Source organism: Xanthomarina spongicola, assembly GCF_003148645.1.
Classification (GTDB): domain Bacteria; phylum Bacteroidota; class Bacteroidia; order Flavobacteriales; family Flavobacteriaceae; genus Xanthomarina; species Xanthomarina spongicola.
Map to the genome: position 1 here is coordinate 115,343 of NZ_QGGP01000007.1, position 44,656 is coordinate 159,998.

Annotated in this window: 43 protein-coding genes, 1 rRNA gene and 1 pseudogene (1 of these 45 only partly in view); 26 read left to right on the plus strand and 19 right to left on the minus strand. The window is 32.0% G+C overall.

Going from position 1 to position 44,656, the window contains the following annotated elements; genetic code table 11:
- The 19 genes and pseudogenes from LX78_RS12640 to LX78_RS15010 all read left to right on the plus strand — a co-directional run.
- Positions 1 to 1,045 carry the 3' portion of a DUF418 domain-containing protein gene (locus LX78_RS12640; RefSeq protein WP_109683036.1) on the plus strand. 215 nt of this gene lie to the left of the window's left edge, so only the last 1,045 of its 1,260 coding nucleotides appear in the window; its start codon lies off the left edge, out of view; the stop codon is at positions 1,043 to 1,045.
- Positions 1,046 to 1,093: 48 nt separating this feature from the next.
- Positions 1,094 to 1,429, plus strand: coding sequence for a hypothetical protein (locus tag LX78_RS12645; RefSeq protein WP_109683038.1), 336 nt, complete (start codon positions 1,094 to 1,096; stop codon positions 1,427 to 1,429).
- Between the two features lie 16 nt (positions 1,430 to 1,445).
- Positions 1,446 to 1,880, plus strand: a complete 435-nt coding sequence (locus tag LX78_RS12650) for a cupin domain-containing protein (protein WP_146192582.1) — start codon at positions 1,446 to 1,448, stop codon at positions 1,878 to 1,880.
- A 13-nt stretch (positions 1,881 to 1,893) separates the two neighbouring features.
- Positions 1,894 to 2,664 carry a DUF6090 family protein gene (locus LX78_RS12655; protein ID WP_146192583.1) on the plus strand — a complete coding sequence of 257 codons (771 nt, stop codon included), beginning with the start codon at positions 1,894 to 1,896 and terminating at the stop codon, positions 2,662 to 2,664.
- Positions 2,665 to 3,378 carry a DUF6090 family protein gene (locus LX78_RS12660; protein ID WP_109683043.1) on the plus strand — a complete coding sequence of 238 codons (714 nt, stop codon included), beginning with the start codon at positions 2,665 to 2,667 and terminating at the stop codon, positions 3,376 to 3,378. It abuts the gene before it with no gap.
- Positions 3,375 to 3,515: pseudogene (locus tag LX78_RS15005) on the plus strand (DUF6090 family protein); the annotation flags it as partial. The gene LX78_RS12660 and the pseudogene LX78_RS15005, both read left to right, overlap by 4 nt.
- A gap of 63 nt (positions 3,516 to 3,578) precedes the next feature.
- Positions 3,579 to 4,718 (plus strand): FIST signal transduction protein, encoded by a 1,140-nt coding sequence (locus LX78_RS12665; RefSeq protein ID WP_109683045.1) that lies wholly within the window; start codon positions 3,579 to 3,581, stop codon positions 4,716 to 4,718.
- A gap of 16 nt (positions 4,719 to 4,734) precedes the next feature.
- Positions 4,735 to 5,043, plus strand: a complete 309-nt coding sequence (locus LX78_RS12670; RefSeq protein WP_109683047.1) for an EthD family reductase — start codon at positions 4,735 to 4,737, stop codon at positions 5,041 to 5,043.
- Positions 5,044 to 5,058: 15 nt separating this feature from the next.
- A complete protein-coding gene (locus LX78_RS12675) occupies positions 5,059 to 6,198 on the plus strand; it encodes an FIST signal transduction protein (protein ID WP_109683048.1) in 1,140 nt (379 codons plus the stop codon).
- Positions 6,199 to 6,201: 3 nt separating this feature from the next.
- Complete coding sequence (locus LX78_RS12680) at positions 6,202 to 7,344, plus strand: FIST signal transduction protein (RefSeq protein WP_109683050.1); 1,143 nt, start codon at positions 6,202 to 6,204, stop codon at positions 7,342 to 7,344.
- A 3-nt stretch (positions 7,345 to 7,347) separates the two neighbouring features.
- Positions 7,348 to 8,508, plus strand: a complete 1,161-nt coding sequence (locus LX78_RS12685) for an FIST signal transduction protein (protein WP_109683052.1) — start codon at positions 7,348 to 7,350, stop codon at positions 8,506 to 8,508.
- On the plus strand, positions 8,505 to 9,551 hold the full coding sequence (locus LX78_RS12690) for a sensor histidine kinase (RefSeq protein WP_109683054.1): 1,047 nt from the start codon (positions 8,505 to 8,507) through the stop codon (positions 9,549 to 9,551). The genes LX78_RS12685 and LX78_RS12690 overlap by 4 nt, the downstream gene beginning before the upstream one ends.
- Positions 9,548 to 16,552 (plus strand): ATP-binding protein, encoded by a 7,005-nt coding sequence (locus LX78_RS12695; protein ID WP_109683056.1) that lies wholly within the window; start codon positions 9,548 to 9,550, stop codon positions 16,550 to 16,552. Before LX78_RS12690 ends, LX78_RS12695 begins: the two co-directional genes overlap by 4 nt.
- 5 nt (positions 16,553 to 16,557) lie before the next feature.
- A complete protein-coding gene (locus tag LX78_RS12700) occupies positions 16,558 to 16,932 on the plus strand; it encodes a response regulator (RefSeq protein WP_109683057.1) in 375 nt (124 codons plus the stop codon).
- Positions 16,932 to 17,972 (plus strand): adenylate/guanylate cyclase domain-containing response regulator, encoded by a 1,041-nt coding sequence (locus LX78_RS12705; protein ID WP_185117715.1) that lies wholly within the window; start codon positions 16,932 to 16,934, stop codon positions 17,970 to 17,972. The genes LX78_RS12700 and LX78_RS12705 overlap by 1 nt, the downstream gene beginning before the upstream one ends.
- A 29-nt stretch (positions 17,973 to 18,001) precedes the next feature.
- Positions 18,002 to 18,562, plus strand: a complete 561-nt coding sequence (locus LX78_RS12710; protein ID WP_109683061.1) for a Pycsar system effector family protein — start codon at positions 18,002 to 18,004, stop codon at positions 18,560 to 18,562.
- A gap of 75 nt (positions 18,563 to 18,637) precedes the next feature.
- The gene (locus tag LX78_RS12715) at positions 18,638 to 20,041 is read left to right on the plus strand and encodes a VWA domain-containing protein (RefSeq protein ID WP_109683062.1); all 1,404 of its coding nucleotides are present in this window, start codon (positions 18,638 to 18,640) and stop codon (positions 20,039 to 20,041) included.
- Between the two features lie 2 nt (positions 20,042 to 20,043).
- Positions 20,044 to 21,090, plus strand: a complete 1,047-nt coding sequence (locus tag LX78_RS12720; protein WP_109683064.1) for a hypothetical protein — start codon at positions 20,044 to 20,046, stop codon at positions 21,088 to 21,090.
- An 83-nt stretch (positions 21,091 to 21,173) separates the two neighbouring features.
- A complete protein-coding gene (locus LX78_RS15010; RefSeq protein ID WP_281267914.1) occupies positions 21,174 to 21,299 on the plus strand; it encodes a hypothetical protein in 126 nt (41 codons plus the stop codon).
- A gap of 5 nt (positions 21,300 to 21,304) precedes the next feature.
- Here the strand turns inward: LX78_RS15010 and LX78_RS12725 are convergent, their stop codons facing one another.
- The 3 genes from LX78_RS12725 to LX78_RS12735 all read right to left on the minus strand — a co-directional run bounded on the left by LX78_RS12725 (position 21,305) and on the right by LX78_RS12735 (position 24,152).
- Positions 21,305 to 21,808, minus strand: coding sequence for a hypothetical protein (locus LX78_RS12725; RefSeq protein WP_109683066.1), 504 nt, complete (start codon positions 21,806 to 21,808; stop codon positions 21,305 to 21,307).
- Between the two features lie 8 nt (positions 21,809 to 21,816).
- The gene (locus LX78_RS12730; protein WP_109683068.1) at positions 21,817 to 23,193 is read right to left on the minus strand and encodes a M20/M25/M40 family metallo-hydrolase; all 1,377 of its coding nucleotides are present in this window, start codon (positions 23,191 to 23,193) and stop codon (positions 21,817 to 21,819) included.
- An 80-nt stretch (positions 23,194 to 23,273) separates the two neighbouring features.
- Entirely contained in the window at positions 23,274 to 24,152 is an 879-nt protein-coding gene (locus LX78_RS12735; protein WP_109683070.1) for a PPK2 family polyphosphate kinase, read from the minus strand.
- 128 nt (positions 24,153 to 24,280) lie between these two features.
- Between LX78_RS12735 and LX78_RS12740 the strand changes: the two genes are divergently transcribed.
- Positions 24,281 to 24,790: a flavodoxin family protein gene (locus LX78_RS12740; protein WP_109683072.1), complete on the plus strand. Its 510-nt coding sequence runs from the start codon at positions 24,281 to 24,283 to the stop codon at positions 24,788 to 24,790.
- On the opposite strand, the gene LX78_RS12745 is transcribed toward LX78_RS12740, so the two are convergent.
- From LX78_RS12745 to LX78_RS12775, 7 genes are all read right to left on the minus strand, one after another.
- The gene (locus tag LX78_RS12745) at positions 24,771 to 25,514 is read right to left on the minus strand and encodes a hypothetical protein (protein WP_109683074.1); all 744 of its coding nucleotides are present in this window, start codon (positions 25,512 to 25,514) and stop codon (positions 24,771 to 24,773) included. The two genes, LX78_RS12740 and LX78_RS12745, sit on opposite strands and share 20 nt — an antisense overlap.
- The gene (locus tag LX78_RS12750) at positions 25,511 to 26,674 is read right to left on the minus strand and encodes a sigma-54-dependent transcriptional regulator (RefSeq protein ID WP_109683076.1); all 1,164 of its coding nucleotides are present in this window, start codon (positions 26,672 to 26,674) and stop codon (positions 25,511 to 25,513) included. The genes LX78_RS12745 and LX78_RS12750 overlap by 4 nt, the downstream gene beginning before the upstream one ends.
- A gap of 3 nt (positions 26,675 to 26,677) precedes the next feature.
- Positions 26,678 to 27,508 carry a mechanosensitive ion channel family protein gene (locus tag LX78_RS12755; RefSeq protein ID WP_109683077.1) on the minus strand — a complete coding sequence of 277 codons (831 nt, stop codon included), beginning with the start codon at positions 27,506 to 27,508 and terminating at the stop codon, positions 26,678 to 26,680.
- A gap of 2 nt (positions 27,509 to 27,510) precedes the next feature.
- On the minus strand, positions 27,511 to 28,824 hold the full coding sequence (locus LX78_RS12760; RefSeq protein WP_109683078.1) for an ABC transporter permease: 1,314 nt from the start codon (positions 28,822 to 28,824) through the stop codon (positions 27,511 to 27,513).
- A 3-nt stretch (positions 28,825 to 28,827) separates the two neighbouring features.
- Positions 28,828 to 29,754 (minus strand): ABC transporter ATP-binding protein, encoded by a 927-nt coding sequence (locus tag LX78_RS12765; protein ID WP_109683079.1) that lies wholly within the window; start codon positions 29,752 to 29,754, stop codon positions 28,828 to 28,830.
- A gap of 280 nt (positions 29,755 to 30,034) precedes the next feature.
- Positions 30,035 to 31,165, minus strand: coding sequence for a molecular chaperone DnaJ (gene dnaJ / locus LX78_RS12770; RefSeq protein WP_109683081.1), 1,131 nt, complete (start codon positions 31,163 to 31,165; stop codon positions 30,035 to 30,037).
- Positions 31,166 to 31,168: 3 nt separating this feature from the next.
- Entirely contained in the window at positions 31,169 to 31,693 is a 525-nt protein-coding gene (locus LX78_RS12775) for a nucleotide exchange factor GrpE (RefSeq protein ID WP_109683083.1), read from the minus strand.
- Positions 31,694 to 31,857: 164 nt separating this feature from the next.
- Here LX78_RS12775 and LX78_RS12780 point away from each other — a divergent pair, with 164 nt between their 5' ends.
- A complete protein-coding gene (locus LX78_RS12780; RefSeq protein WP_109683085.1) occupies positions 31,858 to 32,514 on the plus strand; it encodes a YceI family protein in 657 nt (218 codons plus the stop codon).
- 52 nt (positions 32,515 to 32,566) lie between these two features.
- Here the strand turns inward: LX78_RS12780 and LX78_RS12785 are convergent, their stop codons facing one another.
- The 4 genes from LX78_RS12785 to LX78_RS12800 form a co-directional block, all read right to left on the minus strand.
- The gene (locus LX78_RS12785) at positions 32,567 to 33,469 is read right to left on the minus strand and encodes a TIGR01777 family oxidoreductase (RefSeq protein ID WP_109683087.1); all 903 of its coding nucleotides are present in this window, start codon (positions 33,467 to 33,469) and stop codon (positions 32,567 to 32,569) included.
- A 174-nt stretch (positions 33,470 to 33,643) separates the two neighbouring features.
- Entirely contained in the window at positions 33,644 to 34,333 is a 690-nt protein-coding gene (mnmD, locus tag LX78_RS12790; protein WP_109683089.1) for a tRNA (5-methylaminomethyl-2-thiouridine)(34)-methyltransferase MnmD, read from the minus strand.
- Positions 34,334 to 34,336: 3 nt separating this feature from the next.
- On the minus strand, positions 34,337 to 34,702 hold the full coding sequence (locus LX78_RS12795; RefSeq protein ID WP_245881531.1) for a hypothetical protein: 366 nt from the start codon (positions 34,700 to 34,702) through the stop codon (positions 34,337 to 34,339).
- A gap of 72 nt (positions 34,703 to 34,774) precedes the next feature.
- On the minus strand, positions 34,775 to 35,290 hold the full coding sequence (locus tag LX78_RS12800; RefSeq protein WP_109683138.1) for a DUF4920 domain-containing protein: 516 nt from the start codon (positions 35,288 to 35,290) through the stop codon (positions 34,775 to 34,777).
- A gap of 115 nt (positions 35,291 to 35,405) precedes the next feature.
- Between LX78_RS12800 and LX78_RS12805 the strand changes: the two genes are divergently transcribed.
- The gene (locus LX78_RS12805) at positions 35,406 to 36,476 is read left to right on the plus strand and encodes a branched-chain amino acid aminotransferase (RefSeq protein ID WP_109683093.1); all 1,071 of its coding nucleotides are present in this window, start codon (positions 35,406 to 35,408) and stop codon (positions 36,474 to 36,476) included.
- 27 nt (positions 36,477 to 36,503) lie between these two features.
- Here LX78_RS12805 and LX78_RS12810 read toward each other — a convergent pair whose 3' ends face one another.
- Entirely contained in the window at positions 36,504 to 36,890 is a 387-nt protein-coding gene (locus tag LX78_RS12810; RefSeq protein ID WP_109683095.1) for a pyrophosphohydrolase domain-containing protein, read from the minus strand.
- A gap of 542 nt (positions 36,891 to 37,432) precedes the next feature.
- Positions 37,433 to 39,472, minus strand: coding sequence for a dipeptidyl-peptidase 3 family protein (locus LX78_RS12820; protein ID WP_109683099.1), 2,040 nt, complete (start codon positions 39,470 to 39,472; stop codon positions 37,433 to 37,435).
- A 90-nt stretch (positions 39,473 to 39,562) separates the two neighbouring features.
- Here LX78_RS12820 and LX78_RS12825 point away from each other — a divergent pair, with 90 nt between their 5' ends.
- Positions 39,563 to 40,585: an SRPBCC family protein gene (locus tag LX78_RS12825; protein WP_109683101.1), complete on the plus strand. Its 1,023-nt coding sequence runs from the start codon at positions 39,563 to 39,565 to the stop codon at positions 40,583 to 40,585.
- A 29-nt stretch (positions 40,586 to 40,614) separates the two neighbouring features.
- Entirely contained in the window at positions 40,615 to 40,980 is a 366-nt protein-coding gene (gene crcB / locus LX78_RS12830) for a fluoride efflux transporter CrcB (RefSeq protein WP_109683103.1), read from the plus strand.
- 7 nt (positions 40,981 to 40,987) lie between these two features.
- Here the strand turns inward: crcB and LX78_RS12835 are convergent, their stop codons facing one another.
- Positions 40,988 to 41,590: a DUF1684 domain-containing protein gene (locus tag LX78_RS12835; protein ID WP_109683105.1), complete on the minus strand. Its 603-nt coding sequence runs from the start codon at positions 41,588 to 41,590 to the stop codon at positions 40,988 to 40,990.
- A 228-nt stretch (positions 41,591 to 41,818) separates the two neighbouring features.
- Between LX78_RS12835 and LX78_RS12840 the strand changes: the two genes are divergently transcribed.
- Positions 41,819 to 43,036: an MDR family MFS transporter gene (locus LX78_RS12840; RefSeq protein WP_109683106.1), complete on the plus strand. Its 1,218-nt coding sequence runs from the start codon at positions 41,819 to 41,821 to the stop codon at positions 43,034 to 43,036.
- Between the two features lie 7 nt (positions 43,037 to 43,043).
- Here the strand turns inward: LX78_RS12840 and LX78_RS12845 are convergent, their stop codons facing one another.
- On the minus strand, positions 43,044 to 43,487 hold the full coding sequence (locus LX78_RS12845; protein ID WP_109683108.1) for an Lrp/AsnC family transcriptional regulator: 444 nt from the start codon (positions 43,485 to 43,487) through the stop codon (positions 43,044 to 43,046).
- A gap of 170 nt (positions 43,488 to 43,657) precedes the next feature.
- Between LX78_RS12845 and LX78_RS12850 the strand changes: the two genes are divergently transcribed.
- Positions 43,658 to 43,999: a hypothetical protein gene (locus tag LX78_RS12850; RefSeq protein WP_245881532.1), complete on the plus strand. Its 342-nt coding sequence runs from the start codon at positions 43,658 to 43,660 to the stop codon at positions 43,997 to 43,999.
- Between the two features lie 422 nt (positions 44,000 to 44,421).
- On the opposite strand, the gene rrf is transcribed toward LX78_RS12850, so the two are convergent.
- Positions 44,422 to 44,529 (minus strand): 5S ribosomal RNA (rrf, locus tag LX78_RS12855).
- Positions 44,530 to 44,656: the final 127 nt, after the last annotated feature.

Genomic DNA, 44,656 nt, shown 5'->3' on the forward strand with positions numbered 1-44,656 from the left:
AATAGACGGTAAATTTTATTCCATTTTTTCTTTGCTTTTTGGTATTGGTTGTGCCATACAGTTCAATAAATTGAATAATCTCAACAAACCCTTTGCTCCTTTTTTTAGACGCAGAATGTTCTGGCTTTTAATAATAGGATTAATTCACTTATGCCTTTTTTGGTTAGGAGACATTTTAACTCTCTATGCTTTACTTGGTTTTGTACTTATTTGTTTTGTTAAAATGCCCAATAAAAAACTTATAACATGGTCAATAATTTTAATTTTATTTCCACTAGCTAACTGGTTTATAATACATATAGCAAATTTTAATTACCCAATGTATTTATTTCATTTAAACACAAAATATGCTGAATCTATGGGTTTTCAAATGGTGGAATGGCAAGGTGTAAAAAGGTTCAGTATGCAAGCACATTTATTAAATCAAGACATCTTAGAATTCTTTAAAATGAACGTTGGAAACACGTTGATTAGAATAGGAAATATTTTAAGGGAAGGTAGAATCTTTAAAGTTCTTGGTATTTTTCTAATTGGTCTTTGGGCAGGAAGAAAAATCATTAACGAAGATTTGCTAAATAACACCAAATTTTTAAAGAGAGTGGCTCTTTGGGGAGTTTGTATTGGACTACCAATAAGTGTTTTTAGAACATATATAGAATTCTTTTCTAGTCAAGAACTTATTTGGGATTTTCTAAACACTCTTTCTTATGCTTTTGGAACAGTACCTTTAGCAATGGGTTATGCAGCTTTATTGGCGCTTTTTTATAGAAAAGGATTTAAGTTTTTACATTGGTTTGCTCCAGTTGGAAAAACAGCACTATCAAATTATATATTTCAAACCTTTATAGCAATAACCATATTCTATGGAATTGGCTTTGGCTGGGCAGGAAAATTTGGTATTACTGTTATTATGGGAATTACATTAACCATTTTTGCCTTTCAAATAATTATGAGTATATGGTGGCTTAAACATTTTAGGTTTGGACCACTAGAATGGATTTGGAGACAATTAACTTATAATAAAAGAATCAAACTCAAGAAATAACTTATTAAAACATCAATAAATTAGAAATCAAATCTAAAAATTAACATCATGAATTCAAAGGACACCTCTTGGACAAAAAAAGAGCTACAAACTTATATTTTACTGCTCTGTGCAAATGCAGATTCTAATGAAACAGAAGAAGAACTTAATTTAATAAAATCTAAAACTGACCCTGAAACTTTTGAAAAAATACACAAAGAATTTAGTAATGATTCCGAAGAAGAAAGATTCGAAAAAATTGACATCAACGTTCAATTACACGATTATTCTAATATGGAACTCTCTGAATTTAGAAAAGAAATGTATGAAATTTTCTTAGCAGACAAAAAATATATGCTTATGGAACGTAATTTAGATCGCATTTTAGACAATATTCTCTATTAGAAAAGACTTTTATAACATGAGTAAATTCTTAAAAAACTTGTGCTCTCAAGAGCGAAACATAAGCCTAAATTCGCAATTCAAAATAACTACTCTGTTGTTTTTATGCCTTATGGGCTGTAAAAACAAAACTACTATACCAGATCCATTACAAGCAGGATGGAACAATCAATCTGTTTGTGTAGTGGTTGAAGACAACCCAAAAATTAGAGTGTTAAAATGTACTTTTCCTCCAGGAGTTGGACACGAAAGACATTATCATGCTGCTCATTTTGGATATACCATTAAGGGAAGCAAATTTCGTATTAAAGACACAACTGGTACTCGTGAGATAGATGTACCTACAGGAACTGAATTTTATAATGAAGGAATAGAATGGCATGAAGTTTTAAATATTGGCGACAGTATTGCTGAATTTTTAATTATAGAACCTAAAACAAATTCTGACAAATAAAATCACCTACAATATGATAAAGTTTTTTAGAAAATTACGTGAAAACATGATTAAAGAGAACAGAGTAAGTAAGTATATTCTTTATGCCATTGGCGAAATCATCCTAGTGGTTATTGGTATTCTCATTGCTTTACAAATAAACAATACTAACGAAGCGAATAAAGCAAGAGTAAAAGAATTGCATTATCTTAAAAACATCAAAACCGATTTACTCCTAAACATAGATAACATCAATAGTTTTATTGAAACCAGAGAAACTAAAATTAAATCGGCAAACATTGTTTTGGAGTATTATGAGGGGAAACCTCTCTCTAATCTTAATGATTTCAATAAAAATATTTTAAACGTATATATCTGGCATAAATTCTATCAAATAAACAACACCTTTTTAGAATTAACCAACTCAGGAAATCTAGCAACAATATCAAATGATTCTATAAAGAACGGTTTACTAAATATAGATGCGCTTTATAAAGAATTAAAAGGCGAAGAAGAGCATTATCGTTTTGACACAGAGGTACTACTTTATGAGCCTTCGTTTAATGTTTTAGACTTAAATCCACTAACAAAAAAATTCATGTACGATGTTAGTAATGGCCAAGCTGGAGAAAATACTGAAATACCTAGAGAAAATTTTGAAACACTTTTAAAAGACACCAAACATAAAAATGGCTTCGTAATGGCAGTTTATGAATTTACAGTTATGAACGGTCAATTAGCAACCATGAAAAACATGTCTGAAGAACTTATACAACTAATTGATAAGGAACTAAAAAAAGGATAAATGATTAAATTCTTCAGAAAAATAAGGCAGAACATGATAAAAGAGAACAAAGTTAGCAAATACATGCTGTATGCTATTGGAGAAATCATACTCGTGGTTATTGGTATTTTAATTGCGCTTCAAATAAATAATTGGAATGATACACGAAAGAATCAAAAATATGAACAAGAAATCCTGCTTTTAATTAATCAAAATTTAAAAAATGATTCACTTGCTTTATCCCTTGAATTAATTAAAGCAAAGAAAGCTACTTTATTAACAAACCGATTAATAGAGCAAGTTGCTTCAGGGAATTATGGTGATAGTTTAAACTATTGGATGGGAAATATTATTTCATTTGAAAGATTTAAATCACAATCAAGCGCCTTTGAGGTATTAAAATCAAAAGGGATAGAAACAATTTCTGACAATGAACTCCAATTAGCATTAATATCTTATTACGATGAAACTTTATATAATATACATCAATCACTTAACGATGTAAGTGACTCCTTTAAAACAGATTGGATTCCAATAATAAAACAAGATTTTTCAGATTTTAAATGGCGTGAGTATTGTATACCTATAGATTCTAAAGTATTTTTTGAAAATCCATCAACCATTACTTTTTTCAAAATTTATAAGGATAATCGATCAGGTTCTGTGCAAAATATTGAATTAGCATTAGATAAAATATCTGAAATAAGAATATTAATTAATAAAGGTTTAAAATGATTAAATTCTTCAGAAAAATAAGGCAGAACATGATAAAAGAGAACAAAGTTAGCAAATACATGCTGTATGCTATTGGAGAAACCATCCTCGTGGTTATTGGTATTTTAATTGCCTTAAGCATCAACAACTATAATGAATACATAAAACATATAAATTTTAACTAACTTTAAAGAATCTAGAAAAAATTCACTAAATATTCCATGAAAGCAAAATCCATAAAAGGACATTCTACTTCAGAAATAAAAACAGCTTTAACTCAAAGTATGGCAGATGGTTTTAAACCCACTTTGGCCATCGTCTTTTTATCTATAAGTCAAGATAGAAAATCAATTTGTCAACTTCTAGATAAAGAAAATATTGCTATCTATGGATCTACAAGCAATGGTGAGTTTATCGACGAAGAAAATGAAAAAGAATCGACAGCAATTTTGTTAATGGATATTAAAAGAGAACATTTTAAAATTTACCTCGAAGAATATCCCAATAAAAACTATCGTGAAACTGCAAAAAACATAGCTTCAAAAGCAAAAAAAGAATTTAAAAAACCTGCATTCTTAATTGCTGCAAGTCATCTAGAAACTGATGCCGAACAATTACTGTATGGTTTTGAAGATATTATTGGAAAGCATGTTAATGTTTTTGGAGGAATGGCAGGAGACGATTATACATTTTCAGATCAATTTGTTTTTACAAATGGAAAAGAAAGCAATATTGGAACTGTAGTCTTAGCTTTAGATGAAAACAACATAAAGATTAAAGGAGTTGCCACCTGTGGCTGGAAAGCTGTAGGCACTGAAAAAACCGTTACTAAAAGCGAAGGTAATCATGTTTATACTGTAGATAATATTCCTGTATTAGATATTACCACAAAATATGGTGGTTTAGAAAATGTAACTCCCGAAAACGAAAATTTATTACTTGAGATCGCTGCCAATTTTCCCTTGCAATTACAAAGAGAAAAAGGCGACCCTGTAATGCGACCTGGTTTGGTTGTTGACTGGAGTGATCGTTCCTTTTATTGTAGTGGGTCTGTACCACAAGGTTCTAAAGTTCGCTTTTCACTACCACCAGATTTTGATGTGATGGACAAAGTAATTAAAGGTGTTCAACACTTAAAAGATACTGAAATGCCTGAAGCAGATGCTTTAGTCGTTTTTAGTTGTGCAGGAAGAATTTTATCTCTTGGACCACTAATGAATCTAGAGTTGGAAGGCGTGAAGAATGTATGGAATATACCAATGGCTGGTATGTTCTCTAATGGAGAATTAGCCAGAGCAACAGGTGGCAACCTTGAAATGCACAACCTAACAACTTGTTGTGTTGCACTAAAAGAAAAATAATTAAACTATAATAAATATGTATAAATTAACTGTATTGTATGGTCATCCAACAAATGCTGAGGCCTTCGAGAAATACTACAAAGAGAAACACTTACCACTAGCTTCAACTATGGAAGGTGTCGATAAACTTGAAGTAACCAAGTTACTTGGAACACCAGATGGTCAAAAAGCCGATTATTATAGAATGGCAGAAATGTACTTTTCTAGTGTTGAGCAAATGCAAGAAACCATGGCTTCTCCAGAAGGACAAGCAACCGTTAACGATCTATCCAACTTCGCCACAGGTGGTGTAAACGTGATTGTTGGAGTTACAGAAAATGATTAAAAAACATTCCAATAAATGATTTCAAAAACAGTAAAAGGCAATTCAACCGAAGCTATCAAAAAAGAAATTGACAAGGCAACTTCTGATGGTTTCGAGCCAACATTAGCCATTGTTTTCACTTCAATTAAACAAGACTGGAAAGCTATTATTGATGTATTGAACCAAAAAGAAATTGCTGTTTTTGGAGCTACTACATCAGGAGAGTTTATAGATGGAGATATTGAAGAAGGTAGCATAGTCATGATGCTGCTTGATATAAACCCTAAGCATTTCAGAGTTCTATTTCTTGAAACAGGTGAACATACAACCCATGAAAATGCAAAACAAATTGGTATAGCTGGAAAAAACACCTTTAATAATCCTGCTTTTATTATCGCTTCAGGTTGGTTGCACATAGATGGTGAAAAAATTATTGAAGGTATCATTAAAGGTTTTGGTAATGAAGTAACCGTTTTTGGAGGCATGGCAGGAGACGATTTAGCCATGCAAGGACCACTAGTTTTTACAAATGAAAAAAGTGCCGTGAATGGTTTGCTTGCATTAATTGTTGATGAAGATAAAATTGAAATCAATGGTATTGCTACTTGTGGTTGGAAGCCTATTGGGACCACCAAGACTGTTACAAAAAGTGAAGGTAATATTGTTTATACCATAGATGATAAACCCGCTCTTGATATGGTCATGAAGTACCTTGGTCTCGATATAGATTTAGATTCTGGAAATGATGTTCTGACCAATATTGGAGCTTATTACCCTTTACAATTAGAAAGAGAAAATGTAACTCCTGTGATGCGTACTGCAATGTGGGGAAATAAAGAAGATCGTTCTCTTATTTGTGCAGGCACAGTGCCACAAGGAGCTAAAGTCAGGTTTTCACTTCCTCCAGATTTTGATGCTATTGAACAAGTTATTGATGAATGCAAAGAAGTGAAAAAAGAACGGCAAAAGGAAGCTGATGCACTTATCATGTTTTCCTGTATTAGTCGTCATTTATCCTTTGGTATTTTAATGACAGAAGAAATTGAGCAGGTGAAACAAGTTTGGGACGCTCCTATGGTTGGTTTCTTTAGCTATGGAGAATTTGGAAAATCAAAAACAGGAAAGCACGAATTTCACAATAACACCTGTTGTGTCGTGGCATTAAAAGAAAAATAAAAGATGAAATCAAAAACAATAAAAGCCAATTCCACAGAAACCATTATCAAAGAAATTGATAAGGCAACTTCTGATGGATTCAAGCCAACTTTAGCAGTTGTTTTTTCTTCTATAAAGCGAGACTGGCTTAGCGTAATTAATGTTTTAAACAAAAAAGAAATTACTGTATTTGGAGCTACAACTGCTGGAGAGTTTATTGATGGTGATATTGAAGAAGGTAGCATTGTCATCATGTTGCTCGATATGAATCCATCATCTTTTAAATTAATATTTCTTGAAACAAGTACAGAAACTACTTTAGAAGATGCAAAAAAACTAGGAGGTATTGGAAAAGAAACCTTTACTAATCCTGCATTCATCATAGCAACAGGTGGAATTTTCATAGATGGCGAACAAATTGTGGATGGCATCATGCAAGGTTTTGGAGAGGAAGTCACCATTTTTGGAGGGATGGCAGGAGATGATTTGATTGCTGAAAAACCCATTGTTTTTACCAACAATAAAAATAAAGATAACGCCTTAATAGCACTCATCATAGATGAAGACAAAATAGATGTAAGAGGTATCGCTACCTGTGGCTGGAATGCTATTGGCACCACAAAAACTGTGACTAAAAGCGAAGGCAATATTGTATATACCATTGACGACAAACCAGCATTGGATATGTTAATGAAATACCTTGGTGTAGATGTAAAGCAAGATAATAACACAGGCATCGTTGCATTTCACAATTCTTGGTATTACCCACTTCAATTGGAAAGAGAAAACGGTGATACTGTAATACGTGCAACCAGATTTGCAAACAGTGAAGATCGTTCACTTATCTGTACTGGAAGCGTACCTCAAGGTGCTCAAATCAAGTTTTCACTGCCACCAGATTTTGACGCCATAGAAACAGTGGTTGCAGAATGTGCGAGTATTAAAGATAATGAGCAACAACAGGCAGATGCTTTAATTATGTTCTCGTGTGTAAGCAGACATCTATCGTTTGGAGCTTTAATGAAAGAAGAAATAGAACAAGTTCAAAACGTTTGGAATGCACCTATGGTAGGCTTTTTTACTTATGGCGAATATGGTAAATCAAAAATTGGCACAAATGAATTTCACAACAATGCCTGTTGTGTTGTAGCCCTAAAAGAAAAATAAAAAATGAGATCAAAATCAATACATGGTAAATCTGTTTCTGACATCCAAAGTGAATTGGATAATGCAATGGTTGATAGATTTAACCCAACATTAGCCATTGTCTTTATTTCTGTAAAGCAAGACAGAAACGCTATATGTAAATTGTTAGATTCCAAAAACTTGGATGTATTTGGTGCCACATCCTGTGGCGAGTTTATAAATGGACACCAAACTAAAGGTGAAATTGCCATTTTACTTTTAGAATTATCAAAAGATCATTACACCATTCTTTTTGAAGACATAGGAGATAGAACCTTGGATGAAACAGTTTCAAATCTGGCTAATACTGCCTTGAAACAATTTATTAATCCCTCGCTTATAGTTTGCAGTCCAGGCGTTAACGAAAAAGAAGAAATTTTTGAAGGCGAGAAAATGGTAAAAAGACTTGAAGAAAGCCTCGGACCAGATAAAATTTTCTTTGGAGGTATGGCAGGAGATGATTGGTTATTTAAAGGAAGCTTTGTTTTTACAAATGAAAAAGAAACTGCTTGTGGACTTGTAGCTCTGGTATTAAACGCAGATAAAATTAATTTAAAAGGAATGGCCATTACTGGTTGGAAACCTTTGGGAATTACAAGGACAGTTACTAAAAGCAATGACAATTTACTTTACGAGATAGATAATAAATCTGCTGTTGAACTATACTTGAAATATTTAGGGAAAGAAGGCAAAATAACAGAAAACAATTTTAATGTATTTATAGAGTTAGGATTTGAATATCCATTCATAGTAGAAAGGGATAAAAACGAAACAATACTAATAACACCAATGAAAATTGACAGTAATGAAAAAGCACTTGTCATGAATCTACCTATATCAGAAGGCACAAAATTTTGGTTTACCAATCCTCCAGATTTCGATATTGTTGAAGAGGTAATTGAAAAAGCAACCCAATTAAAACAAGATTCTAAAGAAGAAGCCGATGCCATGTTGATTTTTTCATGCGCAGGAAGACACCCTATTCTTGGACCAATGGTAACAGATGAAAATGAAAGACTCGCTGAAACGTGGAATACACCAATGGCTGGTTTTTTTACCTATGGTGAATTTGGACGCGTGCTAAATGGCAAACAAAATTTTCATTCAGGAGCATGTTGTTGGGTAACCCTAAAAGAAAAAGAATGAACCAACACCTACAACATATTTTAGATTTTATTGAAAGTTCAAATCACTTTTCTGAAGATGACAAAGCTGCCTTATTAAAATCGGTAAAAAGTGCCGATAAAGATTTGCTCATTTCAGATTTTAAATTAGAACGAACTGAAAAAGTAAAACGCACCACTGCTATTTTATTAGAGGAAACCATTGAAGAATTAGAGCATAAACGAAAAGCTATAGAAGACACAAAAAATGCACTTCAAAAATCGTTAGATGAGCTTAAAGCGACTCAAACACAACTAATTCAATCTGAAAAAATGGCAAGTTTAGGTGAATTGACTGCTGGTATTGCACATGAAATTCAAAACCCCTTAAACTTCGTCAATAATTTTTCAGAAGTCAGTAAAGAATTGCTAGAAGAGATGCTAGAAGAGCTTCAAAATGGCGACATGGAAGAAGTCAATGCCATTGCTCAAGATGTCATTCAGAATCTAGAGAAAATAAACCACCATGGAAAACGTGCAGATGGTATTGTAAAAGGCATGTTACAACATAGTCGAAGCAGTTCTGGAGTAAAAGAATTAACAGATATCAATGTTTTGGTAGATGAATATTTACGCCTGGCTTATCATGGCTTACGTGCCAAAGACAAATCGTTTAATGCTGCATTAGAAACACATTTAGATGATTCCATTGGAAAAATAGAAATTGTGCCACAAGACTTTGGAAGAGTTGTATTAAACCTAATAACCAATGCCTTTTATGCTTGTAATGAAAAGAAAAAAATGCAAATTGAAGGATATGAACCTAAAGTAACTGTTGAAACAAAAAAAAATAAAGATTTTATAGAAATTCAAGTTCAAGACAATGGTAATGGTATTCCTAAAAAAGTATTGGATAAAATATTTCAACCATTTTTTACAACCAAACCTACTGGACAAGGGACAGGATTAGGCTTATCCTTAAGTTACGATATTATTAAAGCACATGGTGGCGACATTAAAGTAAACACCAAAGAAAACGAAGGCACAGCATTCATTATCACATTGCCAACAACCAAAAACGCATGAAACTGACCAAAAAAATAGAAACCGAAATCTGGAAGATTTATGATACTTGGATGCAAGGATACCTGAATGCAGATGTCGAAACATATAATTATTATTTTGATGAAGACTATCATTTTATAGGCTCGACAAACAATGAAGAATTTCTAAACAAAAAAGATACTACAGATTTTTTTAGAGCTACAGGAGACCAATTTGCAGGATTGACAGATTTGCGCAAGGAAACTAAAACACTTGAAGTATTTGGAGAACATGTTTTTTTAACCCATTTTTTTGATGCTTGGTTTAAAAACGATAAGGACTGGAGTTATTATGGGAGATTTCGATTTTCTTCTGTAATGCATAAAACTAAAGAAGGCTGGCGTTTTATATATCAACATTTTTCGATGCCAGACTCTAAATCTGAAGAAGGGCAAACCATTGGCTTCGATAAAGTCCATCTTGAAAATCAAGAGCTTCGAGAAGCTATTCTACGTAGAACTACTGAGCTGGAGCAAAAAAATCGTGAACTCGAAGTAGAAACAGCTTTAGAACGTATTCGTGCTCAAGCAGTTGCCATGAAAGAATCTTCAGACTTACTTGATATCGTGGTTACTATGCGTAACGAATTTATTAAACTAGGTCATGAAGCCCATTATTTCTGGCATATGATGTGGTTGCCAAAAACCTATGAAAAAGCGATGACTTCTGGTGATGGTAGCAAAATTGGTTTTGTCATGGAGTTACCAAGACATATTCATGGTGACATTCCTCAATTAGCAAAATGGGAAAAAAGCAAAAAACCAACCGTTGTGTATGCTATGAATATTGACGAAGCCATTGATTATGTTGACAAAATGGTCAACTTAGGTGATTTTCAAAGTATAGATCCGCAAGCACCAACTCATGATGACATTAAACATATTGGTGGTTTGACCTTTATTATGGCAAGAACCACTCATGGAGAAATAGGTTACTCTTTGCCAGGAATAGTGAAAAATCCACCTGCAGAAGATCTAGATATTTTAATACAATTTGCAGGAGCTTTCGACTTAGCACATCGAAGGTTTTTAGACCTTCAAAAAGCTGAAAAGCAAGCTAAAGAAGTGAAGATAGAATTGGCACTTGAAAAAGTGAGAAGCCGAACTATGGCTATGCAACATAGTGACGAATTACAAGAAGCCTCTTTCTTATTAGATGAACAAGTAAGAGCATTAGGTATTAAAACTTGGGGTTGCGCCTTCAATATTTATGGTGAAAAAGACTCAACCGAATGGTTTGGAAACGAAGCTGGCATACTACCTACTTATACTGTGCCTAGAAAAAGAATATTTAAAAAATATTATCAAAAAGGTCAAAAAGGAGAATCATTGTTCATTCAGGAATTTTCTGGTAAAACATGTACAGATCATTACGAATATATGAGCTCGCTTCCTGTAATTGGTGATGTCTTAAAAAATTTAAAGAAAACAAATAAAGGTTTCCCAACCTATCAAATAGACCATGTCGTTTATTTTAAATATGGGTATCTGTTGTTTATAACTAAAGAGCAAGTTCTTGATGCTCATGACGTTTTTAAACGTTTCGCAAAAGTCTTCGAGCAAACCTATACACGTTTCCTTGACCTTCAAAAAGCAGAAGCACAGGCCAGAGAAGCGCAAATTGAGGCTTCTTTAGAAAGAGTTCGTGCCAGTAGTATGGCTATGCACAAAAGTGAAGAATTACATGAAACTGGCTCAATTTTGTTCCAAGAACTTTCAAAACTTGGAATTGAAAAACTAACTACTGGTTATGTACTCTTTGACGAAGAAGAAAAAATTGGCTGGAGCCATAGTATAGATCCCAGAACTGGAAAAATTATGAATGCTCCTGTTGGTTTGCGTCAAACTGAAACCAAAGTAATGAAAGACATTACTAACAGTTGGAAAAAACAAGAACCTTTTTTAATCTTACAATTAGATGAAATAGAAACCATAAGGCATCAGACTTTTATGGCTGAACGGACTATCAATTTTCCAATGACAGTTAAACAGTTATTGGCAATTTCACCTAAACGTCTTGTAGTACATACCTTCAACTTTAAACAAGGTTATCTATTATTGGTTGGTAGTGAGTTATTGACTTCTGATCAAAAAGACATGCTAATTCGTTTTGCAAAAGTCTTTGAAATGACATATCGTCGTTTCCTCGACCTACAAAAAGCAGAAGCACAAGCCAAAGAAGCACAAATAGAAATGGCTTTAGAAAAAGTACGTTCTAGAACTATGGCCATGCAAAGTAGTAGCGAATTACCAGAAGCTGCAAACAACTTGTTTCTTCAAGTACAAGGGTTAGGCATTCCAGCTTGGAGTGCTGGGTATTGTATTTGGGAGGACAACCAAAAAAGTGCTTGGTGCAATATGAGTAGCGAAGGTGAAATTCAAAAAGGATTCTCGTTACCTACTATTGGCGAAGGTTATAATTTTGAGAAACCGCTTAAAAACAAAGAATCTTTTCATGTTGCAGAATTGGGTGGTAAGAAATTAGTAAAGCATTACGACTTTATGAAAACCCTTCCAGGCATTGGAGAAGTTTTAGAAGACTTTGACAAGAAAGGTATTGATTTACCAACTTTTCAAATCTTTCATATTGTTTATTATACACATGGTTATCTCATGTTTATCACTTATGAACCTGTTCCAAACGATTGGGAAGTATTTAAACGTTTTGGGAAAGTTTTTGAACAAACATATACGCGTTTTCTAGACCTTCAAAAAGCTGAAGCACAAGCCAGAGAAGCACAGATTGAAGCCTCTCTAGAACGCGTTCGCTCACAAGCTATGGCCATGCGAAAAAGTGACGATTTGGTGAATTGTACAAGTATCCTTTTTGACGAGTTAGAAAAACTTAATCTTTCCATAGAGCGCAGTGGTATTGGGATTTTTAATCCAGAAACCAAAGATTGTCAACTTTGGTCAATTGTTGTTGCTAAAGACGGTACAAAAGAATTAGCAACAGGTATTACCTCTCTCACAAATCACCCTATGCTTATTAAAACTTTTGATTTTTGGAAAACTCAAAAATCTTTTACATATACTCTTGAGGGAAAAGAACTTGAAGACTACTATATACAAGTATCCAATAGTGAATTTATTCTATCTGAGGAAGTAATTGGAAAATCCACATCGTTGAAAAAAGAGTATTACCACTACTCACCTTTCGGAGCTGGTGGATTATACTTTTTTTCTGATTTAGAACCTCTTGATAAAGATAAACATATCATTCGCAGATTTGCAGAAGTTTTTGACCTAACCTATACACGATATGAGGATCTTCAAAAAGCAGAAGCACAAGCTAGAGAAGCACAAATAGAGACGGCTTTAGAAAAGGTAAGAAGCCGAACCATGGCCATGCAAAAAGGTGAAGAAGTTAAAGATGTCGTCGTCCTTTTGTACAAAGAACTGATAGCACTTGGCGTTACCAACTTTGCTACTTGTGGTTATGTAGAAATAAATGAGGAAACCAACAGACAAGCAACTTGGGTTACAAGTCCAGGAGGAGACTCTCTAGGGTTATTTCATCTACCATTAACTGGAGATGTCCATTTTGACGAACGCTATGAAGCATGGAAAAAACAACAAACGGTATTCCATCAAACAGTTGCTGGTAAAGAGCGAAAAAAACACCTTGAATATGCCATTACCACATTCAATTCTAAAGAAGCAGAAGAAATGGTGCTTAATCAGTTCCCAGACCCAACTGTATTTTATTGCTTTAATTTTTCACATGGATATTTACACCTAGTCTCAGGTTCCTACCTTACTGAAAAAGAAGAGACTTTACTAGCCAGGTTTACAAGGGTTTTTGAACAAACCTATGCACGTTTTTTAGATCTTCAAAAAGCAGAGGAGCAAACCAGAACAGCTCAAATAAACTTAGCAGTAGAACGTGTAAGAGCCAAAGCTTTAGCTATGCACAAATCTGAAGAGATTATGCAAGTAGTAGCAAAGCTAAAAGACGAAGTCATGTCTCTAGATATTCCTGATGTGATTGCCGCAACTATTTTCTTAAATGAAGGCGAGGATAAAGTAAGAATGTGGGATTTGTCATCCTTAGAAAAAGATGATGCTGGTTATGAGATCCCTTTTGACATCACTTTTAAATTAAAAAAATCGGATCCTCATTTATATGTAAAACGTGTTTGGGAAAATCCAAATGACTACTTTTTAGAATTACAAGAAGCAAAAGACTTTAAAAGAATTATTGCATGGCTTCGAGAAAATAATAAAAATAACATTGCCGATGAAGTTGAAGAATATACTGAATCCACAAAATTAGAACGTTTGCATCATGCCGTAAAAAAATTAAATAATGGGAAGTTGGTTATCGATTTATTGAATCCACCTTCCAATGAAATGGAAACCATTTTAACTAAAATGGGAGCAGCATTCGATTTGGCTTATAAACGTTTTGAAGATTTACAAAAAGCAGAAGCACAAGCACGAGAATCACAAATTGAAGCAGCTTTAGAGAAAGTACGTTCACGTTCTTTGGCCATGCATAAACCTGAGGAACTTCAGGAAGTAGTTGCTGTTGTTGCCGAAAAACTAAAGGAACTAGGAGTTATATTCGATGCAGGTGGTGTCATTCTCTGTACTTATTTCCCAGATAACAAAGACGTTGTGCATTGGATAGCTGTTGATGACTTTTCAACTTCAGGAAGATATTTGGTACCCTATTTTGATAATCCTATTTTTAGTGAAGCATGGGATTCTAAAATTCGAGGAGATGCCTTTTTCTCTAAAGAATTTCCTGTAGAAGTGAAAAATGATTTTTTCAAACAAGCCTTTGAGAATAGTGATTATTGCAAGATGCCCGACGATTATAAACAGTTTGTACTTCAAGCTGACAGCCATAATCTCTCAGCTGCTTGGTCAAAAAATTCGGCAATTATTATCCCTTCACTAACTGGAGCTGTTCTTTCTGAAAGCGATGCCGAAATAATGAAACGCTTTGCCAAAGTTTTTGAACAAGCTTATATACGGTTTATGGATCTGCAAAAAGCGGAAGCTCAAACAAGAGAGTCACAAATAGAAGCAGCTTTAGAGCGTGTTCGTTCACGTAGTATGGCAATGCATAAAAGTGAGGAGATGTTGGAGGTTATAGACGTTGTTGCTAAGCAACTATTACAATTGAATTTAAAATTTGAGACTGTTAGTTTTGGAAAGAATAACCAAGAAGGAGATTTTAAATTCTGGATTGCATCTAAAGGACAACCAAAACCGATGTTAATTCAAGTGCCTTTTATTAATTCTCGAGTGCTAAATTCTGTTAAGGAGGCACAAAAAAAAGGGATCAACTTTATAGAAGATGTTTTTAATTCAGAAGAAAACAAGGAATGGAGCGAACATTTAATTAAATTTTCAGAGTTAAAAAACCTACCTCAGGAAGCTAAAGATTTTATATTAAATGCTCCAGGTTTTGCGCGATCAAGTTTCTTGCTTAAAAGCATAAATTTATATGTTGGCAATTACAGAGCTATTCCTTTCACAAAAGAAGAAAATGCCATTTTTAGCAGGTTTGCACATGTTTTTGAACAGGCTTATACGCGATTTTTAGACTTGAAAAAATCAGAAGCACAAGCTAGGGAAGCACAAATTGAAGCTTCTTTAGAGCGCGTAAGAAGCAGAACACTTGCTATGCAAACCTCTGATGAATTAGCTGAGACCTCTGTTATTGTTTTTAAACAACTTTTAGAGTTAGGCATAGCTCCTAACCGTTTATTTATTGGCATTGTTAAAAGCGATAATGATACCATAGAAGCTTGGACAACAAACGAGGATGGTAGCAAGCTTGCTGTTCATTTTTCGCCACAGGCTTCAAAAAACAAATTCATAAAAAAAATGCTGGATGGCTGGAAACAGCAAAAAAAGTCGCTTGTAATCGATATGAAAGGAAAAGAACTGGAAGCTTATTTCAAATACTTAAATGAAGACATGAAGATTCCTTTTATAGATGGTTTAAAGCAAAAAAGAAGAGTCCAAACCATTGCTTATTTTTCTGGTGGCTTAATAGGTATGGCTGCTCCTGTAGAACAACCTGATGACACCATCCATTTACTAGAGCGCTTCGCAGCTGTTTTTAATTTGACGTACACACGATTTAAAGATTTAAAAATTGCCGAAGCCAATGCAGAAAAAGCAGAACAAGATTTAATAAAATTACAAGCCGCTAAAAAAAGTGCCGAAGAAGCCTTATCAGAACTACAACTCACTCAAAACCAATTAATCCAATCCGAAAAAATGGCAAGTTTGGGTGAATTAACGGCTGGAATTGCTCATGAAATTCAAAACCCTTTAAACTTTGTCAATAATTTTTCAGAAGTCAGTAAAGAGCTTTTAGACGAAATGCTTGAAGAAATAGAGAATGGCGACATGGAAGAAGTTAAAGCCATTATGGACGATGTGATACAAAATCTTGAAAAAATAAATCACCATGGCAAACGTGCAGATGGTATTGTAAAAGGGATGTTACAACATTCCAGAAGTAGTACAGGAACTAAAGACCCTACAAATATCAATGTGTTGGCCGATGAATATTTAAGATTAGCCTATCATGGTTTACGAGCCAAAGACAAAAGTTTTAATGCTACTTTAGAAACGGATTACGATGATAGCATTGGCAATATAAATGTCATACCACAAGACATAGGACGTGTTATTTTAAACTTGTTAACCAATGCATTTTATGTGGTGAATGAAAAAAAACAACAAGCAAAAGATAGTTACAAACCAACAGTATCATTAACTACTAAGAAGGATGGTAATTGGGTAGCTATTTCAGTAAAAGACAATGGTAATGGCATTCCTAAAACAGTATTAGATAAAATTTTTCAACCCTTTTTTACAACCAAACCAACTGGAAAAGGTACAGGATTAGGGCTGAGTATGAGTTATGATATTGTTACAAAAAGTCATGGAGGCGAATTGAAGGTGGAAACCAAACAAGGAGAAGGAACAGAATTTATTATAACACTACCAATTTAAAAAAGATGAAAATATTAGTAGTAGACGACGAACACGATGTAAAAACACTTTTTCTACAACGTTTTAGAAAAGAAATTAAAACAGGAAATATGAACTTTGTTTTTGCGTTTTCAGGAGAAGAAGCACTCTCCTATTTAAATAAAAACAAGCAAGAAGCAGTACTTATTCTGTCTGACATTAATATGCCAGGAATGAGTGGTCTGGAATTATTAGACCATATAAAACAAAAATTTTATGCTCCTCCTCCAGTAGTTATGATGATTACTGCTTATGGTGATGATGAAAATTTTAATACAGCCAAAAAACTTGGTGCAGACGATTTTTTAACCAAACCTTTGGATTTTAATCTTTTAAAAGACAAATTAAAAACTTTAATATAATGGCTAAAATACTTGTTGTAGATGACGAAACAGATTTAGAGGTTTTAATCAAGCAAAAATTTCGAAAAAAAATACGCAATAAAGAATACGAGTTTTTTTTCGCCATAAATGGTGTTGATGCCTTAGAGAAATTGCTTGACAATCCAGAAGTAGACATTGTATTGAGCGATATCAACATGCCTGAAATGGATGGTCTTACTTTGTTGAGTAGATTAAGCGAACAAAATCCTTTGTTAAAATCGGTTATAGTTTCTGCTTATGGAGACATGGAAAACATTAGAACTGCCATGAATCGTGGCGCTTTCGATTTTATTACTAAACCCATAGATTTTGAAGATTTAACCATAACTGTTGAAAAAACACTGAAACATAGCAAACAAATAAAGGAAACATTGCAAGCCATAAAAGAAAATAACATCCTTAAAATGTATGTCGATGAAAATGTACTAAATTTTATGGGAAGTCGTGAGTACGAATCAACTATTATGGCTAACGAAACTATTGAGGCAACGGTTATGTTTATAGATTTATGTGGCTTTACAAAAATAAGTGAAACAGCACCTGCAGATACTGTAGTAACTATAATTAACACCTATTTTGATGAAATGGTAAAAGAAATTATGGCTCAGCAAGGTTTCATAGATAAATTTATTGGAGATGCCATCATGGCAGTTTTTAGAGGAGAATATCACTTAGATAGAGCTATTGATGCAGCATTAGCAGTTAGAGAAAAAATAAATAGCCTTCCAAAACCAGAAAACTTACAAGATTTTATTCCTAAAGTATCCATTGGTATTAAAAGTGGTGAAATGATTTCTGGAAATATAGGTTCTGCTAGCTTAAAAAGGTTAGATTATACTGTTATTGGCGATGTTGTAAATACTGCAGCTCGTTTTCAAGATGCAGCTCAAGAAAACCAAATAATTATTTCCGAAGCTTGTTACAACCAAGTAAAAGAAGCCTTTAAATGTAAAAAAATTGGAGATATTAATGTAAAAAATAAAGCTGAAGCAATTACTGTATATGAAGTTATAGAATAATTTTTAGACTTTATAATAAACCTAAACATATGAAAACACAAGAATTTACAAGTTCTGGTAATAAGAAAAATAAGCACACAGACGATTTAATAGACCATTATTGGGGAAGTATTTCTTATGTATCGTCTTTAATAAAAGCATCAGAAATTAAAGCTGGTTTGATACTATCTTTCTATGGAATTTTACTAAATTTTTCATATAAGTACATTGAAATGGCATTAGTTTCTGCATCTACCAAACCAATCTTGTATGTATTATTAGGCGCATGGTTTGTGTGTACAATGACATCTATTTATTTTAGTGTACGCTGTTTTATGCCTAGAATAGAAGCTAATTACGAAAAGAATATTTTCTTCTTTGGAGATGTAATTTCTAAGTTTGGAACCATCAAAGAATTCTCAAAAACATTTTTTAAAATTAGTGTTGATGAAAATCAGCTTTTCGACCAATTAGGACAACAAATTTATATTATTTCAAAAATTGCTGCTATAAAGTTTAAGTATGTAAATAAATCTTTACGCTTTTTAGCCTTAGGCCTTTTACTATTATTAGTAGTTGTTGGTTATAATATGATAGTTACCTCCCTATAGTATTCGATAAAAATGAGATGAATTGAATTTAATAAATTCTTTTTAATTATCTTTAAAAGACTAAAACATCTCATTATGAAATTCTTAGCTTTTATTCTGTGTGTGTTTTGTTTTATTACTAAACCTTTCGCACAAGAAAAAAAAGCCCCATCTCCTATTCTATTTATCTACGACGCAAGTGGCTCTATGTGGGGGAAATTGGATGCACAAAATAAAAAAGAAATTGCTGCAAATGTTTTAACCACAACTGTTAACAATTTACCTAAAAACCAACAGATTGGACTCATGGCTTATGGCCATAGAACTAAAGGCGATTGTGACGATATTGAATATCTGGTAGATTTATCAAACAGTTCAAAAGAAAAAATTACAGATGCTGTAAATAGTATAAATTCACTTGGAAAAACACCTTTGGCTCGTTCAGCAACACTAGCTATTAATTCCTTACGCGACAGTAAAACTAAAGCTACGATTATTTTAATAACAGATGGTATTGAATCTTGCGATGGCAATATTTGCGATGTCATTACAAACGCTAAAGCCGAAGGCATTGATTTTAAATTACACATTGTAGGCTTTGGATTGAAAGAAGGTGAAACAGAACAATTGAAATGTGCTGCAGAAGCAGGAAATGGTCATTACTATGATGCTGCTGATGCAAGTAGTCTTGGCGAAGGACTTACCGAAGCTACCTCAGAAACTGTCGATAAATCTGATGGAAATTTCTCAATTTTTGCAGTAAAAAATGGACAACCAGTAGATGCATGGGTCAAAGTAGTAAAAGCTGGAACTAAAGATTTAGTAGATGGTGTAAGAACCTATCGCGATACTGGATGGGTTTACTTACCTCCTGGTAAATACGATATGATAATTAAACCTTTAGAGAATTCAAAAATAAAAGGCACAACAATTTCCATTGAAAGTATACAAGATAAGATAGGACATCAAACCGTTAGTTTTGATGGTGGAAAAATCAATCTCATCACTCTTAATAATAATGAAGGTTGGGATTGTACAAGCAAAGTAACAACTCAAGATGGTGAAGTTGTTGGTGGCAGTAGAACTTATAACAGACCTCAAATTATTGAGCTTAATCCAGGAGTGTATGATATTGAAATAAAAGCATTAATTATTAAAGGACTTGAAAACACATTTATTATTGAAGATGTAAGTGTTGAAGCCAATAAAACAACAGATGCCACACATAATTTCAAATCTGGAATTGCCATGATTGGTGTAAAAAGTGGCGAAGTTCTAGTAGATGCTGTTGTAAGCATTAATAGTAAGGAAACTGGCGAATATGTAGCAGGTAGTAGAACCTATACTTCAGATTCTAGTAATCCAAGAGAATTTATTCTTAATCCAGGAATTTACGAGGTTAAAGTAAGTGCTGCAAAAAAAGAATATGCTGGCAAAAAAGAAATCTTTACAATTGAAGTAAAACAAGGTGAAACAGTAACTAAAATATTAAACTTTTAACCATGGCACATCAAGCACTAAAACCATATAGTTTCCTATTATATTTTTTAGCTTTTATTACTTCATTTTTTATAGGCCTCACTTATGCAGGCATTGTAGAAGCTGGTAAAGGACAAATGTTGGCAGGTGGAGCTATTGTTCTTGGATATGGCGTTATTGGAGCTTTTTTCGGTTTAATTCTAGCTATTTTTATTGCTGTTAAAGCGAACAGAAGCCTCATCATGAAGCTCAATATATTTCTTGCTTTAGCTATTGTTGTATTTTTTAGTTATTACACAATAAATTATCAAAAAAGGCAGAAAGTAAAAGAAAAGGAAAAAATAGAACAAGAAAAACAAAGACAAGAAAGACGTCTTAAAAAAAATCCAACTGCTCCAGCTATGGAAGCTGAGCCTATTAATAGTAACGAAACATCTTCAATAAATTACAACCATGCCAAGTTATTAGCCTTATTAACTAAAAATGATAATCTGTCTCAGGATAATTCTGAAATGGGTTTAGGTATATTTTCACTAAATATATATGAAAATAAGACGCTTTATTTCTACGGAAACATAAATTATGAAAAAGCTTTAAACGACCATACACCTTATGACAGTATTACGTTTAAACATGACAAATACAACAATATAGTAATTGCTACTGCTCCACCTTGGTTAGTTCCAGAACATTTAAAACTAGATTATGGCATTTTATGTTTTAAAGTGAGAACGGTTATTCGAGATTTTGCAGAAGTTGAAGTAAATAAAACGAATGGACAAACTTCCTATATTAGTCCTCAAGCTGGAAACATACAATATTGGCCAGAATTTTTATTACATGTACATAGTATTGAATTTTTAAACCCAGAAACTCAAAATGTCAAACATCGTCCTTTTGGTTATGCAGATAATGTGAATTCAAATTTTGAACTCATGCAACCTATAGCCATAAAACAAGACTGGATTTTAGTAAAATTAATAGATAATAGTTACAAGAATATAGGAACAGGATGGATTAAATGGCGTGAAAATGGAAAACTTTTAGTTAGGTATTCTTTACTCTGTTAAGTTTATCTATAATGTTAAATGCTTTATAAACTTAGAATCAAAACAAATATTTAGCCTTAAATTTATCAAAAATTGATTGATTTATGGATGGGTTCAATATAGTCATGGTTATTGCCATCATCTTATTTGCAAGATTAGGTGTACGTTTGGTAACTGGCTATTTTAAAATGAAGAAGGAAGATGAGCAATCAAGTAAAGAAACTGAATAGTCTTTTTAGTATGCTTCACTTTTAAGTTCATGCTTTGTTGTTACTTTTTTTAAAACCCTTTCAAGTTCTGCATCTTTTTGAGTTCCAATTATATATTTCTTTCCGCTAAAAAGCTCAAGAGACAAGCCCTTATTTCCACTTGTATTATAGACTGTTCCATGTGCCATTCCTATTCTAATGCCATATCCAACAAATCCGTATTTTATTACTTTTGCAGATTTCACATCAGTCCATAATATATCTTTGTTTACAAAAGGAAAAAAGCTTACATGAATTTTATTGTTATTTATTTCAGTTTTTAAACGCATGAACCAAAATAGGATGATAATACCAAAAATGAATATAGAAAATATAATAAGCCCTAAATCTGACATGGGATTATTCCCAAATTTCTCTCCAAGAATAAATTGCTTATAAATACCAAAAATTGGAATATTTCCAAGTCCTATCATTATTAGCCAAAGCCACCATTGTGAAAATCTTTGTTCTTCTTTAAAAAAAATATTCATAAAACATTTTATTTAGCTAAACCATACATATCAAACAAATAAACCAAACTTGCCATAGTTGCAGCACCAAGCTCTAATTCACGTTTATTTACAGCATCAAAAGTATCGTTTGCTGCATGATGATAATCGAAATAACGTTGAGAATCTGGACGCAATCCAGCCAAAACATTGGTGTCGCTTTTTAGTGGTCCAACATCTGCTCCACTATATCCTTTTTCGAAATAATGAATTAAATAAGGCTTGAAAAGCTCCTGCCAAGTCAAGACTTGATTAAAATTAGCATCACTACAATCGAAACTAAAACCTCGAGGTGTAAAACCACCCGAATCACTCTCTAAGGAGAATATATGGTTTTCCCCTTTTTGCTTAGCAACTTCTGCATACTTTTTTGCGCCACGAAGTCCGTTCTCTTCATTCATAAACAAGACTACACGAATACTTCGTTTAGGCTTAATACCACTTTCTTTTAATAAACGTAATACTTCCATAGATTGTACAACTCCAGCTCCATCGTCGTGAGCACCATCTCCTAAATCCCATGAATCTAAATGTCCTCCAACTATAATATATTCGTTTGGAAACTGACTTCCTGTTATTTCACCTATCACATTATAGGACTGTACATCTTTTAATTGCTGACATGTTTGACTGAAGTAGAACTTAAGGTCTTTGTTTAAAGCTAACATACTACTTAATTCATTAGCATGATTGGTGCTTATTGCAGCAGATGGAATTCTTTCTGATAAAGATAGATCTCCATAAGTCATACTTCCAGTATGAGGAAAATTGTCGTGACGCAAATTTAAAGAACGAACTAAAACACCAACTGCTCCATATTTTGATGCCTCTAATGCTCCAGCATATCTTTGATTTGAACAACCACCATAAGCTTCAAAGGTGTTTATTAAATCTGCTTGCATTGGTCTATTAAAAAAAACTATTTTCCCTTCAATATTTTCTTTCCCTAAAGCTTCTAGTTCTTCAAAACTTTTAACCTCAACTACTTGTGCTTTTAAACCTCCAAAAGGAGTAGCAATAGAACCACCAAGAGCACAAATATTTACAGTCTTAGTAACACCAGGAGCTGTCTCTATAAATGCAAATTCTGGAGCACCACGAACCCATTTTGGCACCATTACTGGTTGCAACCAAACTTTATCGAGCCCTAATTTTTCAAGCTCTTCTTTTGTGTATTCAACTGCTCTTTCAGCATTTAGAGAACCCGATAATCGTCCTCCAATTTGATTAGATAAATGGTCTAGCCATTGGTAGCTCTGACCATTTGTAAGAGAGGTTGTGTAAATAGTTTTTAAAACGTCTGCATCTGTTTGCGCAGTTGTGTTTAACACAAAAAATAAACTAAAGAGTAAGAAGATAAATCGCATGAAAAAGGTTTTAAAAATAAAGATACTATTAATGAAAAGTCAAACTGTTAAAGAGATGATAAAAAAAGGACATAAGACAATTATTCGCTTTCCAATTGCTTTTTATAAAGCTCTAAATTAGCTTTTACATCATCGTCTAATTCTGGTTCCTCAATATCTTTGTATTGTTTTAAAGTGTTATAGATAATATTTCCAACAAGCAATCTTGCTGTAGGTTTATGGTCTGCAGGAATGGCAAACCAAGGTGCATGAGGTTTAGATGTTCTATTGATGGCATCTTGGTAGCATTCTTGGTAAGCATCCCAAAGTTCTCTTTCTTTTAAATCTCCAGGTGAAAATTTCCAGTTTTTATTTTTCTTTTCAAGTCTGCGTAGCAGTCTGTTTTTTTGCTCGTCTTTAGAAATATGTAAATAGAATTTAAAGATAATGGTTCCGTTTTCTGCTATATGTTTTTCAAAAGCATTAATCTGCTCAAAACGTTTATCCCAAAAAGCCTCATTGACATCTTCAAGAGAATTAACATCTGGTAAATTTTCGCCTAAAATATATTCTGGATGTACACGAGTTACTAAGACGTTTTCATAATGCGTTCTATTAAAAACACCTACCTTTCCACGTGCTGGAAGTGCAATATAATGTCTCCATAAATAATCGTGTTTTAACTCCAATGGTGTTGGCACTTTAAAACTATGTACAACGACTCCTCTTGCATTTAAATCTTTAAAAACCTCTCTTATTAAACTATCTTTTCCAGCTGTATCCATGCCTTGTAAACACACTAAGGCTGCATATTTTCCATGTGCATACATGGTATCTTGTAGTTTTGCTAGTTTTATTCTAGTATCCTCAAGTTCTCGTTCAATCTCTTTTCTTTTAGCATCTAAACTATAAGTGGTACTTACATTTTTTAATTGAATGTTTTGAGTTACTTTAAACGTATTTGGTTCTATTGTCTTCAATTCTAAATATATTTATTAATTCGGTTTTTAAAGATATCAATATTTTCTGTATTACTATTAATTGATTCTATAAGTAAAACTCTTTTTATACTCTTTAAATGTGTTATTTAGTACGATTAAAAAACTATATGAAACGAACAGTTATTATTCAAGGAAGTTCTAGAAGCAAAGGAGATACCAGTTTAATTGTAGATTATTTAGCAAATAAATATCAAATAGATGTTATTGATTTGAACTCAAAAACTATTGGTCATTATGATTATGAATATAAAAATGCAGATGATGATTTTATGAAAACAATAACTGATGTTATTGAAAATTATGATACCATAATATTTGCAACTCCAGTCTACTGGTATACTATGAGTGGGATTATGAAAGCCTTTTTTGATAGAATTTCAGATCTAATTAGAATCCATAAAGATTTAGGCAGACAATTACGAGGGAAACAAATGGCCATGATAAGTACGAGTAATAGTGATGATTTAGTTGAAGGTTTTAATATGCCTTTCGAAGCGTCTGCAAATTATTTGGGCATGACCTATTTAGGCGATATTCATACTTGGGTTGAAGACAACCGTATTCCTGACATTGTAAAAACTAAAATGGATATTTTTTCTAGTCTTTTAATTCCTTAGTAATTAGTTCTTGAATTTCACTATTATCTTTAAGTAAGTCTTTAAGACTCTTTAGTGTAATCTCTTCTGAAGATTTTTTCCATTCATGCATGGCTTCCATTACTAAAAAGAGTTTTGGGTAATTTAATTCGGACTTAATAAATTCTGTAAGATCTGGCTGATTAACAAGTCGTTCTGAAAGTGTAGAGCTACCTATTAATAGTGATGCTTCTTCTAAAATATTGTTTTTATTGTTATCATTTCCATATGAAACTTTCACAATAAAATCTTGGCTTCGTTTTAATTCAGCCAATTTATTACGAATGTGAGGTGGTACTAATTTAATATCTCCAGTGTTTTCAAGAGTTTCAATTGTACTGGTATTAAATCCTATTACCAAAGACATAATTTCTACACTAAATAAATTTGCTAATACTTGATCAGTATTTAAATTCGGCTCTTTAAAAATCTCTATATAATTATTATAATCAAGTCTAAAGGAGTCTATATCTGCAATTGTTTGTTCAATATATACTTTGTCTTTGTTTAAGTCATCTAAAAGTTGATGGTAATAGCCTTGTCTAACATCATCAAGTTTTCTATTCTCACTCCATAAATTAAGTTGTAAAGCAATAAAAATTCCAATAACAACAAGCACTATTTCTCCAATAGCATACAGCAGGTATTTACTGAATTTATTGTCAGAAATTAAACCTTGTCTTATTTTCCGAAAGAATTTTATCATTTACTAGCGAATAGTTTTACATCGTTTTCGCTTACTTCATTTTCACCTAAAATAATAAGTCTTTCAACCACATTGCGTAATTCACGAATATTACCAGTCCAGTCGTAATCCTGAAGCATCTTTATAGCTTTATCTGAAAATGATTTTTTTGCAGTGCCTTGTTCATTAGAAATTTTCTCAGAAAAATACTCAATTAGTAATGGAATATCTTCACGTCTATCGTTAAGCGATGGCACTTTAATTAGTATAACAGCCAATCGATGGTATAAATCTTCTCGAAATCTGTTTTCTTCAATTTCTTTCTTTAAATTTTTATTAGTAGCTGCTAGTACTCGTACATCTACCTTAATATCTTTATCGCTACCAACACGTTGAATTTTATTTTCTTGTAAGGCTCTTAAAACTTTTGCTTGTGCAGACAGACTCATATCTCCTATTTCATCTAGAAAAATGGTTCCTCCATTTGCAGCTTCAAACTTACCAGCTCTGTCTTTAACTGCACTTGTAAAAGCGCCTTTAACATGCCCAAACAATTCACTTTCTATAAGTTCTGAAGGTATTGCAGCACAATTTACTTCAATTAATGGCCCTTTTGAGCGCTCACTTTTTTGGTGTAACCAATGCGCTACTAATTCTTTTCCTGTTCCATTTGGACCTGTAATAAGAACTCGAGCATCCGTTGGTGCTACTTTATCTATCATGTCTTTAATATGAGAAATAGCAGTACTTTCACCAATCATTTGAAAATTCTTGCTCACTTTTTTCTTGAGCATTTTATTTTCTACAACCAGTTCTTTACTATTTAATGCTATTCTAACAGTATTAAGCAATCTATTTAAATCTGGTGGTTTAGAGATATAGTCGAAAGCTCCTAATCTCATGGTATTTACTGCAGTATCTAAATCGCCATGACCAGAAATCATAACCATTGGAATTTCTGGCTTGATTTTTTTAACAGCTTCAAGAACTTCAACACCATCCATTTTAGGCATTTTTATATCACATAGAACTAAATCGAAATCTTCATTCTTAATTTTTTCAATACCAACTAAGCCATCTTCAGCTTCATCAACCTGATAGGTATTATTTTCTTCAGAAAGAATTTTTATTAAAACTCTTCTAATGGCTGCTTCATCTTCTATTACTAATATTCTAGGCATTTTTTAATTCTTTTTTTCAATAATATGGATATCTCTTTGAGGGAATGGAATACTTATGTTGTGCTCTCTAAAAAGTCTATCAATTTCAAATCTGATATCACTTGAGGGTATTCTGGCATTAAAACTATCATTAAGCGTAAATGCCACTTTAAAATTTAAAGAGCTGTCTCCAAAATTTGTAAATAAAACTGTTGGTGGAGGATCGTTTAAAACATCTGGATGATATTTTACTGCTTGTATTAATAATTTTTTAACTAGTTGCACATCGCTTCCATAAGCAACACCAACAGAGACACTTTCTCTGGTTAATGTGCCATTTTGAGTCCAGTTGTAAAGACTATTGGTTAGATATAAATGGTTAGGAATTATAAGTACTTTATTATCTACTGTAACTGCTCTAGTAGTTCTTAATTTAATTTCTTCTACACGACCTATTTTACCTTCAAGTTCGATGATATCTCCAACATGAACAGTTTGGTCAACAAGTATAAAAACACCAGAAATTATATCTTGAAATAAGGTTTGAAGCGCTAAACCAATACCAATTAATAATGCAGCTGATGCTGCAAAAATACCTGTTACATTAACACCTAAACTATGAAATGTAATAAGCATTATTATGACATATATAACCCATTTAGCATAAGAAAAAACAGCCTTAAATTTCTTTTTATCATCATATGGAAGATTTCTAGAAATAAGTTTTCTAAACATGGTTAATACTAATGAAGCAGCTACTAAAACCACAACGAGAATAATAACATCCATAATACTTATGGAAATATTATCTGTTAATTGATAGGATTTATTTAGAATTTCAAGTAAATCTTTCATAATTAATATCTAATCCATTTTAATAATTCTTTATAGCTAGGTTTTTTACCATACATTAAAATACCTACTCTATATATTTTAGCTGCAAACCAAACCGTAAAAATAAAAGTTGCTACTAATAAACTTAAAGATAATATTTGCTGCCATATTGGAACGCCAAAAGGTATTCTCATAAGCATTACAACAGGAGAAGTTAATGGTATAAACGAAAATACCGTAGAAACTGTTCCATGTGGATCTTCTATAACAGTAAATATACCAATATAAACAGCCAAAATTAAAGGCATTAATATAGGCAATAAAAATTGTTGAGTATCTGTTTCATTATCTACTGCAGCGCCAATTGCTGCGTACAATGAGCTATATAATAAATAGCCTCCAATAAAAAATAAAATAAAGGCTATTATTAAATTAGTGATTGGCAGATTATAAAAAGCATTCATAACATTTTGAATCTCCATATTAACATCAGGATTTTGCATTGCTTGATTTAATACTTCTTGTTGTGCAGATTGTGATTGCGCAAAATCGATACCAAAAATAAAAGATACTAAGGTCATTAGTAAACCTCCTAAAATAATCCAAATAACAAATTGAGTTATTCCAGCTAAAGAAGTTCCAATAATTTTACCTAACATAAGCTGGATTGGCTTTACAGACGATATAATAATCTCTATAATTCTGCTAGTTTTTTCTTCAATAACACTACGCATAATCATGTTGCCATAAATTATAATAAACATAAACAGCAAATATCCTGCTAATCCACCAAAAATTAATTTTACAACACTATCTATTTTAGATGTCTTCTCTCCAATAAAACTTTCTTGGGCTATGTTTACTCTAACTCTGGCAGCCTTAATTTTTTCTATATCAACACCTTCAAATTCTAATTTTAAATCTGTTAATTGTTTTTCCAATTTACTTTCTAAACTAGACATGAGTGTTAATGAAGGTGAATCTTCAGAATAAAATTTTATATGCTCACCTAATTTATTAATATCTTTAAAATTCTCGATATGTAACAAACCATATTCTTTGTTTTCGTCTACCTTTTTTTTGGCTTCTTCAAGAGAAGAATTTTCTAAAATTTTATACTTTATAGACTCTGTATCTGTAAAAGAACTTTTTAATATTCCAGACTCGTCTAAAATTGAAATGGTTCGTTCTTTATTATTATTTATTTGAGATAAATAGGCAACAACAGCAATTAAAGCAATCATTATTATTGGACTTAAAATAGTCATAACAATAAATGATTTGTTTTTTACTTTTGTTAAATACTCTCTTTCTATAATGAGTGATAAATGGTTCATTTTCTAATTATTCTTAACAGATTGAATAAAAATATCGTTTGCACTAGGTATTAATTCTACAAAGTGAGAGACCTCTCCTTTTGATGTTAAATAGCTAAGTAAATCGTTTGGGACGTCTTTCTCTGACAGCTTGACATTTAGCATCAACTCGTCACCTAAAGTTTTAAAACTAGCTGGAGATATGCTAAATTTTTGCGACAATTCTTTTTCTAATATAATATTATCTGAGGTTCTAATACCAATTTCAAACGTGTTGGTTTTAAACTGCTTCTTTATATCTGTTAATTTACCATCTAATATTTTATTAGATTCATGAATCAATGCAATTTGATCGCATAATTCTTCAACAGATTCCATTCTATGCGTAGAAAAAATAACAGTTGCTCCTTCGTTTCTTAATCTTATTATTTCATCTTTAATAAGGTTGGCATTTATTGGATCGAATCCAGAAAAAGGTTCGTCAAATATTAATAATTTTGGTTCGTGTAAAACAGTTACAACAAATTGAATTTTTTGAGCCATTCCTTTAGAGAGCTCTTGTATTTTTTTATCCCACCAATCTCCAATTTCTAACCTTTCAAACCAAAATTTCAATCTGGTTCTAGCTTCTGCTTTGCTTAATCCTTTTAGTCTAGCCAAATACATTGCTTGCTCACCAACTTTCATTGATTTATACAAGCCTCGCTCTTCAGGTAAATAACCAATATCTCTAACATGATGTGGTTTTAAAGACTCTCCATCTAGAATAACCTGACCTTCGTCTGGCATGGTTATTTGATTAATGATTCTAATAAGTGTTGTTTTGCCAGCTCCATTTGGACCTAGCAAACCAAAAATGCTTCCTTTAGGGACTGAAATAGAGACTTTGTTTAGTGCTGTAAAATCTCCAAAATTTTTAGAAACTGAATGTGCCTCTAATAAGTTATTCATATGGGTTAATTATTTAATAGAGTTGTAAAGATATTAAATGTTGAAGAGCTATTGATAATTAAATCATCCTTTCTATAAAAAACAAAACCCACCCTGAAATATAAAATATTTTAGGATGGGAAAAAATTGCTATGAAAAAGAAAAAAACCACTATTCTAAAATAGTGATATATCAAATATAGTGTTTTTTAATAAACAATTACTTTTTTGAATAAAATATCTTGCTTATTTAAACAAAAAACCCGTTTAATTAAACGGATTCATTGAGATTAACTTATTTGTTAAGAAAACATATCTTTTACCTTTTCAAAGAAAGACTTGTCCGTACTTTCTGGCTTTGGCGAAAAATGCTCATCTTCTTTCATGGATTCAAAAAAGTCTTTTTGTTGTTTATTTAATGTTTTTGGTGTCCAAACATTTACATGTACTAGTAAATCTCCTTTTCCGTAACCGTTTATACTAGGTATTCCCTTACCTCTCAATCTTAATATTTTTCCAGACTGTACACCTGCTTCTACTTTAATACGCACTTTACCAGTAACTGTATCAATTTCTTTCGAAGTACCTAGTACAGCATCAGGTAGACTTATGTACATATCATAATGCAAATTATCTCCTTCACGTTGTAAGGTTGCATGTTTTTCTTCTTCTATAGCAACTAATAAATCTCCAGAAATTCCATTACCTGGAGCTTCGTTACCTTTACCAGACACTTTTAACTGCATGCCATCTACAACACCTGCAGGAATTTTAATAGAAACCACCTCTTCTTTAACAAGCAAGCCATGAGCATCTGCTTCATTTGGTTTTTTATCTATTGTCTGACCAGCACCTCCACAAGTAGTACAAGTGGTTGCTGTTTGCATTCGTCCTAATATGGTATTTGTAATTCGTGTTACCTGTCCAGAACCATTACAAGTAGTACAAGTTTTATAAGTTGTACCTGGAGCTTGAACTTTACGTCTTACTTTTACTTTTTTCTCAACACCATTTGCTATTTCTTCAAGGGTAAGCTTAACGCGAATGCGCAGATTACTCCCTTTTACTCGACGTTGTTGGCCTCCACCAAAACCTCCACCAAAACCAGAGAAACCTCCTCCACCTCCAAAAGCACCTCCAAAAATATCACCAAACTGACTGAATATGTCATCCATATTCATGCCTCCACCACCAAAACCACCATTGCCATCGAATGCTTGATGTCCAAATTGATCGTAACGTGCTTTTTTATCAGCATTGCTTAAAACTTCGTAAGCTTCAGCAGCTTCTTTAAATTTAGTTTCAGCTTCTTTATTGTCTGGATTTTTATCTGGATGGTATTTTAATGCCATTTTTCTGTACGCCTTTTTAATCTCGGCTGCAGTAGCATTTTTATCTATTCCTAATATATCGTAATAATCTTGTTTTGCCATTGCTTATTGTCCTATAACTACTTTTGGGAATCTAATTGTCTTATCTCCTAATTTATATCCTTTTTCTACGACATCAATAATTTTGCCTTTTAAATCATCTGAAGGAGCAGGAATTTGTGTAATTGCCTCATGGTTATCTGCATTAAAAACATCTCCCTGAGCTAACTCAACTTCTACTAATCCTTTCCCTTTTAAGGTGTTTTTTAGTTTATTACTAATCAATTCTACACCTTTTAACAAATCCTTTTCTTCAGTTTTCGAAATCTCTAAATAGGCTCTGTCAAAATCGTCTAAAACTGGCAATAATGCAACCATTACATCCTGGCTAGCTGTTTTAAATAGCTCTATACGCTCTTTAGAAGTACGTCTTTTATAATTCTCAAATTCTGCAAACAGCCGTAAAAATTTATCTTTCTCTAGTTTCAATTCTTCTTGAAGCTGTTCTTCTTTAGTTTGCTCATCTTGATTAACCTTCTGTTCATCAACTTGTTCTGATGCTACATCTGCATGTTTATCTTTCTTACTCATAGTCGTACTTATAATTTTTTTAAAATACTTAAATAGGATGGCAAAAGTACTGCCATTATTATTAAAATGTCAAAATGTCACCATTAAATTTTAATCTTTTTTTAAGTTTTTATTAATATTCTAATGCTTATTTTTGCCACTTAACACTAAAATTATTATTTATTATGAAAAAAAGATTTCTTACAGTATTAACTGTAGCAATAATGGCAGTAGCTTTTACAAGTTGTAAAGATAAAGCAAAAGAAGTAGAGACATCTGAAGCAGAAGCTACAACAGAGACAACTGATGTTTCAACAAAATACAAAGTAGATACTGAAGGTTCTACAATTATGTGGACAGGTCATAAACCTACAGGTTCACACAATGGTACTATTTCTATTGAAAGTGGTGTGATGACTATGAATAACGATGCTTTAGAAAGTGGTACATTTTTAATAAACATGAATTCTATTAATGTTATGGATATGCCTGTTGAAGATGAAGGTCATGCAAAATTAACTGGACACTTAAAAAGCCCTGACTTTTTTGATGTAGAACAATTCCCTTCTTCAGCTTTTGAAATTACTGGAATTGAAACAGTAGATGGTAAAACCATGTTATCTGGAAATCTTAAAATGAAAGATGTTTCTAATAACATTACAATTCCTGTAACTGTAAATCAAAATGGAGATACTCTAGCTATTACTAGTGAAACATTTACTATTGATCGTTCTAAATGGAATGTGAAATATGGTTCTAAATCGTTTTTTGATAACTTAAAAGATAAGTATATTAATGATGATATTGAACTTAAAATAAATGTTACAGCTACTAAAGCTTAATTAATAGATTTATTATAAAAAAAATGCTGTTACAATTGTAACAGCATTTTTTTTATAATAAATCTTCTAATGTAGGCTTGAGATTTACAAAACGAAACTCAAATCCTGTATCTATAATCTTTTTAGAACAGACACGCTGACTTTCAAAAAGTAATACGTGCATCTCTCCTAATATTAAACTCATAAAAACCTTTGGAATGTTTGGCAACCACAAAGGTTTATTTATTGTATTTGCAATTACTTTCGTTAATTCTTGATTAGTTACTGGATTGGAAGCAACAGCGTTATAAACTCCTTCTAATTTGTTTTCTAAAGTGTAAACAAATATTCTGGCTAGGTCTTCTTTATGAATCCATGATTGCCATTGCAATCCACTTCCTAAAGCTGCTCCAAGACCAAAATTAATTGGCTTCATTATTTGAGGTAAGGCTCCTTCTTGATTATCTAGTACTATACCTATTCTTATTTTTGTTACTAATATGCCTAACTCTAAAAAAGAATCTGTTGCTTTTTCCCATTGTGTTGTTACTTCTCCTAAAAAACTTGAAGAATGACCTTGATAATTTTCTTCATAATAATTAGTAAGTGAATCTGGATAAATACCAATAGCACTAGCAGAAATTATATGCTTAATCTTAATATTATCTTTCTTAATAGTTGATTTTAAAAGCTGTAAAGATTGCAATCTACTATCTAAAATTTTTTGTTTATATGCTTTTGTCCATCTGTTAGAAATTGAAGCCCCAGCGAGGTTTATAATTGCGTCAACTCCATTAAAACATGAAGAGTCTATTTCCTGCTTATTAGGATTCCAATAGAATCCTTTGTAATGTTCAGTAGTCTCAATATTATTTTTTGAAGTGGTTAAATAATGAACTGAAATAGCCTGTTTTTTACATTGAGCCACAATGGCTTTCCCAACTAATCCTGTTGATCCTGTAATTAAAACTTTCATTGTAAATTTTTATTTAAAGATACTGAATAGACAAGTCTTTGTCTTTGACTTTATATAAGGTTTAACAGATTTAACGAAAGTTTATAGATTTTAGAAATTGAATTGTTTTTATAAAAAGCTTGGCTCGACTAGCTCACCGAATGTTTCGTTGCTTTTTAATAACATTGGGCTCGGCTAGCTCACCGAATGTTTCGTTGCACGAAGCATTTCACGTTTTCCTGGAGGCCCAGGAATTCTTTCTACATTAAATCCTACATTTTGCATAGCTCTACGAACACTTCCTTTTGCAGAATAGGTTACAAGAATACCATCTTCTTTTAATGCATGATACATTTTTTTAAATATGTCTTCTGTCCAAAGTTCAGGTTGAACACGTGGTCCAAAAGCATCAAAATAAATGATATGATAAGCGTTTTGACCCGTAATTTCTGAAAAGAGTTTTTGTTGTTTTTCTAAAGTGAAGTCAGGAGTTATTGCATGTGCTTTCCCCCATGAACAGCTATGAATACTATTAAATAATTGGCTGGAATTTTCAAATGAAAATTGTTCTCCATAATTCAATTCCAGAATTTCTTTTTTTGATATAGGATAGGCTTCTACTCCAACATAATTAATTTGAAGGTTTTCATTTTTGGCTTCAACTAGAGTAGCTATAGTATTTAAACCTGTTCCAAAACCCATTTCTAGAATGGAAATATTTTTTAATTTTTTATTATGTAAATGATAAAAATGGAGCAGACCTTGGTTTATATACACATGTTTAGATTCTTGCAAAGCTCCATGAATAGAATGGTATTGCTCATCTAAGTCTATAAGCTGAATTGTTTTAGAACCATCTGCAGTTGTGATGATTTTACGATCCAAAATCTATTTAATTAATAGTTTCTGGATTCTAGAAATGGGTCCTGTACATTCTGTTTGATGACAAGAAATACAGAGGTTAATTGTATTATTATAACGTTCTTCTATGGGTACTTGAGATTCTGTATTAAATATCTCTTTTTCACTTTCAATAAATAATTTGGAGAAACTTTGAAATGTTTCGTTTCTACTTTTAAATTCGGATAATTCTGCTGAATGAATTTTTAAAAAATCTAATGGAAATTCTTCAGGAACAATTCCGTTTAATATATCTTCTTTTACTTTCAAATTTTGTGCATACATCTCGTTCATGAGATTTGCCATTTCAGAAGGCTGGTACATATCGTAAACCAATTCTTCTTTAGCTGTCACTATTTCTTTTTCGGGTTGTTTACAACCAAAAAAACAAGTGATAATACACAAACTTAAAATAAAAACCCTCATTTATTCTTCCTTTAATAAAACCCCATCTGCCTCAAACGTATAAGTTCGTTTTACCTCTGTTATAGCAGCTATTTCTTCTTCAGATTTTCCAGCATCTTCAGCATAATGACGTTGTTCTTCAACAGAAAGTTCACTTACAAAGGCTTTACCATTAACAATAACTTCTTTTCCAGCTATATTTTTTGGCATGAAAAATCCGTAATCCTTAAATTTCACCATAACCTGCTCTTCACTTCCTATATCTAATTTCATCCAGCAACCTTTAGCTTGACAAACTTCATCTACTTTTGCAATCATTTTTGTTGAGATACTATCTCCTACAGTCATATCTTTATAAGTATCAGCCATTAATTTTGCTTCAATAGCATTATCTGCTTCAATTTTATCTCCAAAAGAGGCGTAAGCTATTTCTTTTACTTCTTCCGTAATTACCGTGTTATCTTGAGTTTCGTTTGTATTTTTCTTACAAGAAACAAATATTAATGTTAGTACGAAAAGTGCTAAAATGTGCTTCATAATCATTCTAAAAATTTATAAATAAGTTTAACACCAAATATACACATTTTTTAAAAACCCTTTTGGTTTTTTATACTACATAAATTTTATAAATTCGCAGTACAAAAAAATCATAATGACGAATCCTTCAAATAGTGAAATTGATATTGTAAAGTCTAGTAAATCTAAGATAAAAGATGTTGATTTTAATAACTTAGTTTTTGGTAGAATTTTTACAGACCACATGTTTGTTTGCGATTTTATTGATGGTGTATGGCAACAACCAAAAATTATGCCTTATCAAGCAATGAGTTTTGAACCTTCTGCCAGAGTTTTTCATTATGGCCAAGCTGTTTTTGAGGGCATGAAGGCCTATAAAGATGAGAACGGAAAAATCTGGTTGTTTAGACCAGATGAAAACCATAAAAGAATAAACAAATCTGCAGCTCGTTTAGCTATGCCAGAATTTCCGAGAGATTACTTTTTAAATGGTTTGGAAACCTTATTAAAAATGGATAAAGAGTGGATAAAATCTGGCATTGGAAACTCTCTATATATAAGACCATTTGTTATTGCAACTGAGCCAGCCATTTCGGCTTCTCCAGCAAATAGCTATCGCTTTATTATTATTTGCTCTCCAGCAAAAGCTTATTATTCTGGAAAAGTTAGAGTCTTATTTGCTGAAAAATACAGTCGTTCTGCAAATGGAGGCGTTGGTTTTGCTAAAGCGGCAGGAAATTATGCAGCACAATTTTATCCTACGGCATTGGCCCAAGAAAAAGGCTATCAGCAAATTATTTGGACAGATGCAAGTAGCCACGAATTTTTAGAAGAAGCAGGTACTATGAACATCTTTTTTAGAATTAATGACTCCTTGGTAACTGCGCCAATTAGCGATAGAATTTTAGATGGAATAACAAGAAAAAGCATCATTCAGCTAGCTGAAGACAATGGGATTACTGTAGAGGTAAAACGAGTTCCAGTAACCGAGATTAAGGAAGCTGCAAGAAATGGTAGTTTAAAAGAAATCTTTGGAGCAGGAACTGCAGCTGTAATAAGTCCTATTTCTGCTTTCGAACATGCTGAAGAAGTTTTTGAAATTCCAGATAATGAAGACTCTTATGCTAGTTTGTTTAAAAAGCAATTACTAGAAATCCAACATAATGTATCTCAAGACAAACATCATTGGAGACATGAAGTAAAATAAAAAAAGGGAAGCAATGCTTCCCTTTTTTTATTTATCTAAAATTTCTGCTATTTGAGGTTTAAAATATTTTGGCCCTTTTAATACTTTGCCATCTTCTCTATAAATTGGTTCTCCATTCTCATCCAATTTACTCATATTACTTCTTTGAATTTCATTAAAGACTTCTTCTATTTTATGTTGTAAACCATGTTCTATAATGGTTCCACATAGAATGTAAAGCATATCTCCAAGAGCATCAGCAACTTCAACCAAATCATTATCATTTGCTGCTTCTAGATATTCTTCATTTTCTTCACGCATCAATTTATATCGAAGCATGTTTTTTTCTATACCTAAATCTGCTTTTGGAGTTTCGCGATGTCCTATTTTAAAGGCTGTGTGGAATGCTTTAACAGCTTCTATTTTATCTTTCATAAAAATATATTTTTCATTTCCTTGAAAATGGAAATCTAATCCTATTTGTTTTCTTATTTTTGCATAAAATTAAGGATATGTTTACAAATGGTCAATTAGTTTTTGGAATTTTATTTGCTATTGCATTTATCATCATCATATTCTCCACATACAGACACGACAAAAAAATTCATAGTAAATACTACAAAGGAAGTGTTTGGGTGTTAATTGCTTTTATATCTTTTATTCTTTTTATTGTTTCAATTAAATGGTTTTTTAAGTAACTGATTATTATTAAATACTCTTTTAATTATTTATTACAACTTGTGTTAACATTTCATTTTAATCTACATTAAGATTCTTTGATGACAAATTAAAATCTAAACGATGTATAATAAAAACCAACCATCATGAATTCTTTTCTCATATTACTTTTATTACTTGTTATAAATTTTATTCTTTTAAAATTTAGCATCAACAAATAACAAGAATTCAGTGATTAAGCATAAAAAAAGCCTTAATGAAAGGAACATTAAGGCTTTTTGTTTAAAGATTATCTCTTATTAATTCTCTTCTGGAAGAAAACTATAGTTTTTACTATAATCAAGCATTTGCCCTGAATATGTTTCCGGTTGTGTTACTTTTATAGCTGTAATCTCTCCATTATCGTCTGTTTCTGGAACCAAAACAGGATTTACAAAACCACTATAAGGAGCAGAAGTAAACTGTTTGTTTCTTTCTAAAACTTCAGCATGAATATCCTGATTTACTATAACACCATAAGTTTCAACTAGCGTTTCAACAGCTTTATAATCTCCTTCAGATTTGATACGTTGTGTTTCTTTTAACAACTGCCCAAAAAGGTCATGTAACTTATCATAATCGTTAATATTAAAATAGGTTTTTCCGTTTCGCGTTACCTTTTCAATCACATTATCGGCTTTCCCATTTTCATATGCCCAAGCACTTACCCATTGTCTGTTACGCATGTGAGCTTCTTCAACATCATCGCCTAAATTTAAACGGATTAATTGTGTCATCAAACCATTTCTAATATAACCATCGTAAGCAGCTTTTCCAACAGATTGCCAATCTTCAACCAAACCTAATTCTTGTAATTTAGGATTGTATAAATAGTAAAGTCCTACTAAATCTGCACGTCCTTCCTCTAAGGTTGAAGCATAATTCTTTAAAGTTTCTTTAGTTTCTCCAACACCAGGATTTAACTGTCCAGAGGCATGACCAATAACTTCATGCAAAGCTGTATGCAATTTATCTGCTAATTGACCATATTCTTCTTCTAATTGTAACTCTTCTTCGTCGTTAACAAATTCTTTTAATCTGCCTGAACTTCCAGCGTTATTATAAGCTTCAATAATGTTACCTAAAGAAACAGACTTGCTTCCAACTGCAGCGCGAATCCAGTTGGCATTTGGTAAATTAACACCTATTGGTGTGCTTGGAGATGCATCTCCTGCTTCTCCTGCCACATTAACCACTTTATAAGTTACACCAACTACATTTTTCTTTTTATGTTCTTCCATTAAAGGAGAATTATCTTCAAACCATTGTGCATTATCAGACAAAACCTTCATTTTTTGTGACATGTCAAAATCGTTGATTTGAACAATACTCTCATAAGAACCTCTATAACCTAAAGGATCGTTATACACTTCAATAAAACTGTTTATATAATCCACATTTCCTGCAGTTGCAGCTGTCCATGCTACGTTATAATCGTCCCAAGTTTGTAAATCTCCTGTATTGTAGTATTCAATTAATAAACCCAAAGCATTTCCTTGTGCTTCATTTTCAGCAACACCTTCTGCTAACTTTAGCCATTTTACAATTTCATCAATGGCAGAACCATATAATCCACCAGATTTATAAACCAATTCTTTTAACTGGCCATTTTCTTTTACTAATTTTGAATTTAATCCAAAAGATAAAGGCTTCTCTGGATTTGGTGATTTCTTATTTTTATAAAACTTTTCTACATCTGCATTTGTCACTTCTGGTCCATAAAAATTAACAGCAGAAAGCGACACATTATCAACATCTTTACTTTGATCTACTTTTTTAGAATCTTTATCATTAAAAATCACATCAAAAGGGTCGCCTTCTAAAGTGGTGTTTGTTTCGGTTAATAATACTCTTAAATATTCTGGTGAAAATTCAGGTTCAATTTTAGCATTAGAATAATGATGATGAATTCCATTACTAAACCAAACACGCTTCAAATAAGTTTCAAACGCATCCCAATCAGACGTTGTTTTGTCTCCATTAAAATTTGTATAAATAGACTCTAAAGCCTTTCTAATTTTTAAATTATGTCGGTAATTTTGATCCCACATGATATCTCTTCCAACTAATCCTGCTTGTGTCAAATAATACACTAACTTCTGTTCTTTCAATGTTAAATTATCCCAACCAGGAATTTGATATCTCAGTACCTTTATGTCGGCAAATTGTTCAACATTATAATCAAACACTTTTTCTACTTGCACTTCGGCAATTTCTACAACTGGCTCATTTTTGTCACTTTTACAAGACACAAAAGCAGTTATTGCTAAAGCTAAACCTAATACATATTTAATTTTCATCTTTAAATTTTTATAATTGTATTACAAATGTAACATATATTAAGATAGTATAAAATTGATTATCTTTGATAAAACATGAACCTATCTTAGATGAAAACAATTAAATACATCATTTTTTTATTATTAATAGTTTTTATTGGTCTGGCAATTTATATAGCTGTACAGCCTAATTCTTTTGAAATAAAAAGAAATAGAACTATCAATGCGCCAGCACAAGTAATATATAATAATGTGATTGATTTTAAAAACTGGGAAGCTTGGTCTTCTTGGGTTGAAAAAGACCCTACAACTATTATTACTTTAAGCGAACAAACTGAAGGAATTGGAGGTTCTTATTCTTGGATAGACAAAGATGGAAAAGGGAATATGAAAACTATTGATGCTTTAGACAATGTTTTAATAGACCAAGAATTACAATTTGGCGATTTTGAACCTTCAAGAATTAACTGGACATTTAATCCAATTTCAGAAGGGCAAACTGAAGTCTCATGGAAAATGAATTCTGATAAAATTCCCTTTATGTTTAAAGCATATGCAGCTTTTTCAGGAGGGTTCGAAAAAATGATAGGTCCAGATTTTGAACGTGGCTTAGAAAAACTAGATAGTATTGTTGTTGCTTCAACGAAAGTCTATTCAATTAAAATGGATGGCATAACCCAACATGGAGGAGGTTTCTACCTTTATAATACAACTTCAAGTAAAATGGATAATTTTGAGAACGTCATGACAGACATGCTTTCTAAAGTTGGAAATTATGTAAAAGAAAATAATATAACAACTGCTGGGCCTCCTTTTATCTATTATCATAAATGGGACGAAGCAAATAACTCTGTCATGTTTTCATGCTGTGTACCAACTACTGCTCAAGTAATTACTACTGAAAGCGATATTTTAACTGGACAACTTGAACCATTTAAAGCTGTAAAAACGACGCTTAAAGGTAATTACAGTAATTTAAAAGAAGCTTGGCAAAACATCATGGAATACATTCCAAAAAATGGATTAGAGCTTACTGAACAAGGGCCAATGCTTGAAGTGTATGTTACAGATCCTACTCAAACACCAAATCCTGCAAACTGGATTACCGAAATTTATATTGCCATAAAAGAATAAATAAATTCCCAAACTAATGGGAAATAATTATGAAAAATCTAGTTTTAGTTTTTATTGGTGGCGGATTTGGAAGTGCTCTTCGATATCTAATTGGTAAATATTTAAACAGTCCTGAATCAGGAATTCCTTATGGCACGTTTGCTGCTAACATTCTAGGCAGCTTACTTATTGGTGTTATTTTAGGTTTGGCAGCAAAAAACAATACACTTAATTCCAATCAAACCCTTATACTAGCAACAGGTTTTTGTGGTGGCTTTACGACCTTTTCTACCTTTGCTTACGAAAACCACGTACTCTTAAAATCTGGCGATTTCACAAGCTTTGCTATTTATACTATTGCAAGTTTTGTAGTTGGCTTTTTGGCTGTCTTTTTAGGATTGTTTCTAGTAAAGTAAAATATTATTAATGTTTCTCATAAGCTTTTACTCCAGCTTCCACTTCAGTCTCTAGATAGTTCTCTCGTGGCACAATTGGACAAGAATATTTTTCATTATAAGCACAATACGGATTATATGCCGAATTAAAGTCGATAACTACTTCATTATCTGAAGGAATTTTACACTCAACATATCTTCCTCCTCCATACGTAGTATCACCATTTGTTAGGTCCAAGAATGGCAAAAACAAATAATCTTCATAGCCAACTTCATTCATTAAATCTAAATTCTGATAGATGTTAAGTTCATGAGTCTCTCCTTTTAATTCAAAATTTACAACACCATATTTTACATACATAGGCATTCTTTCTGTGGTTGTTTTCATTTTAAAAGGTGCTTCGTCAGGAGTTCTGGTAAGACTTGCAGTAACAACATAAATAGAATCAAATTTAAAAAAATCCAATCCTTTAAAATCTTTACGGTCATTATCTTTTAATGGCGATTTTGTTGCATCTTTAAAATCGGCATTCATCTTTTTCTGAAATTCAGTTTCGCCCAAAATAGGTTGTTTGCCTTGTGCGCAACTTAATACCGAAATCATCAAAAATAAGTGTAGGAAGTATTTCATTTTATTTTTTTTACAATTCAAAAGTACAACTTTTAAGTATTTTGTTTAGATTTGATTCTTAAATAAAATAATAATGCAAAATTTTGTCACCATTTATAGAAAGCAATGTACTTCATATTCCATGAGTTGGACGCTTTATGTATTCTAGTGATATTAATATAACATGAATCAATATAGAAAAGTCCGACAATAACGTCGGACTTTTTATTTTTACAATAACCAACCAAAATGAAAACACTCTTTAACAATTATTTAAATACCTTTAAAGGATTATCATCTGAAGTATGGTGGCTTGCATTAATTACTCTAATTAATCGAGCAGGAACCATGGTGATTCCTTTTCTGTCTTTATACTTAACAAAAGATTTGAATTTTACTTTTGCTCAAGTAGGTTGGGTTATGTCTGCATTTGGCTTAGGCTCTGTAGTAGGTTCTTGGTTAGGCGGCAAACTAACAGATAAAATAGGCTATTATAAAGTTATGGTAAGAAGTCTACTTACTACTGGAATTCTTTTTATTGGACTACAATACTTAAATACGTTTGCCACATTTTGTTTTGGAATTTTTGTAATCATGCTAGTTGCAGATATGTTTCGTCCTGCTATGTTTGTGGCACTAAGCGCATATAGTAAGCCTGAAAATAAAACAAGATCTGTTACTTTAATTCGTTTGGCTATAAATTTAGGATTTTCAGCTGGACCAGCAGTTGGTGGATTAATTATTACTACTATGAGTTATGGCGGCTTGTTTTGGGTAGATGGTATAACCTGTATTTTAGCAACAATCCTTTTAGTAAAGGTATTAAATCCCAAAAAAGCTAAAGCCATAGATACTGTTATAAACGAAAATCCACAATCTGCCTATAAAGACAAAGCATTTTGGATTTTTCTTACATCTATGACCTTGTTTGGAATAATCTTTTTACAATATTTTTCTACCATGCCTTTGTATTATAAAGATGTCCATAAATTATCTGAATTAGAAATTGGGTTATTATTAGGACTGAACGGTTTTTTTATTTTTGTATTAGAAATGCCTCTTATTAAATGGTTAGAACACACAAAATACACAAAACCTGGTTTGATGATTTTTGGTGCTCTTTTAACGTTAATTAGTTTCCTTGTATTAGATCTAACATCTTGGATTGGTATCTTAGTTATTGGAATGCTTTTAATGACTATTGGCGAAATGATAGCTTTTCCTTTTTCAAATGCGTTTGCCATGCAACGAGCAAAAAAAGGAAATCAAGGTGAATATATGGCTTTGTATACCATCTCTTTTTCTATTGCTCATATTTTTGGCCACAATGCAGGACTGCAACTTGTAGATAATTTTGGTTTTAACACAACTTGGCTAATTATGGGAATTTTAGGGCTTGTTTGTGTTAGTCTTTTATATTATTTAAAACAATATTTAAAAAGTAAAAATGAATTATATAATAAATAATTCATTTTTACTTTAAAGGCTTGACAGGGTTGTGCTTTATTACATGAGATAGTACAATTTGAGTTTTTGTTTCTCCATATACTATTAGTTGATCAATGAAAGTTTCTAAATGTTTCTGATTTTTTAATACAACCTCCATCACTATGTTTTCATTTCCAGTTATTCTATAACAATTAATAACTTCATCGAATGTCTTAACTTTTTCTAAAAATGGTTTTAACATACCCATAAAAGCACGAATAGTTATAAGTGCCTTCAATTGATAACCTACTTCAAAAGGAGAAACCGTTGTATGGTAATTTTGAATAATTCCTAAGTCTTCCATTTTCTTAATTCTTTCAGAAACTGCTGGAGAACTAATACCAACTTGTCTGCCTATTTCAGCATTTGATTGTCTTGCATTGCTCTGTAAACATTTAAGAATTTTCCAGTTTAATTGATCTAGACTCATTTTAAAGCAAATTTAAAATATACATTAATTATTAAATCAAATATACAGTTTTTCTTTAAAATCAAAAGTCAAAAATCAAAACTTGTCACTACTTTTGATACAATTGCTATTTAAAAATGATTTCAAATATGTCCTCACACTTATCCCACCTGCCTATATATCAAAAGGCTATGGAAATTATTATTTTATCTAGAAGTATTTCTACATATTTGAATCAAGATTTATCCTATTTACAACCAGATGGCACAGAAGATTCAAATATCTATTTTTCTGGAGATATCATTCAACAATCAACTTCTTTAGCTCCTGAAATTGAAAAAGCTGAATTAGAAAAATTTAGTGATAAAAAGCATAAACATATTGCATCAGTTAGACGCTTAACAAATTTATTATACAAAAATTGCAGTCGATTAGAAAAATCTAACAGTAATGGTAAAGATTATCTACCAATACTCAGAAGTGAACTTAAAAAATTCAGGAAACTTCAACATACTTGGTCTTTAACATTGTAAGAGTCAATAACTATTAGGTAATTAATCAAAGCATATTTGTTTTAATGTTTTTATGAGTTTAATCTATACACTCTCAAACATTAAAAAGTATTTGTCATTTCTACATATACGCTTTATATCAATTCATTGAACAATCTACTTTTATTAAAAGCTTTGTATTTAATCCTTTAATTCAATTTCAACTTATAATATATTAAATATTTAAATATATTTTTAAAACTTTTGTGAACAATAAAATTAACTACAGTTTTATCTATAGATAGTGTATGGATAGTGTATGGATAGTGTATGGATAGTGTATGGATAGTGTATGGAATATATAGATTTGAAAAGAAAATTCAAAATCTATTTAAAAACCACATAAGGTTGTAAAGAAATAGGGTAAAAAAAATCCCGATTCAAGAAAATGAATCGGGATTCTAAAAAGGCGATGACCTACTCTTCCACAAATGCAGTACCATCGGCGCTAATGGGCTTAACTTCTCTGTTCGGAATGGTAAGAGGTGAGCCCCATTGCAATAACCACCTTAAGTTATTGCTGCAGTAATAAGTATTAAATTTATTACTTCCAGCGTTCCGAAAATAATCGGAACAAATATCTTAACATATTGAAAAAAATAACATGAATTTTTAATTGTACTTTATAAAAAGAACGGT

Bases quoted from the DNA above. Each gene is read 5' to 3' on its own strand.
- LX78_RS12705 (WP_185117715.1), top strand. From the start codon at position 16,932: ATGGCTAAAATACTTGTTGTAGATGACGAAACAGATTTAGAGGTTTTA.
- LX78_RS12750 (WP_109683076.1), bottom strand. From the start codon at position 26,674: ATGCCTAGAATATTAGTAATAGAAGATGAAGCAGCCATTAGAAGAGTT.
- LX78_RS12725 (WP_109683066.1), bottom strand. From the start codon at position 21,808: ATGAATATTTTTTTTAAAGAAGAACAAAGATTTTCACAATGGTGGCTT.
- LX78_RS12730 (WP_109683068.1), bottom strand. From the start codon at position 23,193: ATGCGATTTATCTTCTTACTCTTTAGTTTATTTTTTGTGTTAAACACA.
- LX78_RS12665 (WP_109683045.1), top strand. From the start codon at position 3,579: ATGAAAGCAAAATCCATAAAAGGACATTCTACTTCAGAAATAAAAACA.
- LX78_RS12805 (WP_109683093.1), top strand. From the start codon at position 35,406: ATGACGAATCCTTCAAATAGTGAAATTGATATTGTAAAGTCTAGTAAA.
- LX78_RS12675 (WP_109683048.1), top strand. From the start codon at position 5,059: ATGATTTCAAAAACAGTAAAAGGCAATTCAACCGAAGCTATCAAAAAA.
- LX78_RS12780 (WP_109683085.1), top strand. From the start codon at position 31,858: ATGAAAAAAAGATTTCTTACAGTATTAACTGTAGCAATAATGGCAGTA.
- LX78_RS12760 (WP_109683078.1), bottom strand. From the start codon at position 28,824: ATGAACCATTTATCACTCATTATAGAAAGAGAGTATTTAACAAAAGTA.
- LX78_RS12710 (WP_109683061.1), top strand. From the start codon at position 18,002: ATGAAAACACAAGAATTTACAAGTTCTGGTAATAAGAAAAATAAGCAC.
- LX78_RS12840 (WP_109683106.1), top strand. From the start codon at position 41,819: ATGAAAACACTCTTTAACAATTATTTAAATACCTTTAAAGGATTATCA.
- LX78_RS12765 (WP_109683079.1), bottom strand. From the start codon at position 29,754: ATGAATAACTTATTAGAGGCACATTCAGTTTCTAAAAATTTTGGAGAT.
- LX78_RS12820 (WP_109683099.1), bottom strand. From the start codon at position 39,472: ATGAAAATTAAATATGTATTAGGTTTAGCTTTAGCAATAACTGCTTTT.
- LX78_RS12755 (WP_109683077.1), bottom strand. From the start codon at position 27,508: ATGAAAGATTTACTTGAAATTCTAAATAAATCCTATCAATTAACAGAT.
- LX78_RS12700 (WP_109683057.1), top strand. From the start codon at position 16,558: ATGAAAATATTAGTAGTAGACGACGAACACGATGTAAAAACACTTTTT.
- LX78_RS12715 (WP_109683062.1), top strand. From the start codon at position 18,638: ATGAAATTCTTAGCTTTTATTCTGTGTGTGTTTTGTTTTATTACTAAA.
- LX78_RS15010 (WP_281267914.1), top strand. From the start codon at position 21,174: ATGGATGGGTTCAATATAGTCATGGTTATTGCCATCATCTTATTTGCA.
- LX78_RS12650 (WP_146192582.1), top strand. From the start codon at position 1,446: ATGAGTAAATTCTTAAAAAACTTGTGCTCTCAAGAGCGAAACATAAGC.
- LX78_RS12775 (WP_109683083.1), bottom strand. From the start codon at position 31,693: ATGAGTAAGAAAGATAAACATGCAGATGTAGCATCAGAACAAGTTGAT.
- LX78_RS12845 (WP_109683108.1), bottom strand. From the start codon at position 43,487: ATGAGTCTAGATCAATTAAACTGGAAAATTCTTAAATGTTTACAGAGC.
- LX78_RS12850 (WP_245881532.1), top strand. From the start codon at position 43,658: ATGGAAATTATTATTTTATCTAGAAGTATTTCTACATATTTGAATCAA.
- LX78_RS12825 (WP_109683101.1), top strand. From the start codon at position 39,563: ATGAAAACAATTAAATACATCATTTTTTTATTATTAATAGTTTTTATT.
- dnaJ (WP_109683081.1), bottom strand. From the start codon at position 31,165: ATGGCAAAACAAGATTATTACGATATATTAGGAATAGATAAAAATGCT.
- LX78_RS12670 (WP_109683047.1), top strand. From the start codon at position 4,735: ATGTATAAATTAACTGTATTGTATGGTCATCCAACAAATGCTGAGGCC.
- LX78_RS12835 (WP_109683105.1), bottom strand. From the start codon at position 41,590: ATGAAATACTTCCTACACTTATTTTTGATGATTTCGGTATTAAGTTGC.
- LX78_RS12690 (WP_109683054.1), top strand. From the start codon at position 8,505: ATGAACCAACACCTACAACATATTTTAGATTTTATTGAAAGTTCAAAT.
- LX78_RS12655 (WP_146192583.1), top strand. From the start codon at position 1,894: ATGATAAAGTTTTTTAGAAAATTACGTGAAAACATGATTAAAGAGAAC.
- crcB (WP_109683103.1), top strand. From the start codon at position 40,615: ATGAAAAATCTAGTTTTAGTTTTTATTGGTGGCGGATTTGGAAGTGCT.
- LX78_RS12800 (WP_109683138.1), bottom strand. From the start codon at position 35,290: ATGAAGCACATTTTAGCACTTTTCGTACTAACATTAATATTTGTTTCT.
- LX78_RS12695 (WP_109683056.1), top strand. From the start codon at position 9,548: ATGAAACTGACCAAAAAAATAGAAACCGAAATCTGGAAGATTTATGAT.
- LX78_RS12660 (WP_109683043.1), top strand. From the start codon at position 2,665: ATGATTAAATTCTTCAGAAAAATAAGGCAGAACATGATAAAAGAGAAC.
- LX78_RS12740 (WP_109683072.1), top strand. From the start codon at position 24,281: ATGAAACGAACAGTTATTATTCAAGGAAGTTCTAGAAGCAAAGGAGAT.
- LX78_RS12810 (WP_109683095.1), bottom strand. From the start codon at position 36,890: ATGAAAGATAAAATAGAAGCTGTTAAAGCATTCCACACAGCCTTTAAA.
- LX78_RS12680 (WP_109683050.1), top strand. From the start codon at position 6,202: ATGAAATCAAAAACAATAAAAGCCAATTCCACAGAAACCATTATCAAA.
- LX78_RS12720 (WP_109683064.1), top strand. From the start codon at position 20,044: ATGGCACATCAAGCACTAAAACCATATAGTTTCCTATTATATTTTTTA.
- LX78_RS12785 (WP_109683087.1), bottom strand. From the start codon at position 33,469: ATGAAAGTTTTAATTACAGGATCAACAGGATTAGTTGGGAAAGCCATT.
- LX78_RS12745 (WP_109683074.1), bottom strand. From the start codon at position 25,514: ATGATAAAATTCTTTCGGAAAATAAGACAAGGTTTAATTTCTGACAAT.
- LX78_RS12645 (WP_109683038.1), top strand. From the start codon at position 1,094: ATGAATTCAAAGGACACCTCTTGGACAAAAAAAGAGCTACAAACTTAT.
- LX78_RS12685 (WP_109683052.1), top strand. From the start codon at position 7,348: ATGAGATCAAAATCAATACATGGTAAATCTGTTTCTGACATCCAAAGT.